Here is a 55,018-nt window from a genome sequence, read left to right as displayed (position 1 = left end):
ACCCACTCCCACACCAACCCGTTGATGTCGCGCACGCCATAGACGTTGGCGATGCCGCCCACGTCGGGCAGGGCCGTGTTGGACGGCCGCGCGTACCAGCCCAGGATGCTTTCGCGCCAGGCCGGGTCGGCGCGGGCGTCGCGGCGGGTGGCATCGGCCGCGGCCGCGTATTCCCATTCGTACCAGCTGGGCAGTCGCGCGTTTTCGCTCTCGCAATAGGCTTGCGCCGCAAACCAGCTGACCCGGGTCACCGGCTGGCGCGGCAACGCCGTGTCACCCAGTGCGTCGGCGCTGCCCCACTGGGTGAGATAGCGCGCATCGGCGAGGATGCTGGCCACCTTGTCGCGTTGCCACTCGGGGTGCTTCTTCACGAAGGCCAGGAACTCGCCGTTGGTGACCAGTTCGGTGCGCAGGCGGAATGGCGCCACCTGCGCCGGCGCCGCCTTGCCGTCGGCCGGCAGCACGCTGGTGAAAGTCCCACCCGGCAGGGCGACGTAATCCGCCGCCACTGCCGGCAGTGCCAGCATCAGTCCCAGGACGAACAGCAGGCCTGCGCGCATCTCAGTGCTCCGGGGCCGCCGCAGCGGGTGCCTCGGCGCGTGCCTTGGCTACCTCTTCCTTGCTGATCTGGCCGCCCGGGTTGCCCCAGCTGTTCAGCACGTAGGTCAGGATGTTGGCCACCTCGTCGTCGTTGAGCTGGCTCATCGGCGGCATCACCGAGTCGTACTCGTGACCGTTCACCGTGATCTTGCCGGTCAGGCCGTGGGTGACGATGGTCATCGCCCGCTTCGGATCGGCCGCCAGGTAGTCCGACTTCGCCAGCGGTGGGAACACGTTGGCCAGGCCTTCGCCGTTGGCCTGGTGGCAGACCGAACAGGTGCCGGTGAACAGCTGCTTGCCCGCGGCGATCTGCTCCTCCTTGGTCAGCGTGCCGGCCGCATGCGCCTTGGCTGCCGTGGTCACTGCCTTCAGGTTCGGCTCCGAGCGATCGCCCAAGTACACCGCGTCCACTTCCTTGCCCGAGTAGATCGACTTGTCTTCCGGGCCGTCCACCTTGAGGATGCCCAGCGCGCCCTTGTTGAAGGCGCGGAAGATCGAGTGGTCGACCAGCACGTAGCTGCCCGGCACGTCGGTGTGCTCCGGGCCGTCCACCTTGAGGATGCCCAGCGCGCCCTTGTTGAAGGCGCGGAAGATCGAGTGGTCGACCAGCACGTAGCTGCCCGGCACGTCGGTGTGGAATTCCACCGTGGCCGCGCCGCCGGACGGGATCAGCGTGGTCTGCACGTTGTGCTGTGCCACCGTGCCGCCCTCGGGTTGCACCTTGTCGAAGATCTCGCCGATCACGTGGAAGCTCGACACCAGGTTCGGACCGCCGTTGCCGACGAACAGGCGCACCGTCTCGTTGGTCTTGGCGGTCAGCGCGTTGTCRCCGGTGAGCGCGCCTTCCTTGCCGTTGAACAGCACATAGGTCGGGTTCTCGTCGATCGCCTTTTCCATGTCGAACGGCTGCAGSCCCTTCTGCCGGTACTTGCCGGTGGTGTAGAAGTCGCCCTGCATCACGTAGTACTCGTGGTCGACCGGGCTSAGGCCCTCCGGTGGCTCGACGACCAGGATCAGGCCGTACATGCCGTTGGCGATGTGCATGCCCACCGGCGCGGTGGCGCAGTGGTAGACGAAGATGCCCTGGTTGAGCGCCTTGAAGGTGAACTGCGATTCGTGSCCCGGCGCGGTGAAGCTGGAGGCCGCGCCGCCGCCCGGRCCGGTYACCCCGTGCAGGTCGATGTTGTGCGGCATCTTGCTGTCCGGCGCGTTCTTCAGGTGGAACTCCACCGTGTCGCCCTGGCGCACSCGGATGAAGCTGCCCGGYACGGTGCCGCCGAAGGTCCAGAAGGTGTAGCTGACGCCTTCGGAAATCGGCATCTCCTTCTCGACCACTTCCAGCTCGACGATGACCTTCGCCGGGTAGTTGCGCTTCAGCGGTGGCGGCACGTGCGGCGGGCTGGTCAGCACCGCGTGGATCGGCTCGCCCTGGGGCGGGCCGAAGTCGCCGTGNTTCGCCGGGTAGTTGCGCTTCAGCGGTGGCGGCACGTGCGGCGGGCTGGTCAGCACCGCGTGGATCGGCTCGCCCTGGGGCGGGCCGAAGTCGCCGTGAATCGAGGCGGCGGGGGTCGCCGCGGCCGGACTGGACCCGGCCGTGGCCTGCGGCTTGCCGGAACAGGCCGCCAGCGTGAACAGCGCCGCCGCAGCGAGTAGGAATAGACCTGGACGTGACATGGACGCTCTCCGTGAGTTCTTGCGATTGCAAGCCTAGGCTATCTCACGGAAGTCCATGTGACGTGAATCAATTGGCGAATCTTTTCAGCCCGACTGCGTCACCCTGCCACGGCTCAGGCTGGCCCGACCCAGCCGGCACGCTCAACCCGGCTTGCCGTCCGCCCGCGGCGTCAGGTAGATCCACGCCGAGCGCAGCACCCACGGCAGGAAGGCCAGCAGCCAGCCGTAGGCGGCGATCACCAGCCACAGGTAGACATCACCGCCCAGTTCGGCACGGATGCGCAGCAGGGTCACCACCTGCAGCAGGGCGAAACACAGCCACGCCACCTTGCCCATCTGCATCGGTCGGCCGGAATGGCCCTGGGTGACCCGGGTGACCATCGCCACCAACATCGAGCCAAAGAAGCCGATGCCCAGCGCATGCAGCGGGGCGCGACCCAGGATCAGCTGCCCGTTCAGGGCGTACACCACATCCTGGATGGCGAACAGCGCAAACGCCACCGGCAACCAGGCAAACGCCAGGTGCAGCACCGCCAGGATGCCCGGACGCATCGCCTTCCACGGACGCCATTTCAGCGAATGCCAGGCAAACACCAGCGCCAGCGGAACGTCGACCACCCACAACCAGCCCAACACGCCACGCCAGTCCAGCAGCAGATGCGCCAGCAACAGCGCCCACACCATCGGCATGCTCCAGTCCGGCCGGATCACCTCGTACCCCTTCACCATGTTGCCGGTGAAGAACGGCAGCATGCGGTGCATCACCGAGAAATAGATCGGCAGCAGCAGGCCGAAGGTGCCCAGCTTGATCGCCAGCAGCGCGCACTCCGCTGGCGCGCCGAACAGATACGCCAGGAAGATCGCCAGCCCCAGCGTGCCCAGGCACAGCGCCGCCAGGCAGGAACGCGCGTGACCCTTGCGCTCGGCCACCGAAGCACGCAACACCCCGGCCAGCGTCACCACACCGAGCAGATAGCCCGCCAGCATCACCGCGATGCCCAGCTTGAGCAGCCACCCCAGGTCGAGCAGACCCACATTCGCCAGCACGTAACCGCCGAAGACGCCGCCGGCGACCGGCAGGAAGCGCGTGCGCGGCAGCTCGGGGCGGCCCAGCCACTTGGGAAACGTGGTCATCAGGAAGCCGAACATGAACAGCGGAAACAGGCCGTACTGGATCAGCATCGCGTGCGCCCAGCCCGGCGGAATCGTGGGCTGCGGCCAGCCGGCCAGGCCGAAGCGCATCCAGGTCAGCTCCACCGCCCACCACGCCATGCTCAGCAGCACCGCGACGGTGCCGGCCAGGAACAGCGGCCGATGCGGGGCGGAGGCCAGCAGGCGGGCGGCTTCGGCGAACGCCGGCGGCGTGTTGCCGGCAGATGGCGAATCAGACATGGCGAGTCCACACGAATGCGAATGATTCGCCATGCTGCCACAGCGCCTTCGTCGGCAACCATGACATGCATCAACCACGCCCCGTGGCATGGCGGCGCTTCAGCGAATCATCGGGTCCGGCAATGCCCGGACGGCATCCCGCTCGAGCTCAATCCGGCAACAGGGCTTCGCCGATCTTGCGCAGCGCCGCCACATTCAGCAGCTCCAGCTCGCGTCCCTCGATCGCGATCAGCTTCTGCGCGCGGAAGCGGCTGAGCACGCGGCTGACGGTTTCCGCGGCCAGCCGCAGGTAGTTGGCGATGTCGCCACGCGACATGCTGAGGTGGAACTGGCTGCCGGAGAAACCCCGCACCGCGTAGCGGTTGCCCAGGTCCAGCAGGAAGGCGGCGACGCGCTCGTCGGCGCTGTGGTCGCCGGCCAGCAGGCTGGCCGTGCCCAGTTCCTTGCTCAGCATGCGGAACAGGTGCTGCTGCACGGCCGGCACGCGCGAGGCCAGCGCGCTCATCGCGGGGAACGAGAAACGGCAGAAGTACGCCGTGTCCAGCGCCACCGCGTCGCAAGGGAAATGCTCGGGATAGATCGCGTTGAGGCCGATCACCTCGCCCGGCAGATAGAAACCCAGCACCTGCTCGCGGCCTTCCTTGTCGACCATGCGCGTCTTCACCGTGCCCGAACGCACCGCGAAGATCGCCCGGAACGGATCGCCGGTACGGAAAATGTGCTCGCCGACGCGGAACGGCCCGACGTGTTCGACCAGGCATTGCAGCTCGGCCAGCTCGGGCTTGTCGTAGCCGGCGGCAATGCACGCGCTGGAAAACGCGCAGGTACCGCAGAAGCGCGTTTCATCGCCGTCGTCGGCAATCGGGCTACGCGGCTCGGGCAGGCGACCTGGCCGGCCTGGCGTGGGCTTGAATTGCATGATTGTGATGAGGCCGGGTTGGGGCTGCGTCGTCGTCGATCAGATCACGCGTGAGAAACGCGGTGCCTGTGCCGCTTCGTCCAGATAGGCGTCGAAGCACATGGCGATGATACGCAACAGCAACCTTCCCCGCGAGGTGACCCGGATCTCGCGGTCACTTTCCAGCACCAGGCCATCGGCGACCAGCGCCTGCAGCCGCTGGCGTTCACGCATGAAATATTCGTCGAACACCAGCCGGTGACGCGCCCCGAAGCCGTGCTTGTCCAGCACGCCGTGGCACATCAGTTCGTTGATCAGCTCGCGGCGGATCAGGTCGTCCTCGTCCAGTTGCAATCCGCGCATCAGCGGCAGCCGGCCGGCATCCAGCGCTGCGTAATAGCCGACCAGATCACGCGCATTCTGCGTGTAGCTGTCGCCGATGCGGCCGATCGCACTGACGCCCAGGCCCACGATGTCGCAGTCGCCGTGGGTCGAGTAACCCTGGAAATTGCGCTGCAGGGTGCCCGCGCGCTGCGCCAGCACCAGCTCGTCGCTGGCCTTGGCGAAGTGGTCCATGCCGACGTAGACGTAGCCGGCGGCGGACAGGTGCTCCAGCGCGCGGCCGAACAGCGCCAGCCGGGTGGCGGCATCGGGCAGGTCAGCGGCGTCGATCTGCCGCTGCGCCTTGAACATCTCCGGCAGGTGCGCGTAACCGTAGACCGCCACGCGGTCGGGGTTGAGTGCCACGATCTGGTCGAGCGTGCGGCTGAAGCCGGCCACGGTCTGGAACGGCAGGCCATAGATCAGGTCGACGCTGGTGGAACGGAACGACGACTCGCGCGCCGCGTCCAGCACCTCGCGGGTCTGCTCGAAACTCTGGATGCGGTTGACCGCCTGCTGCACCACCGGGTCGAAATCCTGGATGCCGACCGAGATCCGGTTGAAGCCCAGGGCGCCCAGGTTGCGGATGTAGTCGCCGTCAGCGAAACGCGGATCGATCTCGATGCCGTATTCGCGTTCCGCCTCGTGGCTGAAGCTGAAATGCCGCGCCAGCGACTCCAGCAGCTCGCTCATGTGCGCGGTATCGAGGAAGTTCGGCGTGCCGCCACCGAAGTGCAGCTGGCGCACCGGGCGATCGCGGTCGAACAATGGTGCGATCAGTTCGATCTCGCGATACAGCCGTTCGAGGTAGCGATCGGCCTGGGTCACGTCGCGGGTGATCACCCGGTTGCAGCCGCAGTAGAAGCACGGGCTCATGCAGAACGGCACGTGCACGTAGAGCGACAAGGGCCGCGGGATCGGCTCCTCGTTGGAGGCCCGGATCACGCCTCGCAGCACCGTCTCGTCGAAGCCGGCCTTGAACTGCGGCGCGGTCGGGTAGCTGGTGTAGCGCGGACCGGCCACGTCGTAACGGGCGATCAGCGCCGGGTCGAATTCTGGAGTGCTTATGGGAATGGCCATGGAGCGAGTCTGTCCCCGCTCCGATCCGGCTGCCTTGATCCGGATCAATTACGCCATCGGCCGCGACGCCACGCCGCAGCCGCCCTATTGCGGACTCGGCTCAGGGTACAGGCATTGAAGACGCACCATCACCGCAACTGGAGCGAAGCACAGAGAGGTTGTGAGTTTCTCAACCTCTCGGGCCAGCCTTCACAAGCTCTGATAGTTCTTCCGTCTTCAGCTCCCGCCTCGGCTCGTGCCGGCCGGCGTTTGCGACGAGCATGCAGAGTGGAATCGACGATGCGGTCACCCTGTAAATACCCGCCTCCGGAACACTTCCGTGATCAGCTGGCGTGTGGCAGGATGCCGAAACGACAGGTAGTCGCGAGTCGACAAGGAACAGTGTCATGCCATTTGTTTCGGCAAACTACAAAACCAACATCCAGGCACCCGTCGGCCAATGGGCTTGTACTCGCACTTCTTCGCTCTGGCCCTTCTCCAGTCATCCGCCGGCCAACAGCCGCAGCAATCCTGATTACTGTGGTCAGTGCGTTTCCTTCGTCACCACCGTGTGCCCCAGCCTCCCGGTAAGCACATTGCAGTGGAAGATGGGCAGGCCAGTCAGGGGAAATACTGCCATCGTCGACGGAACCGTCATCGCAACGTTCAACACCCTGAATCATTACCACGGTCACGCGGCAATTTATGTGCGCCAGGATCACATGGGCATCTACGTCTACGATCAGTGGATCACAGGCGCAGGGAAAGGAATCGGCCCACGGCTCATCAAATGGAACGGACACGGTGTATCCAACAACGGAGAAGGTTTCCATGTTGTTGAGCCTTGATCGACGAGTCCGTCGAGCCGCAAGCCTCGCGCTTATCGTCGCGACCGGTTGCGCAGCGACGGCCTGTGCCACACCGGCATCCGTCTGTCCACAGCGCGGCCACGCCAGGGTGCAGCAAATTGATATCTTCGACGGCAACCCGAAAGACCAGGCCTTTCTTGCGCCCGACGACCCTGACAAGGCGCCCGATAGCTATACCCTTGGACCCATTCTTGATCACGGCGGCAAGGTGACGGTTCGCTGTCATTATGACGATGACGTCGTGCGAGACGTGGCGCTGACTTCGCATGAACGCACCTGCCGCTACTTGGAACCGCAGGGAAGGGTCTCGGCGGCCCTGATTTGCAAGTAAGGCTTGTGCAGGTACGGTGCCCGCACGCGTACTGAAACCATCGGCAGCGCAGGACTAGAACCAGGAAGCCGCCTCGCGGCGACTTTCGTTCATCCCATTACCCACACGCGTTAGCGCCCCATGGGCTCGACCTGCTGCTCGATCGAGCCAAAGATCGAGGCGCCGCCGGCATCGGTGACGTCGATCTTCAGGCGGTCGCCGAACTTCAGGAACGGCGTGGTGGGATGGCCGTCGCGCAGGGTTTCCACCGTGCGCTGTTCGGCCAGGCACGACGCGCCCTTGCCGGTGTCCTCGTTGGCGATGGTGCCGGAGCCCACGATGGTGCCGGCGGTCAGCGGCCGCGTCTTCGCCACGTGGGCGACCAGTTCGGCAAAGCTGAACTGCATGTCCACGCCACACTCGGCCTCGCCGAACCATGCGCCGTTCAACCACGTGCGCATCGGCAGGTGCAGCTTGTCGTCCTGCCACGCATCGCCCAGCTCGTCCGGCGTCACCAGCACCGGCGACAGCGCCGAGCGCGGCTTGCTCTGCAGGAAGCCGAAGCCCTTGGCCAGCTCGCCCGGGATCAGTCCGCGCAGGCTCACGTCGTTGACCAGGCCGACCAGCTGGATGTGCTCCGACGCCTGCGCCGGCGTCGCCGCCATCGGCACGTCGTCGGTGACCACCACCACCTCGGCTTCCAGGTCGATGCCGAAATCCTCGCTGGGCACCACCACCGGATCGCGCGGGCCGAGGAAGCCGGCGCTGGTCGCCTGGTACATCAGCGGGTCGGTGTAGAACGACTTCGGCACCTCGGCGCCGCGGGCGCGGCGCACGCGCTCGACGTGCGGCAGGTAGGCCGAGCCGTCGACGAATTCATAGGCGCGCGGCAGCGGCGAAGCCAGCGCGTGCATGTCCAGCGCGAAGGCACCGGCGGCGTTGCCGGAGTTCAAGTCCTCCGACAGCGCATTGAGCCGCGGCGCGGCGTTCGACCAGTCGTCCAGCGCCGCCTGCAGCGTCGGCGCGATGGCGCTCGCCTTCACCGCGCGGGTGAGGTCGCGGCTGACCACGATCAGCGTGCCGTCGCGGCCGCCTTCCTTGAGACTTGCGAGTTTCATCAAATACTCCTAGCTACAACCTTCCACGTAATCGACCTGCGGCGGCACACCCATGCGCCATCGCGTCACCTTGCCATGTTCATCGGTTTCAAACAGCAACACGCCGTCACCTTGCGGCGCGGCGATGCGCAGGTATTTTGCGCCATCGACATACTTGTGCGGCTGCGCCTGGACACGCGTTCCGTACAGCGCGCGGATCTGCGCCTCGTCCATGCCGACCTTGCCACCGCCGGGCGCGAGCTCTTTCGCGCTGCCGACGTCGTAGCGCACGAAATGGCCGGCTTCGAACATGAAGGCGAAATCCTTCGACGACTTCACCCAGGCCGGGGTCTTGTAGAAGCACGTTGAACCCTGCTCCGGCGCACCCTTCAGCTCGCCGCTCCAAGCTTTATTAGAGCTGGCCTTATTGAAGCTGGCCTTTTCGAACGCGGCCTCGTCCATGCCAAAACGCAGGTCGCCGTAACCGTCGTAGCGGGCCATCGTGTCGGCAGCGCTCGTTGCCGGCGTGCTCGTGGCCACGGCCGGACGGGCGCTCGATGCGGCGACAGGCGGGGCCTCCGCCGTCGGCGGGGCCGACGGGCCCGCCTGGCCGCATCCGGCCAGCGCCAGCGCCGCGGCCACGATCAGCGCATGGCATTTCACGCCTTGCGGCCTGCATCGAAGTGTTTCGCGATGCCCTGCCAGCACTCGTGATAGTCCTGCTGCAACTGCGGTGCGTCCAGCGCCTGCCGGGTGGGACGGATCACCTTGCGCGTCTCGAACATGAAGGCCATGGTGCCGCCGATCACGTCGGGTTTGGACGGGTCGGCGTTGGAGGCCTTCTCGAACGTGGCCGCATCCGGCCCGTGTCCGCTCATGCAATTGTGCAGCGAGGCGCCACCCGGGACGAAGCCCTCGGCCTTGGCGTCGTAGACGCCGGTGATCAGGCCCATGAATTCGCTGGCCACGTTGCGATGGAACCACGGCGGACGGAACGTGTGCTGCGCCACCAGCCAGCGCGGCGGGAAGATCGCGAAGTCGATGTTCGCCGTGCCGGCGGTGTCGCTGGGCGAGGTCAGCACGGTGAAGATCGACGGATCGGGATGGTCGACGCTGATCGAGCCGATCGTGTTGAAGCGGCGCAGGTCGTACTTGTACGGCGCGTAGTTGCCGTGCCAGCCGACCACGTCCAGCGGCGAATGACCGATCTTCGCCGACCACAGCCCGCCCTGGAACTTCGCCACCAGCTCGAATGCGCCCTCGACGTCCTCGTACGCCGCCTCCGGGGTGAGGAAGTCGCGGGCGTTGGCCAGGCAGTTCGAGCCGATCGGGCCCAGATCCGGCAGGCGCAACAGGGCGCCGAAGTTTTCGCAGACGTAGCCGCGGACGGTGTCGTCGAGCAGGTCGACGCGGAAACGCACGCCGCGCGGAATCACCGCGATCTCCTGCGGCTCCAGCTCGATCACGCCCAGCTCGGTGGCCAGCCGCAGCCGGCCCTGCTGCGGCACGATCAACAGCTCGCCGTCGGCGTCGTAGAAGAAACGCCCCTGCATCGAACGATTGGCCGTATAGACGTGGATACCGATACCGGCCTGCTCGGCCGGGCCGCCGTTGCCGGCCAGGGTCACCAGGCCGTCGATGAAGTCGGTCGGCTGTTGCGGCAGCGGCAGCGGGTTCCAGCGCAGCTGGTTCGGCGTGGCGGGCGCCTCGTCGAAGCGGTTATGGAACGTGGCGTGGGCCAGTGGCTGGAACGGTTGATGCACCGCCGCCGGACGAATCCGGTACAGCCAGCTGCGCCGGTTGCTGTGGCGCGGCGCGGTGAATGCGGTGCCCGACAACTGCTCCGCGTACAGGCCATGGGCCACGCGCTGCGGCGAATTCTGGCCGACCGGCAAGGTGCCGGCGATCGCCTCGCTGGCAAACTCGTTGCCGAAACCCGACTGGTAGCCCTTGCTGACATCGATCGCCATGAGGAGAGACCCTTAGAGGAAACCGCGCTTCATCTGGTCGCGCTCGATGCTCTCGAACAGGGCCTGGAAATTGCCCTCGCCGAAACCTTCGTTGCCCTTGCGCTGGATGATCTCGAAGAAGATCGGGCCGATGTTGTTCTGGGTGAAGATCTGCAGCAGCTTGCGCTGCTTGGTTTCCATGTCGGCGTCGATCAGGATCTTGTTCTTCGCCAGCCGCGCCACGTCTTCGCCGTGGTTCGGCACGCGCACGTCGATCACCTCGAAGTAGGAGTCCGGGGTGTCGAGGAATTCCACGCCGGCGGCGCGCATCTTCTCCACCGTGTCGTAGATGTCGTCAGTGAAGCAGGCGATGTGCTGGATGCCTTCGCCGTGGTAGGCGTCGAGGTATTCGTTGATCTGGCTCTTCGGGTCGTTCGACTCGTTGAGCGGAATGCGCACGATGCCGTCCGGTGCAGTCATCGCCTTGGACACCAGGCCGGTCTTGGCGCCCTTGATGTCGAAGTAGCGGATCTCGCGGAAGTTGAACAGGCGCTCGTAGTAGTCCGACCACTTCTGCATGTTGCCGAAGTACAGGTTATGGGTCAGGTGGTCGATGAAGGTGAGTCCGAAACCGGCCGGGTTCTGTTCGGCACCGGGAATCGCCTCGTAGTCGGCGTCGTAGATGCTGCCGGCGCTGCCGTAGCGATCGACCAGGTACAGCATGCAGTCGCCGATGCCCTTGATCACCGGCGCGCCGACCGCCTTGCTGTCGACCTTGTCGGTCACCGCCTCGCCGCCGTTGCCGAGCACCGTGGCGAGCACTTCGGCCGCGGGCTTCCTGAAACGGATCGCGAAGCCGCAGGCGCTGGGGCCGTGCTTGTCGGCGAAGTCGGCGGCGAACGAATCGGGGTCCTCGTTGACCAGGAAGTTCACGCCGTTCTGGCGGTACACGGTGATCGGCCGCGACTTGTGCTTCAGCACGGCGCTGAAACCCATCCGCTTGAACAGGTCGTGCAGTTCGTCGGCGCGACCGGCCGGGGCGGCGAATTCGACGAATTCGAAACCGTCGATACCCATCGGGTTTTCGAACGTGGTGACCTGCATGCCAAGGTTCGGCTGGGCGTTCATGGCGCTCTCCTGTGTGACGGTGCACGATGGCAGCACGAGAGCGTGGCACCATCGACGGTAAACCCACGTTATAGTTTCATATGAAACCATTTGCAAGGACCACTGCCGCAATGCCCCGAAAGCGCAAGCCTGCCCCTGCCACCGCCGAGCACGCCCCGCTGCAGCTGGAGCACTTCCTGCCGTACCGGCTGTCGATCCTGTCCAACACGATCAGCCAGGCGATCGCCGACGACTACCAGCGTCGCTACGACATCTCGGTGACGGAATGGCGGGTGATGGCGGTGCTGGCGCGCTTCGAGGGCTTGTCGGCGCGCGAGGTGGCCGAACGCACGGCGATGGACAAGGTGGCGGTGAGCCGTGCGCTGGCCCGACTGGTCGAGGCCGGCCGGGTCGACCGGGCCACCCACGACAACGACAAGCGCCGCTCGGTGCTGAGCCTCACCGAAGCGGGCTGGGCCATGCACGACGAAGTGGCGCCGATGGCACGTGCCCGCGAACGCGAAGTGCTGGCCAGGCTGGACGCCGAGGAGCAACGCTGGTTGACGCGGATACTGGACCGCTTGATGGAGTAAGCGCGGGAACGCACGCCGCGCCCGCTCTTGTTCCGCGTTCCCGCTCCTGCCTCACCTCACCCCGTGCATCAGCTTGTTGATCAGCGGGGCGATCAGGAACAGCAGCACGCCGCCGCCCAGCAAAATCCAGAAGCCGGAGGTGTAGCCGGACAACGCCGAGTCCACGGTCATGCCGCTGTCGCCGCTGACGTGGGCGGCGAACAGGCCGGCCAGGTTGTTGCCGATCGCGGTGGACAGGAACCAGCCGCCCATGCCCAGCCCGACCAGGCGCACCGGTGCCAGCTTGGTCACCATCGACAGGCCGATCGGCGACAGGCACAGCTCGCCGGCCGTCTGCAGCACGTAGCACAGCACCAGGGTCCACAGCGGAATCATGCCGTTGTCGCCGACCAGGCCGGACAGCGCATACATCAGCACCGCGAAGCCCAGCGCGTTGCCGATCAGCCCCAGCCCGAACTTGCGCGGGATCGACGGTTCGATGCGCCGCTTGTCCAGCCAGCCCCACGCAAGCGCCACCAGCGGCGCCAGCAGCACGATCGCCACCGGGTTCACCGACTGGAACCAGCCGACCGGGAATTCCCAGCCCGCCAGGTTGCGATCCACGATGTGCTGGGCCAGGAAGTTGAACGAGCTGCCGGCCTGTTCGAAGAACATCCAGAACAGCACGTTGAAGGTGAAGATGATCAGCATCGCGATCACCCGCTGGATCTGCACGCGTCCGGTGCGGATCGCCTCGATCACCAGCATCACGCCCACGCCGATGAACAGCGCGGTCAGCAGCCACTGGATCGCCACCGCACCGGCCCGGTCCATCAGCAGGTAGACCAGCGGAATGGCCACCAGCACGCCGATGGCCACGTACACCACGCGCATCGGGTTGGCGATTTCCGGTGCCGGCTTGCCGACCGGGCCGAGCTGGCGACGACCGAACCAGAACCACACCAGGCTGATCAGCATGCCCACGCCCGACGCGGCGAAGACCACGTGGAAGTTGTCGTGCTGCGGCGTGCCGAAGACGCGTTCGGCCAGGTAGCTGGTCAGGATCGGCGCGATCAGCGCACCGGCGTTGATGCCCATGTAGAACAGCGTGAAGCCGCGGTCGCGGCGCGAATCGCCGGTGGCGTACAGCTGGCCCACCATCGAGGAGATATTCGGCTTGAACAGGCCGTTGCCCACGATGACGGTGGCCAGGCCCAGCATGAAGATCTCGTGCTGGGGCACCATCACCATGAACAGGCCCGCGGCCATCACCACCGCGCCCAGCAGGATCGAGCGCTGGTAGCCGATGATCTTGTCCGCCACGTAGCCGCCGAACACCGCGGTAGCGTAGACCAGCGCCAGGTAGGCGCCATAGGTGCGGCTGGCCGAAGCCTGGCCGGCTTCATCCCCGTTGAAGAACTGCGCCACGATGTACAGCGTGAGCGCCCAGCGCATGCCGTAGAACGCGAAGCGTTCCCAGAACTCCGACATGAACAGCATCCACAACGGACGCGGATGCCCCAGCATTTGCGGATAGTCGGGTACCGGCTTCGCGTCGCCGGCGAGTGTGCTGTTACTCATGCCTTGCCCCTGTACTCATCGGTGATTCGCAGGTTATTGCGAACGGCCAGATGTAACCGGCGGCTCCGCATCCGTCAAATGCGCTGCAGCACGCGGCCCGGGGAAAACCGCGTGCTGCCGGGGCCGGATCGCTTCAGCGCACGCCGTGCATCAGTCGGTTGATCAGGGGCGAAATCAGCAGCAACAACACACCGGCACCGGCCAGCAGCCAGAAGCTGAAGGTGAAGCCGTCCAGTGCGGAGGCGGCGGTCATCCCGCTTTCGCCGCTGATCCTGCCGGCCAGCAGGCCGGACAGGTTGCCGCCCACCGCCAGCGACAGGAACCAGCCGCCCATCGCCAGGCCGACCAGTCGCGGCGGCGCCAGCTTGGTCACCATCGACAGGCCGATCGGCGACAGGCACAGCTCGCCCACCGTCTGCAGCACGTAGCACAGCACCAGCGGCCAGAATGGAATCAGCCCCTGCACATCGAGCAGGCGCGACAGCGCGTACATCAGCACCGCAAAACCCAGGCCGTTGAAAATCAGGCCCAGGCCGAACTTGCGCGGGATCGACGGCTCGCTCCTGCGCGACGCCAGGAAAGCCCAGACCACGGTGACCACGGGCGCCAGCACGATGATCGCCAGCGGACTGACCGACTGGAACCAGCCCACCGGGAAAGTCCAGCCGCCGAACATCTGCCGGTCGACCAGGTTCTCGGCCAGGAAATTGAACGAGGTGCCCAGCTGGAAATAGAACATCCAGAACAGGATGTTGAAGGCGAAGATGATCAGCATCGCCACCACGCGGTCGACCTGCACCCGACCGTGCCTGACCGCCTCCACCAACAGCATCACCGCCACCGCGGCGAACAGCGCACCCAGCATCCAGGACAAGCCGGTGGTGACGAAGGCCAGCAGGAGGTATACCAGCGGCACGGCGACGACCATGCCCAGCACCACCCACACCACGCGCATGCGGCCGGCCGCTTCAGGCGCCGGCCGGCCCACGCCTTTCAGCCCGCGCCGGCCGAACCAGAACCACAGCAGGCTGAGTAGCATGCCCACGCCGGCCGCGCCGAACACGATGCGGTAGTTCTGCTGCATCGGCGTGTCGGTGAAATGGGCGGCCATCCAGCCGGTCAGCAGCGGCGCCAGCAGTGCGCCACCGTTGATGCCCATGTAGAACAGGGTGAAGCCGCGATCGCGGCGCGGATCGTCGCGCCCGTACAACTGCCCGACCATGGTGGAGATGTTCGGCTTGAACAGCCCGTTGCCCACGATCACCATCGCCAGGCCGAGCAGGAAGACACCGCGGCTGGGCAGCATCACCACGAACAGGCCCAGCGCCATCATCAGCGCGCCCAGCAGGATCGAGCGCTGATAGCCGATCACCCGATCCGCCACGTAGCCGCCGAAGATGCTGGAGGCGTAGATCAGCGCGGTGTACGCACCGAAGCTGCTGGCGGCCCACGCCTGGCCGGAGGCATCGCCGTGGTAGAAGTGCGCCACGATGTACAGCGCCAGCGCCCAGCTCACGCTGTAGAACGCGAAGCGCTCCCAGAACTCGGTCATGAACAGCATCCACAACGGACGCGGATGCCCCAGCGTCTGCGGATACTCGGGTGCGGTGCTGGTGTGGACGGCTTCGTTCATGGGTGCCCCCGGATTTCAGGTGGCACATCATGACGGGATTCAGGCCGGGCTGCGCAAGCGGCGGGCGATTCGCTCAGCTGCCCAGCACGGTGCGCACGTCCAGCAGTTCGGGGAAGAATTCCAGATCGAGCGCCTTCTTCAGGAAACTCACCCCGGACGAACCGCCGGTGCCGCGGCGATGGCCGATGATGCGCTCCACCGTCTTCATGTGGCGGAAACGCCACAGCTGGAAGCTCTCCTCCACGTCCACCAGCTGTTCGCACATGTGGTACTCGGGCCAGAACCCCGCGCGATCCTCGTAGATGCGCTTGAGCACCGGCAGCAGCGCATCGTTGCGACGGTACGCCCGCGTCCAGTCGCGCTCCAGCAACTCGGCCGGCACCGCGTGGCCACGCCGCGCCAGGTAACGCAGGAACTCGTCATACAGGCTGGGCGCCTCCAGCACCGCGCGCAATTCCGCCTGCGCGGCAGGATCGTGCGCGAACACCTTGAGCATGTCGGCGTTCTTGTTGCCCAGCAGGAATTCGATCTGGCGATACTGCAGCGACTGGAAGCCGGACGACGGCCCCAGCACGCCACGGAACTCCAGGTACTCCGCCGGCGTCAGCGTCTCCAGCACCGCCCACTGCTCGAACAGCTGGCGCTGCACCTGCTTCACCCGCGCCAGGATCTTCAGGCAGGCATCGATGTCATCGGCCTGCAGGTGCAGCACCGCCGCCTTCAGCTCGTGGATCAGCAGCTTCATCCACAACTCGGAGACGTGGTGCTGCACGATGAACAGCACCTCGTCGTGATGCGGCGGCTGGCTCAGCGGCTGCTGTGCCGACAGCAAGGTGTCCAGATGCAGATAGCCGCCGTAGGTGATCTGTCCGTTGAGATCGGTCTGGATGCCGGCTTCGAGATCGCGCTGGTTGTCGGTCATGGTGTTCCGTCACGTTTCCGGAAAACGGCCATGGTAACGGCTGCCGCCCGGTCAGTCCCTGACCCAGGACATGGGGCTCGTCCTGAACACCTCGAATACTTGGCAACAGTCGCGGGAGACCCGCTTTGCAGTGCGTTTGACGTTCCGGGAAGCCGCGCGACAAGCCCATCCGTACGCCCACGAATGCTGCGCTGTACCTTGCAGCGCAACATGCCTGCCTGTTATCAAGCGCGGTCTTGTTCGGTCGTTTGTGTGCCCGAGGATGCGTCGAGGGCACGCCATCAACCAGGTTTTTCCCTCTCTTCCTCACCCCGGAGCGAGTCGTGACCATCGCCGCCAAGTTTGAAATCGAATACCTGCAATACCTCGACGCCGAGGGCAAGCAGGTCCGTGACGATCTGCCCGAGTTCGCCAAGGACCTCGAGCACATGGTCAAGTTGTACAAGCTGATGCTGTCGACCCGCGTGTTCGACGCCAAGTCGATCGCGCTGCAGCGTACCGGCAAGCTGGGCACCTACGCCAGCTGCCTGGGCCATGAAGCGGCGCACGTCGGCATCGGCAGCGCGATGCGTCCCGAGGACGTCTACGCGCCGAGCTACCGCGAGTACGGCGCCCAGCTGTATCGCGGCGTGCAGCCGCGCGAGGTCTACATGTACTGGGGCGGCGACGAGCGCGGCAACGATTACCAGCAGGAACCGGCGCGGCACGACTTCGCCTGGTCGGTGCCGATCGCCACGCAGTGCCTGCATGCGGCCGGTACCGCGCTGGCGTTCAAGATCCGTGGCGAGAAGCGCGTGGCGGTGTGCACCATCGGCGACGGCGGTTCGTCCAAGGGCGACTTCTACGGCGCCATCAACATCGCCGGCGCACAGAACCTGCCGCTGGTCGCGGTGATCGTCAACAACCAGTGGGCGATCTCGGTGCCGCGCAAGATCCAGTCCGGCGCGCCCACGCTGGCGCAGAAGGGCATCGCCGCCGGCCTGTTCTCGATCCAGGTCGACGGCAACGACATCATCGCGGTGCGCAAAGCGATGGAAGACGCGCTGGAGCGCGCCCGCAACGGCGAAGGCGGCAGCGTGCTGGAACTGGTCACCTATCGTCTGGGCGACCACACCACCGCCGACGACGCCCGTCGCTATCGCGGCGAGCAGGAAGTGAAGGACGGCTGGGAAAAGGAGCCGATGAAGCGCCTGCGCCACTGGCTGGTGGCCAAGGGCGTGTGGGACGACGCGAAGGAAGAAGCCTGGAAGGCCGAGTGCGACGACTGGATGGACAACGAGGTGAACGCCTACCTCGAGACCAAGACCCAGCCGGTCTCGGCGATGTTCGACTACATCTTCGCCGAAATCCCCGCCGATCTCGCCAAGCAGCGCGATTACGTCCTGTCGCTTGAAAACAAGGGTCATTGAGTCATGGCACAAATCACTCTCATCGAAGCGGTCACCCAGGCGCTTGCCTATGAAATGGCGCACGACGATTCCGTCGTGGTGCTGGGCGAAGACGTCGGCGTCAACGGCGGCGTGTTCCGCGCCACCCAGGGCCTGCAGGAAAAGTTCGGCGAACTGCGCGTGCTGGACACGCCGCTGGACGAAACCACCATCGCCGGCGTCACCGTCGGCCTCGCCGTGGCCGGCATGAAGCCGGTCGCCGAGGCGCAGTTCGAGGGCTTCATCTACCCGATGATGGAGCAGATCGCCTGCCACGCCGCACGCATGCGCAACCGCACCCGCGGCCGCCTCACCGTGCCGGCCGTGTGGCGCGCGCCGTGGGGCGGCGGCATCCGCGCACCGGAGCATCACTCCGAGGCGAACGAGCATCTGTTCACCAACATCCCGGGCCTGCGCGTGGTGATGCCGTCCTCGCCCGCGCGTGCCTACGGCCTGCTGCTGGCGGCGATCCGCGATCCCGATCCGGTGATGTTCTTCGAGCCCAAGCGCATCTACCGCCAGTACAAGGAAGAGGTGCCGGACGACGGCGAGGCGCTGCCGCTGGACGTTTGCTTCGTGCTGCGCGACGGCACCGACGTGACCCTGGTGAGCTGGGGCGCACAGGTGAAGGAAGCGCTGGAAGCGGCCGACGAACTGGCCAGCCAGGGCATCAGCGCCGAAGTGATCGACGTGGCCACGCTGACCCCGCTGGACTTCGACACCATCGCCGAATCGGTGCAGAAGACCGGCCGCTGCGTGATCGTGCACGAAGCTCCGAAGACCGCCGGCTTCGGCGCCGAGATCGCTGCCCGCCTGGCCGAGGAATGCATGTACGACCTGCTCGCCCCGGTCGAACGCGTCACCGGCTTCGACACCCACATCCCGCTGTTCCGCCTGGAAATGAAATACCTGCCGAACGTGGAACGCGTCGTCGACGCGGCGAAGCGTACGTTGGCGGCAAGCTGAGGCTTGCCGCCGGGAATCGGGAATAGAGAATAGGGAATGGGCAAAGCCAAAGCGCAATGCCCGCCCGCTCTTCCGATTCCCCATTCCCTATTCCCTATTCCCGGAAAAACCAATGGCTGACATCAAGACGTTCTACCTCCCCGACCTCGGCGAAGGCCTGCCTGACGCGACCGTGGTCGAGTGGCACGTGAAGGTGGGCGACACCATCAAGCTGGACGCCCCGCTGTGCTCGATGGAAACCGCCAAGGCGGTCGTCGACGTGCCCTCGCCGTACACCGGCAAGGTCGTCAAGCTGCATGGCGCCCCCGGCGACATCATCGAGACCGGCGCCGCGCTGGCCGAGTTCGAACCCGACCCGAACGCGAAGCAGCGCGCCGAGTCGCAGGACACCGGCCACCAGCATGGCCCGAAGAAGAGTGTCGGCAGCCCGGCCGCGGATGACAGCAGCAAGGTCGTCGTCTCCGACGAGGGTGGCGAAGTCGAGACCGGCGGCAAGGATCGCGAGGACGAAGGCACCGTGGTCGGCGCCATGGTCAGCGGCAACACCGTTCATGTCGAACAGGCCGCCAGCATCGGCGGCGTCAAGGCCGTGCCGGCCGTGCGTGCGCTGGCGAAGAAGCTCAAGGTCGACCTCACCCGCGTGCGCCCCAGCGGTGCGGACGGCGTGGTCACCATGAAGGACGTCAAGGACGCCGCCGCGAATGGCTCGGCCGCCCTCGGCACCGCCCCCGCCCGCGCGGTGCCCGCCTCGGCCGGCCGTCACCTGGCACCCGAGCTGCCGCAGCCGGAGCCGCAGCGCGGCCCGGTCTCGCTGGCCGGCAAGCCGGTGCGCACCGCGCCGCCGTCACAGGCCGCCAGCGGCCAGCCGGAACAGCTCAAGGGCGTACGCCGCAACATGGCCCGCGTGATGGCCGATGCCCACGCCCAGGTCGTGCCGACCACGCTCGTGGATGACGCCGACCTGCATGCCTGGATCGGCAAGCAGGACATCACCGCGCGCCTGATCCGCGCCATCGTGTTCGCCTGCAAGACGGTGCCGGCATTGAACGCCTGGTTCGACGGCAAGAACCTCACCCGCACGCTGCACCCGCAGGTCGACATCGGCATCGCGGTCGACACCGACGATGGCCTGTTCGTGCCAGCCTTGCGCAACGCCGACATGCTCGACGGCGCCGGCATCCGCACCGCGATCAAGCGCCTGCGCAGCCAAGTTGAGGACCGCAGCATCCCGGCCTCGGAGTTGTCCGGCTACACCATCAGCCTCAGCAACTTCGGCATGTTCGCCGGCCGCTACGCCACGCCCGTGGTGGTGCCGCCCACCGTCGCCATCGTCGGCGCCGGCAAGCTCAGCCACGACGTGGTCGCGGTGATCGGCGGCATCGAAGTGCACCGCCGCATGCCGCTGTCGCTGACCTTCGACCACCGCGCCGCCACCGGCGGCGAAGCCGCGCGCTTCCTCAAGGCGATGCTGGACGATCTGTCCCTGCCGAACTGAGCAGGCGGATCATCGTCAAACAAACAGGGCGCCCTCGGGCGCCCCGTTTGTTTGCATGTTCGTGGCGCGGGTCACCACGCGGCGCCCGCAGGCATCCATCAGTAATCGCGCACGTCCAGCAGCATGAAGCAGCGGGCGCTGTAGTCGCCGCCGCGGGGCCAGGCCACTTCGTTGAGGGCCAGCGTTCCGGCCGTCCAAAGTTCGTTGTCGAGCAGGGCTTCGCAGCGCGAGTCGCCGTCTTCGGCGTGGCTGTGCACCAGCCGCAACCAATGCAGTTCGGGAGTCAGCGCTTCGCGTTTCAGCGCGGCCTCGATCGATGCCAGTGCGTCGAGCGGCATGTCGGCGACGTCCGCACCGCGCACGCTGAACGGGCCGATGAAGACGTCCCAGCTGCGCACGCCGATCTCCCACGCGGTGATCTGCATGCGGCGGTCGTCGGTGACATACCAGCAGGCGGCCAGCAGCAGGTGGAACACGTTCTGCTCGAAGGTCTTCAGCGCATCGCGACAGCCCGCTTCGCCGCCGCCGAGGCCGGCGAAGCTTTCCTCGATGCGCCGTTCCTCGCCCAGCACCACGTCGACATCGAGCCGGCCCGGTTCACCCGCCACGCCCTCGTGCCAGTCGGCGCGAATCGCGGGGAAGTCGCCGTCGGTGACCAGCCAGCCGTCCTCGTCGGCCTCGAGTTCGACGTCGTGTCGCTCGAACAGGCGAAGCAGGTATTTCTGCAGTGCTGCACTATCCATCATCGTTCCCGCATGTCGGTGTTGTCGATCGAAGGCAATTCGCGCCAGGTCAGGTACACGCGCAGATCGAACTCCAGCTGGTGGTAGTCCGGCAGCATGTAGGTGCACAGCTGGTAGAACGCCTTGTTGTGGTCCAGCTCCTTCAGGTGCGCCAGTTCGTGCACCACGATCATCTGCAGGAATTCCGGCGCGGCGGCCTTGAACAGGCTGGCCACGCGGATCTCCTTCTTCGCCTTCAGCCTGCCGCCCTGCACGCGCGAGATCGCGGTGTGCAGGCCCAGCGCATTGCGCAGCACGTCGAGCCTGGCGTCGTACAGCACCTTGTCGATGCCCGGCGCGTTCTTCAGGTGCTGCTGCTTCAGCGCGGCCACGTACGCATACAGCGCCTTGTCGCTCTGCACCTCGTGGCGATCGGGATAACGCCTGGCCAGGTGCTCGCCCAGGCGCTCCTGCGCGATCAGCTCGCGCACCTTGTCCTGCAAGGTGACGGGATAAGCCTGGAGGTACTTGAGCGGTGCCATGCCGCGTATTCTCGCACTGCGCCGCACCGCGCGCCGTACAGCGGAGATGACCCATGCATCACAGCCGACTCAGCACCCTCGTCATCGACTGCCAGGTCGACGACCTCGCCACCGCCACCGCGTTCTGGAGCGAAGCCCTGGGCAAGCCGGTCGCCAGCCCCGACCAGGACGGCGACGGCAGGTACGCGGAACTGCGCACCGCCGCGGACGAGCCGATCATCCTGCTGCAGAAGGTGGAGCACGCCAGCCGCGTGCACCTGGACATCGAAACCGACAACCTCGACGCCGAAGTGGGCCGACTGGAACACCTCGGCGCCCGCCGCATCGCCTTCGTGCGCGAGCGCTGGTGGGTGATGGAGGCGCCCGGCGGCCATCGTTTCTGCGTGGTGCAACCGCAGCGCGAAACGTTCGGACCGCACCTCAACCGCTGGGAATGAGCGGCTGCTACATGTCGAAGCGGTAGCTCAACTTGACCAGCAGTTGCTCGTCGTCGCGCAAGGCGAAGCTGTTGCCGAACGCGTCGGCGGTGTTGCGGGCGTAGCCGTCCAGAGCGTAGCCGCCGCGGCCATAGACCACGTACAGGTAGGACAGCGGGGCCAGCTCGTAGCGGTAACGGATCTGCAGGCCGAGGTTGCGCACGCTGAAATCGTCGACCGGCTCGTCGCTGGCCACCGCGCGGCCGTTGGCGCCGACGCGATAGCCGCCGCGCAGGCGTGCATCCAGGCCGATCGCCTGCAGCTTCACGCGCAATTCCTGGCGCGGGTCGATGGCCCAGTCGAAGCCGGCATCGAGCTGCAGCGTGTGCTCGTCGAACCGGCCGATCAGGTTGTCGTGCTGCCACACCAGCCAGTCCGGCAGATGCTCGTAGTAGGGGCCGGCGTAGACGCTGAACGCGTCGCTGATGAAATAGGTGGGAATGAACTTGATGTCGTAGCCGAACTGGCGGTTGCCGCCGAGGCCGCCACTGACCACCTCCGCTTCCAGCTTGAACGCCCAGTCGCCGTGGCGTGGGCTGACCCGCTCATAGGCCAAGTCGATGCTGGGCGGCAGGAACAGCGCGCCATGGCCCCGCGTCAGCAGGTCGTCCCAGCCTGCGCTGTTGGCGTTGAGCTGCACCACTTCGGTGGCGCCGTTGCGCAGGTTGCTGTTGCGGCTGACGCGGAACTGGCGACGCAGGCGCAGGCCGTGATCGTTGTCCAGTGCGTCGATGCGGTAGCGCCATTCCTTGGAGCTGTAGGCCGAATCGGCCGGCAACGCGGTGTAGCGCTTGCGCACTTCCCAATGGGCGTAGTTGAAGTTGTTGCGGTCGAGGTAGCCGAAATCGTTGATCTGCAACTGATCGCCGAAATGCATGCCCAGCCACTGCTGGCGCCAGCCGTCGCCCATCTCGTAGTCGGCAATGATGGTGCCGCCGCTGTCGCGGGTATGCGTGCCCGACTGCAGGATGTCGCTGCCGACCACGTTGGTGGCGATGGTCAGTTGCGGCGTCGGCCGCCAGTGGTGATCGACACCCAGCACGGTGGCCTCGCGATCCAGCCACGGCCGGTCGACCCGGGTCAGCAACATGCCCAGGCTCTGGTCCCCAAAATCGTGGGTCAGCCGCGCGGCGCCGAAGAAGCGCCCCGCCTCGCCATCCTCGTCGGCGGCCAGCACGCCGTAGCTGGTGGAGCCGAAACTGCCGTTGAGCTTGACCGCCGCATTGATGTCGGCGGCGCCATGGCCGTCATCCGACGGACCGCCCACGCGGCGCGTATAGACCAGCTGGCTGTTGTCGTCGAGCAGGCTGAAATCGAAGATGCCCTGGTTCTCGGTGAAGAACGGCCGCTTGTCGCTGACATAGGTTTCGGTGGCGCCGAAGTTGACCACCAGGTCGTCGCTCTCGACCTGGCCGAAGTCCGGATTCAACGCCGCGGTGAGCTGGAACTGGCCGTTCGGCTTCCACAGGATGTCGGCGCCTTCCTGGAAGTGGCTGCGGCCGCGCACGTTGTCATACAGCCCGGACAGGTAAGGCGTGACGGCGAACAGCGACTGGCTGTAGTGCGGCACCTCGATCTGCCTGAATTCGGACAGGAAGCGCGGCAGCGTGAAACTGGCCACCGGCCAGCCGTCGCGTTCGCCGGTCGAGCCGGTCACCCGGTCCAGATAGATCCCCAGCTTGCGCTGGCCGTCTTTCGCCGCATGCATGGGCGCGGTGTACCAGGGGATCAGGATCTCGACACTCCACCCGGCAGCATCCTCGCTCACCGCGTGCTTCCAGTTGCCATCCCAGTCCTTGTTGAACTGGGTTTCGTTGGTGATCACCGCGTCGTTGATGCCGTCGGTGGAACTGACCACGAAGTCGTAACCGGTGCGGCCGTCACCGTTGAAGTCGACCATCACGTTGACCCGATCCACCTGGTCCTCAAAGTCGCGCTGCACGCGCTGATGCGTGCGCGGCACGCCAGGCGGCTGGTCGCAGCGGAAGGCCACCGCCAGGCCCTTCGGCGTGGCCAGGACCCAGGCTTCGGTATGCAGCGAACCGGGCTTGCCGCTGAGCGGCTGCACCTGGCGGAAATCGGTGATGTGCCGCGCACCTTTCCATTCGTCCGGCTGGATATGTCCATCGATATCGACGGCCAGTGCCGGCGCGGAAACTGCGGCCAGCGAAAACAGCAACAGGCATGCCACGCGCATGTGGGAACTTCCATGAGGTCTGGCGCAGGATCGCGCCTGGGCGAACGAGGCACTCGTCACCCGTGGATAGATGCACAGCTTGCCGTCAGCGTTTAAACGGGTCGACGGCCATTGGTCATTGCATGACTTGTGGCAGGTCGTCTGCGGTGGATCAGCGCCGACGCCCCCACAGCGCATGCCGCAACAGCACCGCCAGCAGCAGCACGACAGTGAACGCACCGTAGCCATACAGCGCCGGCAGCACCTGCTGCCAGATCGCGCCGCTGGCGCGGCCGAAGCCGTCGACCGTGGGCAGCTCCACCCGATCGAAGCCGATCACCGCGCACTGCGCCGCGGCGATCAGCGCCAGCACGACGGCGGCGACGTCGAAGAACCGTCGCGCGGCCACGCGCGGCAGACTCTTCGGATAAGCCCAGTAGCCCCAGCACAGAATCAGCAGCCAGGGGGTCAACAGCAGGATGGCGAGGTAACGCATGGTTCGATCTCCGTGGGCCTGGATTGCCGCGCCTCAGTCCTGCGCGGCGAGCTGATCCAGCGCCTCGCGCAACGAGGCCAGCGCTTCGTCACGTGCCTGTTCGTCGCGGCAATCCGGCGCGCTGGCCACCGTCGCGCCGTCCAGCTCCAGGTCCACCCCCAGCGAACTGACCTGCAGCACGGCGGCACCGGCACCGAGCGCCCTGATCTGCTTCTGCAGCGCGCCGGCCGCCTTCGGATCGGCGAACGATTTCGACAGCAGCAGCTCCTCGCCTTCCGCGGAAAACAGGCGGAAGCGGAAGCCGCCATCGGCATCGCGGAAGCTGGCGAAGCGGGGCATTTTCCCCTGCTTCGGCGTGGCCTTCGATCCGATGGCCGGCGCAGGCGCGGTGGTCATGGCACGCAGACCAAGCACCTCGCGCAGTGCCGCCAGTTTCGGCGTGGCGATCGCGCGCGCCTTCTGCGCACCCTGCCGCAGGATCGTCTCGATCGCGGCCGGGTCGGCCATCAGTGCTTCGTAGCGTTCGCGCATCGGCGCCACGTCGGTCTCGATGCGCTCGTACAGCACCTGCTTGGCCTCGCCCCAGCCGATGCCATCGAGCAGGGCCTGGCGGAACGCCGCGGTTTCGGTCTGGCTGGCGAACGCCCGGAAGATGGTGAACAGCGCGCAGTCGTCCGGATCCTTTGGCTCGCCGGGCAGGCGCGAGTCGGTGACGATGCGCATGATCGCCTCGCGCAATTGCTTCTTGCCGCCGGCAAACAGCGGGATCGTGTTGTCGTAACTCTTCGACATCTTGCGGCCATCCAGGCCCGGCAAGGTGGCCACCTGCTCCTCGATCAACGCCTCGGGCAGCACGAAGAAGTCATGCCCGTGCAGATGGTTGAAGCGCTGGCCAAGATCGCGCGCCATCTCGATGTGCTGGATCTGGTCGCGGCCCACCGGCACCTGGTTCGCATCGAACGCCAGGATGTCCGCCGCCATCAGCACCGGATACATGTACAGACCCGCGGTGATACCCGCATCGACGTCCTCGCCCGCGGCCGTGTTCCTGTCCACCGCGGCCTTGTAGGCATGCGCGCGGTTGAGCATGCCCTTGGAGGCGATGCAGGTGAGGAACCAGGTCAGCTCGGGAATTTCCGGGATGTCCGACTGGCGATAGAAGGTGACCCGTGCCGGGTCGAGTCCCGCCGCCAGCCACGTCGCGGCGATCTCCAGCCGCGAACGCTCGATGCGTCCCGCATCGTCGCTCTTGATCAGCGCGTGGTAGTCGGCCATGAAGTAAAACGCATCCACATCATCGCGCCGACTGGCCGCCACGGCCGGGCGGATCGCCCCCACGTAATTGCCAAGATGCGGCGTGCCGGTGGTGGTGATGCCGGTAAGAACTCGGGTATTCATGCTGCGTCGCGCGAGGAAAACGCCAGTCTACGACATCCGGTAGAGCGGCTCGACAGACCCAATCGCCGCCTTGTCAAAAAAATCACAAACGCCAGTCCAGATTCTGTCGGACACCACCACACCGGGGACCCAGCCGATGAGCGGAAAATTCGCCCTGTTTGCCGGCAAGAACGGCGAAACCTACTTCAACCTGAAAGCCGGCAACGGCGAAACCATCCTCAGGAGCGAGGGTTACAAGGACAAGGCCAGCGCGCGCAACGGCATCGAATCCGTGCGCAAGAACGCCCCCGATCCGGCTCGCTACGAGAAGAAGACCTCGACCAACGGCAAGTTCCACTTCAACCTGAAGGCCGCCAACCACCAGGTCATCGGCAGCAGCGAGATGTACGAAAGCGAGCGCTCGCGCGATGCCGGCATCGCCTCGGTGGCGGCAAACGCGCCGGAGGCCAAGGTCGTCGAGGAGTAGGCGATTCGGCGTGGCTCTTCGCGAGTCCCGCCGATTTCCGGCGACGCCGCATCAGCGGATCAGTGTGGACTTGCCGAACAGCGACTCGACCAGGTCCACGGCCAGCTTGGCGGTGGCGTTGCGCTTGTCGAACGCGGGGTTCAGTTCGACGATGTCCAGTGACGCCATTCGTCCGGTGTCGGCGATCATCTCCATGCACAACTGCGCCTCGCGGTAGTCCGGTCCACCGCGGACGGTGGTGCCGACGCCGGGCGCGATGCTGGGGTCGAGGAAGTCGACGTCGAAGCTCACGTGGAGATGGGTGTTTTCGTCCATCCCGGACAGGGCTTCCTCCATCACCCGCTTCATGCCCACTTCGTCGATATGCCGCATGTCGTGGACCTGCATGTTGGCGCCGCGCACCAGCCGCTTCTCGCCTTCATCGACCGAGCGGATGCCGATGTAGCGAAACACGTCCGGCGTGGTCGACGGCACGACTCCGCCCAGACCGGTCAGCTCGGCCGGGCCGGTGCCGCACAGGCAGGCCACCGGCATGCCGTGGATGTTGCCGGTGGGCGTGGCTTCGGCGGTATTGAAGTCGGTGTGCGCATCCAGCCACAGCACCCGCAACTGCTTGCCCTCGTCATGGCAATGACGCGCCACGGCCGAGATCGAACCGATCGCCAGACAATGATCGCCGCCGAGCATGATCGGCATGCGCCCCGCCTGCAGTTCCTGATGAACAGCCGTATGGACGGCCGTATTCCAGGCCACCACTTCGTCCAGATGACGATAGCCCTGCTCGGGCGGCAGCCACGGGTTGAGCGGACCCTGCAGGTTGCCGCGATCGATGACCTTGAGTCCGCGACGTTCCAGCCGGCTGGCCAGGTTGGCCACGCGCAGGGCTTCGGGTCCCATTCCGGCACCGCGATGGCCGGCGCCGATGTCGGTCGGCACGCCAATCAATGAAACGGTCTGCTTGTCCACGTTCGCCTGCTCCTGCATGCCTGGGGGCGACTGCGCCGTTGTCGGCGCGCACCATTGGTGTGGGTGAGGCGGAGAGCAACGGGTCTGAGGCAACCGGCCCGGATGTGTCGCCAGCATCCCCGTGTGCAGGACTTTCGCAGCGAAAAGACTCCACCTATCCGGCGAAGTCTACCGGAATGGCTGGATTGACGCCGCAGCCCGGGCCGCGAAGGTGGCCTGGGAAGACGCACAGACCATCACGGCAGCAGGCCAGCCGTGCTGATGGCGCGACCACCCGGTGGTGCCGCGCAGGAAACCTGGCTCAGTGCTTCTGCCGGCTCGCGGTGTAATCGCAGCTGCCGGTGCGCTGACCGGCATAGGTCATGTCCATGACCATGGCTTGACCGTTCATGTTGCTGTCGGCGTGCATGCTGCCCTTGATGTCGCCGCCGGGCAATAACTCGAACTGCGCGTCACCGGTCATCCGTGGCGGATTGCCGCCGCAGACCACGTGATAGCTGATCACGTTGCCCTGCTGATGGTAGTTGCTCACAACGCAGTCCTTCTGCTGCTGGAGCATCGAGCGCATGTCGTGATCCTTCGACGTGCATACATTCTGGTTGACCGTGCGGGCCGGCATGTCGCCCAGGCCGGCCATCTGCATCTTCATGGTGATGCTCATCTTCATCATGTTGCCGGAGTCGGACTGGGCGGCCGTCGTCGGGGCAATCACGCAGAACACGCAAAGGGCAGCGAACCGCAGCATCGGAAAAGACGACATCGGAATTCCCCGGCAATGGTTGAGGAGACGCAGCACGACAAACGGATGCTGCCGTGTCTGTATTCGCATGGCGCCCGGCGCGTCGGCCAGCGCAAAGCCGGCTCCGCACCGCTCACGGCGAACAACCCGTTACCGCCCTTCGAATCCAGTCAGGCCGGAAACGAATGCCGGATCAGCCTGCTTGGGCCTGGCGGCTGCGTGCCAGTTCATCTTCGCGACGTGACCGCGCAGACGAGCACCAGCACACCAGATCCGCACCCTCACGCGCCACCAGAACCCGGTGGCGGGAGTCGTGCAAGAGTTTCCCCATCAGCATCCCTGCAAACAGCGACACTCCACGCCAGAAGGCGGAATGTACGATCAGCGTTTGCATTTGATTGTCCCGGACTGCCCCTGTGCAGCCTCGAGCCAGATCCTAGCAAGATTTCACGTTGCATGCACATTCGAACGAACGCTGATTTCTATTCGGAAATTGGCACGAAACGTGCCTGAAATCATGACGCCAGGAACACCTGTCGCGGCCGTCGGATTTGCCCAACCGCCTGGTGGTCAGGCCGCCTGCTGCAATGCCTTCGGGCGAGCGTAATGGACCAGCGAGATGGTGAATTCGGAGCAGGCCATCTCCACGCTTACCGGCTGCCCGGAGTTGGCGTGCTTCTCTCTGGCCAGACCCCGCGCCAGCCGAATCGCGTGCGCCAGACGCAACCTGTCGTAGAGCACCGCCTCGCCGCTGCAGATACGCCACAGGCCATGACTGGCCTCCCTGATCGTCAACACAGTCCGCATCGCCTCACCCTCCCGCCAGGCCGGCTCGGCGCAATCACTGTCTCCCCCGTGACAGTGGTGATGTGCTTCCGGCAGGCGACCAGTGTGGGCAAGCTGCCGGGGGGAAGATGTCGGCGCCGGCCTACGGGTGGTGTGCGCCACCGGCGCGCCGGAACAGCGCCGATCGCCATGTCACCCGGACGCACGCAGCCCTTCCCCCTCCGCAACGGGAACGCGGCCGTAACTGGCAAGGATCACTGGCTCGGAGTACTCGCCCCGATCGACGTCGGCGCTCTGCGCATAGACGAGGACGCCTTCACATTCGCAGGCCAGTTGCTCGCCACGGCTAAGCGCCAGTTGCTGCAGTCCGTGGAGAATCGGCTTGTCTGCCACCATCTCGCCACTGGCGTCGTGATAGCCCTGCACCACATAAAGCATTCCCATGTGCTGTCCTCGCATGCTCCTCAAGCCTGTAGCGTGGAGAAGGTCAGGTGGAGGAATCGCGATGATCGCGTAAAGCCGATGTGGAAGATTCGGCAGGCCGCCGGCTATGCGGTGGGCGGAGCGGCGGCGGGTTGCGAACTGCCGCACGCTCGATTGGCCCGGGCTTGGCGAGGCCCACAAACAACAGGGGCACCCCGAAGGAACGCCCCTGTTGTCCGCATGTGCTGGTGCCGGCAGCAGGAGTCGAACCCGCGACCTACTGATTACAAATCAGTTGCTCTACCAACTGAGCTATGCCGGCGAAGCGCAGGATTCTAGCAGGCTGCGCCGCATGGCGCGTTCAGAAACAACCGGTGCTGTGCGAGGCGATCCCGCTGGCGGAGACCCGGCTGCGCCAGTCGAAGCTGCCACCATCGGCGACGACCAGGTCCAGCCAGTATTCCGGCACGCTTTCACTGCGCTCGGTCATCCGTGGCGAGAAGCCCGCCGCGGTGACTTCATCGCGACGCTTGCGGGCATTCGCCGGGTCCTTGAACAGGCCCAGCGAGATGGTATTGGGCTGGTCGCCGGAGCTGACCACGAAGTAGTCATTGATGTTGCGGGCGGACAGCTGTCGTGCCACCGCCAACGCCTGGGCACGGCTGCCGGCCGCCGGCAGGTAGACCCACCAGCCGCTGGTCTGGGTGGCCTGCTCCTGGCGCGAACGCATGCGCGTCGCCTGGCTGGCCAGCGCCTGGCGCGCATTGCGCAGATCCTGGGGGGTCGCGAACGGGCCCAGCGCCACGCAGCTGTAGCTGAGATTGCGGGGGCTGGGCACACCGCCAGACACCGTGGCCGCCGGGGCCACCACCGGTGTGGTGGCGGGCATTTCCGACAACAGACGCAACTCGGTCACGCCCGGCTCGGTCGGCAAGCCGCCCCGGGCATAGGGCTGGCCCAGCAGCAGCCAGGCGCCCACCGCGATATTGAGTGCGGTCAGCAGTACGAACAGCAATCGCAGGAACATCCAGCCTCCATCACCGGCAACCCGACACGGCCCGGTTCATTGTTGCGCCACAGCCCAGACCGCCAGGCCGCGCAGCACGCCATCCTGGGTGAGCCGGGCGGGCAGCGACAGCAGCGGCAGCAGGATCGGTGCGTCCCCGCCGCCCAGGACAAGTTCGGGTACGGTACCAAGCCGCGCTGCCGCGCGCGAAGCAAACCGTTCCACCAGCGCAGCGGCAGCCTGCCAGCAACCGGAGGCGACCGCGTCGGCGGTATTGTCGGCCAGCTCGACGATGGCACCGGGGTGCTCCGGCCTGATCCGTGCGGTGGCCTCGAACAGCGATTGCTGCATCAACTGCGGGCCCGGCGCGATCAGGCCGCCCAGATGTCGCCCCTCGGCATCGAGCGAATCCAGCGTCAGCGCGGTACCGACGCTGGCCAGCACATGCGGCCCCTGACCCGCCGCGCGCGCCGCCACCATCACCAGGAAGCGGTCCACGCCCAGGCGTTGCGGTTCGGCGTACGCGTTGCGCACGCCGCAGGCCTGCGCGGGCGTGCGCATCCAGTTCACGGAAAGTCCGGACAGCCGCCGGACCACCGCGGCCACCTGTTCCTCGCGGGAAACGTCGACCACCGAGGCGCCCACCACCTGGCTCGGCGCGGGCAGCTGCGCCCACGCCGTCGCCAGGGTGGCGGCGACATCCACGCGCCAGTCCACGGCCCCCTCCGCCAGCCATTCCCCTGACGGAGCCTGCCACGCCCATTTCAGCCGCGTATTGCCCAGGTCCAGCAGCAGCCTCATGCGCGACGCACCGTGACATCGGCGCTGTCGACCCGCCTGATGCTGCCGTCGTCGAGGCGAACCTGCAGCGCGCCGCGGGCGTCCACGCCCGCACCGACGCCATGGAAAGCCTCCAGCGCGCCACTGAGTTGCAGCGGCTGGTCGCGCAACAGGTCGTATCGCGCATAGTCCGTCCCGAACGCGGCGAAACCGTCGCGCTCGAATTCCCGCAGACCCTCGACCAGGGCCGTGATCAGGGTCGCCACCAGCAGGTTGCGATCCGGCGGCATGCCGCCGCCGAGCCCGGCCAGATCGGCCACTGGCTGGCCGGCCTGCTCGCGCAGGGCCGGGGTCAGACGCAGGTTGAGGCCGATCCCGATGATCGCCGCGCAAGGGCCCTGATATTCGCCGCTGAGCTCGATCAGGATGCCGCCCAGCTTGCCGCCGGGCCCATCGTTGCGCTTGCCGGGAGCCACCAGCAGGTCGTTGGGCCATTTCAGGCCGGCACCGCCGATGCCGCGTTTTTCCAGCGCGCGCAGGGCGATCACGCCGACGGCCAGCGACAACCCGGTGAGCGCGGCAAAACCCGCGTCGAAACGCTTGAGGCAGGACAGGTAGATGTTCATCCCCGGCGGAGAGAGCCATTCGCGGCCACGCCGGCCGCGACCGGCGTGCTGGGTTTCGGCCAGCACCACGCTGAAATCCCCTGCCGTCGCAAGGCGACGTTGCAGTTCGCTGGAGGTGGAGTCGAGTTCCCAGTGCACGTCCAGCGCAGTCAGCGCCGACGCGGCGCTCGCGGGCAGCAGGGCCCGGATGCGCGCCGCATCCAGCATCTGCAACGGCCAGGGCAGGCAATACCCCGCGGCACCACGCGCCTCGACCGGAACGCCGCGGCGGCGCAAGGCCTCCACCTGCTTCCAGATCGCCGCACGGGTGACGCCGGCCGCCACGGCCAGCGCTTCGCCGGACAGTGGCTCCCCGGCGGCAAGCAGGGCCAGCAGTTGCGCAGGCTGCATCAGCGCAGCCCCGCAAAGAGGGCGATGCGACAGTGACGGGTATCGCGGGGCAGGAGGCGGAACAGGTTTGGCATCGGCGGATTCTAGCCCGGGCGGGCCGCCGTACGGGCCCACCGGCGGGCCGACCGCCGTCGGGCGGTCCACAGCACTGGCATGGCCGCAGCGTTTCTGAGACGATCCGGGGTCTTCGCTGCGAGTCAGGGAGTTTGATCGCCATGCGTGCCGTTCACTGGTTGGTTGGTTGCGCCTTGTGCATTGCCGGGATCGGCGGTGCCAGTGCGGCGAGTATGGATTCCCAGGACCTGGACAGTTCCTCGCGCACCCTGGTCGACAGCGCCTCCGCGCACGACGGCAATACCGCCAGTGGCGGCGATGCCGCGGGCCTGAACCACGACTGCCCCCCGGCAAGCAGCAGCGACAACGCCGAACCGGCGTCCGGCAATGGTCGTTCCGGCGGCTCATCGTCCGCACCGACACCCTCCCGCCGGCCGCATCTGGGCTGGCAATCGCTGCTGCCTGGGTCGATCCAGTAAGCGCTCGGCGTCATGCCGGGACATTGGTTGCAGACACTGTGGGCGCGTTTCGAGCCCGCTCCGATCGCAGATCCGCTGTGGCGACGCGGATTGAGTGCCTGCCCGCTGGCCCGCGGACTTGATCCGGAACGGCAGCAAAGGCTGCGCCAGCTGTCCACCCTGTTCCTGGCACGCAAGCAATTCCACGCGCTGGCCGGCGCGGTGCTGGACGACTACTGGCGCCTGCTGATTGCCATGCAGGCCTGCCTGCCGGCTCTGCAGCAGGGTACGGGCAGCCTGCGTGGCTGGCGCGAAGTGCTGATCTATCCGGGCGAGTTCAAGGTGCGCCGGAATCACCACGACGATCGCAGCGGGATCGCCGGCGATGGCGGGGAGGCCCATGCCGGCGACGCGTGGGAACGTGGCCCGCTGGTACTGTCGCTGGCCGATGTGCAACTGGACCTGGAACAACCCTGGGACGGCTACAACGTCGTCGTGCATGAAATGGCGCACAAGCTGGACATGCTCGACGGCCCGCCCGACGGCGTGCCGCCGCTGGTGGACATTCCCCGGCGACGCTGGATCCAGCAATTCCAGCTGGCCTACGACCGCCTGGTCGCCATGCCGCCGGACAGTTGCGAAAGCCCGATCGATCACTACGCCACCGAAAGCGTCGCCGAATATTTCGCCGTGGTCAGCGAGATGCACTACTCGCGTCCGGCCCTGCTGCGCGAAGCCGAACCCGCGATCGCCGAACTGCTGCAGGCCTACTACGGCCGCTCGCCCGCCGAAGGCAGAGAACGCTGAGCCGGGCCGCTCAGGTCGCGGCCAGGCTCACGCTGAAACGGGCACCGCCGAACTCCGGCGAACGATCGACCACCAGCTCGCCCTGATAGGCATGGATGATGTCCTGCACGATCGACAGGCCGATGCCGTGGCCCTGCACCCGTTCGTCGCCACGCACGCCACGCTGCAGCACCTTCTCGATGTTGTCCGCGGCGATGCCGGGGCCGTCGTCTTCCACGCTGAGCAGCAGACCCGAGCGCTGCCGTCCCGCCTCGTGGCGCATCCTGACCACCAGCAACACGCGATGGCCGGCCCACTTGAACGCGTTCTCGAGCAGGTTGCCCATCAGCTCCAGCAGGTCACCCTGCTCGCCGTAGAACACCGCACCGTCCTCGATGTCGAATTCGCACAGGACGTTCTTGGCTGCGTAGACCTTCTCCAGGCCCTGCACCAGATCCTCGGCGTGGCCGGCGATCGGCACCGCGCTGGCGAAGGTCTGCCGGCCGGAGGTGGCCGCACGCGACAGCTGGTAGGCGACCAGTTCGTTCATCCGCCGCACCTGGTCGAGCACGCTGTTGCGCCGTGCCGCGTCGTCCTCGCCGTTGGCCGATTCCAGTTGCGAGCGGATCACCGCCAGCGGCGTCTTCAGGCTGTGCGCCAAGTCGGCCAAGGTGTGCCGGTAGCGCGTGCGCTGCTCGCGCTCGTTGGTGATGAACGCATTGATGCGCTCGGTCAGGCCGGTCAGCTCCAGCGGGTACTGGCTGTCCAGCTGCTCGCTGTCGCCGCGCTCGACCCGGCTCATGTCGCTGGCCACCTTGCGCAATGGAGTGAGGCTCCAGCGCAGCAGCAACAGCTGCAGCACGATCAGCATCACGCCCAGGATCGACAGCCAGATCACCAGGGTGTGGCGGAACACCGCGTTCTCGCCCTCCAGCTGGTCTTCGGTCTGCGCCACCATCACGGTGAGCCGCACCGATTTCTTGTCCAGCGTGTCGAACGCCACGCCGTAGCTGTAGTAGTACAACCGCCCCATGCGCGTGTCGATCGGACCGACGAACACGCTCTGGCCCGGCTCCAGCGGCTTCAGGAAGGTGAAGTCGCGGCCGATCGCCGAGGAGGACTCCCAGTGGTAGCCGTTGTCGCCCAGGGCCACCGCATACAGGCCCGAGCCCGGACGCGAGAAATTCGGGTTCGGCGCGGTTTCCGGCTCCAGCAGCTTGCCGTACCGGTTGACGTCGGTACTGGTGATGTAGGCAATCGCGAAATTCTCGAGCCGATCCTGCAGCCCGCGCAGCGCGCGCGCCTTGGTGGTCTGGGTCAGGGTCAGCCCGACCAGGCCGAGAAAGCCGGCCAGCACGAAACTGGTGGCGATCGCCGCACGCGCTGCCAGGGACAGCGGACCGTGCGACGACCCACGCTCATTCGTCGTCGCCGTCGGTGCGCGGGATGGCAAAGCGGTATCCGCGTCCACGTACCGTCTCGATGGGTTTGAGGGTGCCTTCCGGGTCGAGCTTGCGCCGCAGCCGGCCAATGAACACTTCGAGCACGTTGGAATCGCGGTCGAAGTCCTGCTGGTAGATGTGCTCGGTGAGGTCGGCCTTGGAGACCAGCTCGCCCGCATGCAGCATCAGGTATTCCAGCACCTTGTATTCGTAGCTGGTGAGATCGACCAGCTTGCCTTCCACCGTCACCGTCTGCGCGGTGGTGTCCAGCTTGATCATGCCGCAGGCCAGGATCGGCTTGGACCAGCCGCTGGCACGGCGCACCAGCGCGTTGATGCGCGCCAGCAGCTCCTCGACGTGGAACGGCTTGACCAGGTAATCGTCGGCGCCGTACTTGAGCCCCTCGACCTTGTCCTGCCAGCTGCCGCGCGCGGTCAGGATCAGGATCGGATAACGCTGGCCGTGTTCGCGCAGCGCCTTGACCAGTTCCATGCCGGACATCTTGGGCAGGCCCAGGTCGATGATCGCCAGATCGAACGGCACCTCGCGGCCAAGGTAGATGCCCTCTTCGCCATCCTGCGCCGCATCGACGGCGAACCCGTCCCGTTTCAGGCGTGCCGCCAGCGTTTCGCGCAACGGCGCCTCGTCCTCTACCAACAGGATGCGCATATCAGCGTTTCTCCTTGCGACCCGCGTTCTTGGCGGGCGGATTCTTGATTGACTGGGCCGATGGGGGATTCTTGCCCGATTCGGACGAGACCACCACCACCTTGACGTGTCCCTGCGGCGTAAGCACCTTGATCCGGTACTCCTGCCGACGCCCGACCCCGCGCTGCTCGGCCGACAGGATCTTGCCACCCGTATCCTGTTGCACCTTGACCACCGCCTGATCCAGCGTCACCGCCGCCGACTGGGCCGCGGCCACACCGGCCGCACCCACGCACAGCGATATCAGCAGAGCGGTGATGAAGTTTTTGTGCCCCGTCATGCGCGAAGTTCCCGTCTGGTTACTGCCTGGACGCCCAGACTAGGCAATCAGGGCTGAATACTGACCGGATGGACGACGCCTGTCACGCCGCCGCACACGGCAGCGCAGCCCGCTCCAGCAGTTCCCAGCCCGCGCCGGGCAGGTGGGCGCCTTCGCTGATCGTGCGGCGGAACGCGCGGGCGCCCGGCTCGCCCTGGTACAGGCCGAGCAGGTGCCGGCTGATGTGCTTCAACGCGGTACCCCGGGCCAGCTCGGCCTCGACGTAGGGACGCAGGTGCTCCAGCACGCTCTCGCGGCTGGGCAGCGGTTCGCCATGCAGCTCGTGCTCGATCTGCGCCAGCAGGTAGGGATCGTGGTAGGCGGCCCGACCCAGCATCACCCCGTCCAGCTGCGCCAGGTGTCCGCGCACCTGCGCCACGCTGGTGATGCCGCCGTTGATCACCACCACCAGCTGGGGGAACTCGCGCTTGAGCCGGTATACCCGCTCGTAGTCCAGCGGCGGCACCTCGCGGTTTTCCTTCGGCGACAGGCCTTTCAGCCAGGCCTTGCGCGCATGCACCACCAGCACCTCGACACCAGCGCCCAGCATCTGTTCGGTAAAGTGCTGCAGGCCGGCGTAGTCGTCCTGGTCGTCCACCCCGATGCGGCACTTCACCGTGACCGGAATGCCGACCGCATCGCGCATCGCCCTGACGCAATCGGCGACCAGCGCCGGCTCGTACATCAGGCAGGCGCCGAAGCGGCCGGACTGCACCCGGTCCGACGGGCAACCGACGTTGAGGTTGATCTCGTCATAACCCGCCTCGGCGCCGAAGCGGGCGGCCTGCGCCAGCTCCCGCGGATCGCTGCCACCCAGCTGCAGGGCCACCGGGTGCTCCTGCTGGCTATGCTCCAGCAGGCGCAACTGGCGGCCACGGACCAGCGCCGCGCTGGTCACCATTTCGGTATACAGCCGCGAACGCGGCGACAGCAGCCGGTGGAAATAGCGGCAGTGCCGATCGGTCCAGTCCATCATCGGCGCCACGCTGAGGCGCCATGGCAGGGCAAAAGCAGGGTCATTCATGCGCCTAGTGTACGTGCTGGCGACGGCCAGCCCCGCTGGGCGCATCAACGTACACCCGACCTCACGCGACGCGCCTCCCACAGCGGGTGACTTCCCAGCGACCGTCGCCGCGGGGCCTTGGGTTGACCCGGCTTGGTCAGCTAACAATCATCGATCGCGTGACCAAGCCAGGAGCTGAAAGGGTGGCAAGTAGTTCTCTGAATAGAGCCTCGCTCAGCCCGGTGGTCTCAACAACCCGTCGCCGTCACTCCGCGCACCATTGACTCATGCTCACGACTGATCCACGGCTTCCACCATGGTTCGCTGCCCGGCAACCGAGTTCAGCCAAAGCGGACGAGTTATCGGCAGAAGCGCGCGCCCAAGCGGAAGTGCACAAAGCGACCTCAACGTCAGTGAAGAAACAACGGATCCGCAGTGTGGAGGGCGATAAGTGGAACGCTGGCGTTCACGAAAACCAAAAAGCTCTTGCCGGCAATTGCCTGGTTGAGCTGCCAGACATAAAACCAGACCAAGTACCGTTTTCCTGGCAGCATATCGAAAATGATCGGCGCCAGAGGATCTGGACCGAAACTGCCTGGCCATGGAGGTGTCGCGGTGCTTGCGAACGACATATCGAACGTAGCGTTGGTGTATTCGGCCGGGTCCCTGACCGTCCAGACCCTTGGCTTTCTGGAAAGAAGAAGATCACCATCGCAATAGACTACCGCCCCGGCTCCACCAGAAGAATACAAAGGAGGGTCGGAAGTGAAGTTGGCCCAGCCCGCGGTGAAAGTGCCCTGCGGCATGATCGACACGGACACATGCCGGTCGGAAGTCAGAACGACGCCGAAGCCTGATGCGGAGAACCCGTTGCCACCGAAAACGTAGGAAGCTCCGTCCCAGGCGCTGAGAGGCGCACCCGCTCCCACACTCCAGCTCTCATCGTAGGGTGGCGCGAGAAACTGGAGCTCCGAATGCAATTTATAATCAAGTACGCGCTGTGGGTTAACCTGAAGCAGGGAGGCCAAAGCTGCAACACTCTTCCGCAGAGCACCAACATCCACCTCGGCTCTCTGAAAAGAGACACCCTCGATACCTAGCTCACGAGCAACTTCCCGCGAATGGGCCCGGATGTGTCCCTCAATAAGTGCCTGAGAGGACTTGCGCTCGCGCTCGTCCAGCTCAAGTCTCTTGACTACATGTAGAGGATTCTTGCGCTCGTAACCCTTCATGGCACTTCTCCTTGTAAGTAATCATCAATATCTGGCAGTGAAATGACTTGATGGGCTCTTGGCGTAACGAAGACAGGCGGTCCCATCATTTGACAACAGCAAAATCATGCTCGACGTCCGCACCTACCTAAAGTGGTCAGCGCTGACCCGAGGCCTTTCCCCGTCTTTCCAAGCCGTACAGCGCCTCGCCGTCAGGCAACGGATCGCGGCGCAGCAGTCCCGCGCTCACCAGCTCATCGAGCACCTGCTCGATGCGCCGGCGGCCGGTCTCCAGCCGTTGCCGCGGCAGCCACCAGCTGACGATGCCGCACAAGGTATCCGCCGCCTGCGGGTGTGAACGCAGGTAGGCGAGTACCTCGCGCCTCACCTCGGCATCGTCCTGCATGGCCGTTCAATGTGCCGTGCCAAAACCGGCGAAGTACTTCTTGAACGCCCCGATCTCCATCGCGAACACGCCGTCGTTGTCCTTCAGCGTGATCGGTCGCCACCAGCTCACGTCGTACATGGAAATCGTGGCGTCCAGCACGCTGCTGGTCGCCTCGGTGCTGCCCCAGGGATTGCGCAGCACGATCCAGCGCCGGCAGTCGCGATAGGCCCAGCCCAGCACCGTGTAGCAGTGCGAGCCGACGATGTGCGCGCTGGAATAATCCACGTGGTCGGGCGCGGCATCGCCGGTCGAGTAGGTCCACGCCGTCATCGGATTGAAGGTGCGGTACGACAGGCAGTTGGAGCGCAGCAGGTGCCACAGGTCGTCGGCGCTACGGCTGGCCGTGTCGTAGTAGTGGCGCGCGCCGCCGTTGAGTTGAGCCGTGGCCCACACGCAGTCGCCCCAGGCGGTCTGCGTGATGTCGGGCATGTCGCTGGAGGTCCCCGTCTTCAGCTTGGCGTAGGCCTTCTCGTAGACGGCCGGCCATGACTCGCCCGCTTCCCTGGAGCGGCAGTAGATCGGGTAGCCGGACGCGGTCAGCGGCACCGCCTCGGTGACCTCGATCGACTTGTCCAGCGCACCGCCCGAGTCGGGCTTGCAGAAGTTGATCTGGTCATTGAACTGGGTCTGGCTGGTTCCGGTTGCCCGGGTCAGGTGCGCAATCCGGAACGGCGTTGCCCAGGCGATCGCCGAGAGCGCCGCGATGTAATAGCAGTTGGCCACGGCGCCCTGGACCGGGTCGAAGAACTCGGCAGTCTCGTGGAAGAACTCGCCCGAGGTGGCCCAGTGCGCACCCGGTGGCGTCCAGCCCTGGATCGCCTTGAGCACGATCTTCGGATCGAAGGTGATCGAACGGACGATGTCCGCCGACAGGGAGCGACCCAACACCAGCGCGCGCAGGGCCGGCGGCAGGCTCAGCGAAACGCGCAGGCGCGAATAGCGTGACAGGTCGCCGCACAGGATCGGCCAGTCGAGGATGGATTTCAGCTCGGGCACCCGGGCCATCTCGGCCAGGGTCGTGTACTGGTCGAGGCTTGCCAGGCCGCCCGCCTCGGCGTCATTGCCGTCCCTGGGCAGCCGCACATCCAGCAGCGGCGAGCGCTCGCGCACCAGGTTGAGCTGCTTGTCCAGGGCCAGGCCCACGTAGAGCGGACCGCCATGCTTGGGATCGAACAGTTCCTCATACGGCGTCGCCAACACCTGCTCCAGCACGCTGGCGCGGTCGGGCAGGTCATCCCATGGAATCGGCTGGCCGGAAACCAGGTCGGCCAGCGCATACGGATTGATCACCGCGCAATTCTGGCCCTGCGCGCCCGTCGACGCTGCCGCCCTTGATGCGACCTCTTTCGGGGCCGACGATTTCGGTGCCGGCGGTTTCGGGGGCGATGCTTTCGCGGCGGAAATTTTTGACGTGGCCATGTCCCTCTCCTTTCAGTGGTTGCCAACGCATCTGCGTCGCGATCCATTCGCTTGCTGCATCCGGGTGGCAAGCAAACTTGCCGAGAACCCGTCCGCTGGATTTACGGGTGCGCGACAACGCCCCGCTCGGCGAGTGCAAAAGCGATCAATGCGGGGGCATCGGGCCCCAGTCGCTGGTACCCGTCGGTCACCTTGCGGTACACACCAAGACTCGCGGCGAAGGCCGCGTTCACGCAGGTACCCGCCAGCTCCGCCGGACTGAAATCACGCTGGTAGGACCCGGCCACCTTGATGTAAGGCGTGGTGGTGGTCGGCGCGCTGACCGCCGCCACTTCGACATAAGGTGCCAGTGTAGTGGCCGACGCCAGAGTGTTCGATCCGCGCTTGATGCCAAAAGCAAACACGGCATGCTGGTTGGGATGGGCTGCCTGGTACTGCACATGCACCAGATCGCCCGCGTGATAGCGCAGGAACCCGCAGTCGTCGCTGGCCGCCACGCCGCCGATGCTGGGCTGCGGCAGAGTGGCGCTCACATAATTGTTGTCCACATGTACGCGCAGCACGTAAGCACCGCCCGCTTCCTCGGCAGCGGTGGACAGACGAGTGGTGCTGCCATCGGCATTGCGCGCCAAGAAACGGAAGCTGCCCGCCCCCGGCATGACCTGATTGCCGTCGGAATCGAACACCTCGATCTTGACCTCGAAGACACCGGCATCGTCGATGACGTTGCCAGTCGACAGCGGAGGCGCGGCAAGCAGGGTGTTCCAGCTCGCCGCCACTTCGCTCAGATTGCCGCTGATCCATTCGCGCGTGACGACAGTAGTCGGATCGGTATCGAGCGTTGGCGGGGTTTGCGGTTTGAACTTGAACAGGCTGCTGTGCGGGCCAGGCGTGAACGGGCCAACGGAATAACTTTGGTAGGTCGGCAGTCGGTCCGAATATTCCATCCGGTAGCCACGTGCCAGCGACGCGCTGATCGGCGTCCAGCTCGGATCGGCAGCACCAGTGTTCGGCGTGCCGCTCAGGCGGCGGTAGGCATAGCGGTAGTATTTGATGCCGCTGGACGGAATGAAGTACGAGTCGTCGTGGATGAAGTTCAGCGTGCCGCCGAACGGAGCGTTGTAGAGCCAGCCCAGCGAGGTCCCGGTCTGGTAGTCGAGCATGCCGTCGGGCCGCACCCATCCGGCCGGCGCCGCCGGCGCGCCGGGCGGAATGCCCCAGATCGGCGCGTTTGCGATCGCGTACGGCAGCATGAACAGGGTGACCCCGGGCGGAACGTCGTACGGCGGTTCCTCGCAGGCCACGGCGCCCGGCAGGTTGATCACGACTTCCGAGCCGCAGGGATAATTCCAGTGCGTGCCGCAACCGATCGAGGGGCGGTATACCGTGGTCCAGACACCGCCCTGGAACTGCTCGACCCAGAAGTACAAGTCGGGCTGGTCGGCGCAGTCGTGGAAAATCAGCGCCGCAAAGCGCCCGTCGCTGTCGGCATCGATCGTGGTCAGCGCATCGACCCGGAAGTAGCCCCACAGGTAAGTGAGATCGCACAGGTGGATGGCGATGATGCTGGCCAGCCCGAGCAGCTGACGGCGGGCCTGTCCGGCCGACTGTGCTGCGGTCAGTGCCGCCGCGTGCAGGGCCAGGGTCTCCGCGCCGGTCGAAGCCGGCGCCTGCGGCAGCGGCGATTCCGCGGCGGCGGGCCGTGCGGCACTGCGCGTCATGATCGGCCCGGCCAGCGGGCCGGGATCGGGGATCGGCGGAAACGGCAGCGGCCGCAACTGCAGCTTGTGCAGCAGGTCGTCGCGCAGGCGCAGGATCTCCGGGTCGGGCAGCTTCTCGATCACCAACCGGATGCGATCGACCTCGCAGACATGCACGCGGGCATGACAGACCGGCAATTCCCTGGCGCTGCCATCGGGGAGGTTGAAGCGCTTGACCAGCCGGCCCCGCACGTAGCACAGGCACCAGTGCGGAAAGATGTAGGTCGGCAGCTTCAGCTGAAGCACCGGCTTGTCCAGCAGCAGGCGGGTGGATCTGGCGTAACCGCCCATCCGCCTCAGGGCCGCCGCGGTCGGCACCGGCTGGCCTTTCTCCGTGGGTGGACCGAGGATCAGCTCGACCATCTGGCCGTCCATTTCGGCGGGCAGCTCGATCACGGCAGCGCCGTCTTTCAACGGCGCCTGGCCCAGCGCGGCTCCCTGGCGATTGAAGGCATAGGCCTGCAGTGCCGGCACTTCGCCCTGGTCGCTGAATTCGACCTTGATCTGCAGGCGGGCGGACTTTTCGGATTTCATGGCAAGACTCCTGAATTGAGGGGTGCGGCTTGATGGTCGATATCCGCGGCGAACCACCACTCCGGCACGCGCGCCCGGCTGCCACGCAAGCGGATGCCGGCGGGTTGCCTGTTGCGACTGGGGTGGTTGTCCGTTGCGACAGAGGGCGTTCGAAGCTGGCCCGAAGAACCGTTCGTGATTACGCGGTGCCGCTTTCGGCAACCGGACAGCAGCGGTATTCCTGCGCCTTGTCCAGCAACTCGATCTGCCGCTTGAGCAACTGGTTCTGCAGGTCGAGCCGGACGATTTCGAGCTGGGTCTTCTTCTGCAGCTCGGGCTCGCAGATGTTGCAGTCGTCGAAACAGCCCTTGACGATGACGCCGGCGGTCGGCAGCGAGGTGTCACGCGTGTACTCGAACTGGGTGCGCGCATCGGCGGCAAACCCGCCGGTCTTGGGATCGAGCAGCTTGCGTTCGATCAGTTGCTTGTCCACCTCGGCCAGCGCGGCCTTGCGCACATCGTCCGGCAAGGGGGTCTGCACATTCACCGGCACCGAAAGTGGCGCCAGGTTGAAGCGCGACTGCAGCGTCGCCGGGGCAGCGCCGGCCTGCGCGTGCAACGCCTCGCTTTGCAGCCCGCGGCTCTCGATATCGAGTCGCTTGGCATTCATCGCCGGCACTTCCTGCGGCATCACCGCCACCGCACCCTTGGCGCGGATGGGGTTGGCCAGCAACGGCGCCGGCGCCACCGGATCGAGCACCCGGCGTTCGATCGCCACCAGCTCGAACGACAGCGTCTCGATCTTGTTGATGCGGTAGAACAGGAAGGTCAGCGCGTGGCAAGCATTGGGATTGGCGAACTCGCGCGACGAGGCCTCGTACTGGTCTTCCGTCTCGCCCTGCTGATGGGCGCGCGTGGACACCTCGCCCACGGACATCGAGTGCGCCTTGCGCGTGGATTCCACCGACAGGTTGTCGGCCATGCGGGCCTGCGCCGAATGCTGCTGGAGATATTCGAAGGTCGATTCGGCGTTGTGGCTGCCGTGGGCGTTGGCATCGGCGCTGGCGGACATGAATCCGATCGAGCCGCTGGCGTCGCCGTGGAAATCCCACGAGCCCTGGTCGGTGTTGCGCGTCGAACCGTTGTCCTGGCTGTTCTGGTCCGACATGAACGAGCGCAGCGAAGACATGCGGTATTGCTCCTCCGACATCTGCTCGCTGCGGTAGCTGAGATTCGACTCGCTGTCGAAGCTGAAGCGACTGCGCCGGTCGGTGGTGGCCAGCCTTACTTTCTCGCCCGGGAGCAAGGTGGTGGTGTAGACGACATCGCCCAGGGCCATGGGCCCGGAACAGCGCTTGAAGCGCGTATGCAGGATGACTTCGACATTGACCTGCTGGCCGCTGCGCGTGCGTATCGTGGTGGGAAACAGCAGGCGGCGACGCATGTCCATCACGTCGCACACCGGCTGGGTGTCGAGGTTCGGGCAGCAGGGAATGTCCTTGTACTTGGTCAACGGGGTGGCGGGGGTGGCCATGACGATCTCCTTTCGTTCCGGATGACAGGTTCGCGTCGGAACGCAGGCTGTTTCGCCGCCGGTTCCGTGCTCGAGGGGAACCTACGCAACGAACATGCCAATGGCAGGAGGTCGCCAAACGGGCTGCCGCAACGGATCGGAACCGTGGTGCCGGGACGACCGGGTCAGGACAAACCCGTTTCGACAACGCACCCGGGGAAAACTTGACCCACGCAGGAACGCGACGGCGCGCGACATGCGTGCCGCTCAGTCGGGGCGAAACTGCCTGGTCTCGATGCCGTTCTTCAGCAGCAGCTTGCCGAGCTGGCGACGCTCGGTGCCGGACAGGCGGGCGGCGGCACTGATGTTGCCGCAGGCCTGCTGCATCAGCCGGGTGAGGTAGTCGAGTTCGAACTGGCGGATGGCATGCAGCTTGGCCGCGGCGAATGCCAGGTCCGGTTCATGCGCACGTCGGCGCGGGGCCGCCGCGATACCCGCGAATGCCGGTTCGACCGCGCGCAGCTGGGCCAGTCCGATGACCGCCTCATCGCTGCCCATGTAGGCGCGTAGCGCCATGTGGTCCAGTTCGCGCACATTGCCCGGCCACGCGTGCGCCATCATCGCCTCGATGGCGTCGTCGCCCCAGCACCTGGCCGGGCCCTGCAGCCGCCGCGCCACGTCGTCCAGGAAATGCCGGGCCAGCATGGCCACATCGTCGCCGCGCTCGCGCAGGGGAGGCAGCTGCAGGTACAGCGCGTTCAGCCGGTAATGCAGGTCGCGGCGGAAGCGTCCAGCTGCCACCTGCCGTTCCAGGCTGGCGTTGGTCGCGGCGATGATGCGGGCATCGGAGACGCGCGCCGCGCCACCGCCGACCGGCCGGTATTCGTTGTCCTGCAGGAAGCGCAGCAGGGTCACCTGGCCCTTGTCCGACAGCGCGTCGACCTCGTCCAGGAACAGGGTGCCGCCACGCGCGTGATCGACCAGCCCGGGCTGGGCCTGCTTGGCGTCGGTGAAAGCGCCGCGCCCATGTCCGAACAGTTCGTTCTCGATCAGGCTGTCGGGGATCGCGCCGCAGTTGACCGGCACGAAGGGATGGTCGCGGCGGGCGCTGGCATAGTGGATTTCGCGGGCCGCCAGCTCCTTGCCGGTACCGGTCTCGCCCTCGATCAACACCTGCACGTCGCAGCCGGCGTAGCGCTGCAGCTGCGCCCGCACGGCCTGGATAGCCCTGGATTGGCCGAGCATCACCGGCATCACCCGCCCCCGCATTCACCAAAAAGAACCCTGGCACGCCATCCCGGCATGCCGCGAAATCCCCCTGGTATCCATCATGGTCCGGCCCTGGCCCACGACCAGCGGCGACGATGCGGCAAGCGCGCCGTCGCCGCTGCCGTCCCGGGAGGCCGTTGTCTGTAGTACCTGCGCCCTGGACGCTGTAGTACATCGCCTTGTTCCGGCCTGGCCGCCGGCAAACCGCCGCCGTCCTTGCCGCGGCCGGTGTTCAGCGCGGCCGGCGTCAGCTCCGATCGCGCCCACGCAGGACCCGCAGCCGCTTGGCCGACAGCAGCGCCAGCGCCAGCAGGGTCACCACCACCGACGCCCAGCGCAGATGTGCCTCGTGCAGGGCAAGCGCACCGAAAATCAGCGCCCCCGCGAACAGTTCCAGCAGCCACTGGCGTGCCTTTTGCCGGGGCAGATCGGGCGCCAGCCGGGCGAAGAATGCGACATGCAGCCACAGCACCGCCATGCAGGCGTAGGTAGCGCCAAGCGCTATCCCGTAAACCAGCAGGCCCTGGCCCTGCTGAAAGCCCTCGAACACGAAGCGGATCACCACCGGCATCAGGGCCACCAGGCTGAGCAGCAGCAGGTTGATCGCGGTGCCCACCGGGTCGATGTCGCGCAGATGGGCCACGATGCGCCGATGGAAGGCCCACACCGTGCCGATCAGGAAGAAGCTCAGGAAATAGATCAGCAGGGGCGTCGCCCAGACCTCCCACAGCGTTTTCCCCGGCACCGCCTCCGGCTTGATCTCGATCGCCGACAGCGTGATGGCGATGGCGAATACGCCATCGGAAAGCATGACCAGTCGATCCAGGTGACGCTGGCCGACGTGATGATCCGAAACCGCCTGCGTGACGCGATGATCCATCTTCTCCCTCCCCTTCGTTCGCCTGTGGCCGAATGCCGCATGCCGCATGATGCCGCAGATCGCGGCGCGGGTCTGCGACAGGCGGGCGGCGGATCGCGTATCCTTGGCAGCTACGTCGCCGCGCTCATTCCGGCGCTCGCAAGGCACCGTGGCCACACTGCCGCCCTCCCCGCGAGTCCCCACTCCGTCCCGCCGGAGGACCCGGCGCGCGGCTCCCCGAACCAGCGACAACGCGAGACAACCGACATGGTGGCAATGGCAACCGAGCACGTGATCGACGTGCAGCACTGGAACGACAGCCTGTTCTCGTTCCGCACCACGCGCGATCCCGGCTTCCGCTTCGACAGCGGCCAGTTCGTGATGATCGGCCTGGAAACGGATGGCCGCCCGCTGATGCGCGCGTACTCGATCGCCAGCGCCAGCTGGGAGGAACACCTGGAGTTCTTCTCGATCAAGGTCGCCGACGGCCCGCTCACCTCGCGCCTGCAGCACCTGAAGCCCGGCGATCCGCTGATCGTCACGCGCAAGCCCACCGGCACCCTGGTACTGATCGACCTCAAGCCCGGGCGCAACCTGTACCTGCTCGGCACCGGCACCGGGCTGGCCCCGTTCATGAGCATCATCCGCGACCCGGATACCTACGAGCGCTTCGACCGGATCGTGCTGGCCCACGGCGTGCGCCGGATCGAGGACCTCGCCTACGCGCACTATCTCGAACACGAGCTGCCGCAGCACGAATACCTGGGCGAGCTGGTGCGCGAGAAGCTGATCTACTACCCCACCGTGACCCGCGAGCCGTTCCGTCACCGCGGCCGCATCACTGACGCGATCGTCGACGGCGTGATGAGCGCGGCGGTCGGTCTGCCGCCGCTGAACCCGGCCACCGACCGCGTGATGCTGTGCGGCAGTCCGGCGATGCTGGACGACCTGTGCGCCCTGCTCGACGGCCGCGGCTTCCAGGCCTCGCCGCGCACCCGCGCGCCGGGCGACTATGTGATCGAGCGGGCCTTCGTGGAGAAGTAGCAAGGCAGGCGAGCAGTGGTGTTCCCGCTGCGCCGCCTCGTTTCTGCTTCAATGCAGGCATCGCCACGCGGGAAAACACCAGCCGATGGATATCGCCCTGTACGTGCTTGCCGCCCTGCTGATCGTCGGCGGCCTCGCCGGATCGGTGCTGCCGGCGCTGCCGGGCATCCCGATGGTTTTCGGCGGGATCTGGCTGGTCGCCGCCGTGGACGATTACCGGCACTTGGGCCTGTGGTGGCTGCTGATCATCGGGGCGCTGGGCACGATCGGCATCATCGTCGACTTCGTTGCCGGCACGCTGGGTGCCAAGCGGGTTGGCGCCAGCCACCGCGCGTTGTGGGGCGCCACCATCGGCACCTTTGTCGGCATGTTCTTCGGCATCCCGGGCCTGCTGCTCGGGCCGTTCGCTGGCGCGCTGGTCGGCGAGCTCGCCTCCGGCACCAGCGTGCTGCGTTCGGCGCACGTGGGCGCGGCGACGTGGCTCGGATTGTTGCTGGGCACCTTGTTCAAGCTGGTGCTGTCATTCCTGATGGTGGGCCTGTTCGGCCTGGCGATGCTGTTCGGCTGAAACGTCAGCGATGTTTCGCGGCGGCGGTTTTCTGCAGCCAGCCGGAAAGCTGCACCGTGTCGCGGCTGAGCGCAGCGGGCAGCACGATGTAGTGGCGACTGGGTGGCGCTCCAGGCCTGGCCACCAGTCGCGAAGTGCCGGCCAGTCGCAGCAGCGCCGGCTGGTCGGCAGGCGCCAGTTTCAGGGCCATGCCGTCCACGCCCAGCCAGGCACAGGGTTTTTCATCGAGCCAGGCCATCAGCCCGCCGAACATCGGCTTGAAGCGCAGGTCGTGCGGCCTGCCCAGATGGGCTGCCGCGTCTTCGAGTTCGCGGCGCAGGGCTTCGAGCGCAGTCGGCACGCTCACCCCGGCGCGTCGGGAATCACGTACAGCAACACGGCGAGGAAATGCAGCACGCTGCCGGCCAGCACGAACACATGCCACAGCGCGTGGTGATACGGCAGTCGTCGCCACAGGTAGAACGGCACCCCCAGCGTATAGGCCAGGCCGCCGGCCAGCAGCAGCGCGGTGCCGCCGCCCTGCAGGTGCTTGCTGAGCGGCTCGAACGCGACCATGCCGATCCAGCCCATGCCCACGTAAAGCAGCACGGCCAGCTTGTGGTAGCGCTTGAGCAAGCCGAGCTCGAGCGCGCTGCCCGCCAGCGCCAGCGTCCACACCGCGGCAAACAGGCTCCAGCCCCACACGCCGGGCAGCGCGATCAGGGTGAACGGAGTGTAGGTGCCGGCGATCAGCACATAGATCGCGATGTGATCGAGCGCACGCAGGGTCGGCTTGGCGGCGACCGACGGGATCGAGTGATACAGCGTGGAGGCGGTGTAGAGCAGCACCAGCGAGGTGCCGAACACGGCGCAGGCCACCACCGTCAGCGCATTGCCATGCAGCGCCGCGAAGGCCACCAGGGTTGCCAGCCCGGCGATGCTCAGCACGATGCCCAGGCCGTGGATGATGCTGCTGGCAAGTTCGTCGCCGAAGCTGTAACTCGGCATGGCGGTGCCGGACAAGGCGGTCATGGGGTTTCTCCGGGGACGCGGGGCGCGCGGCTCTACCTTACCCGCGCGCCCGGCTCGTGCATACCGTGGCGCATGGTCGCGCCGTCACACTATTCGATGATGAAGGCACCGAAGGCCACGCCCAGGTTCCAGCCTTCGCCCTTGCCGCTGAGCGCCAGCGAGACGCTGCCCTTGGTCAGCACCTGCGCGGCGGCGGATTTCGACGCGCCCGCATGCGCCTCGGCATCGGCATAGCTGCCCAGCACGTCGCGCACGCCGGTCACGCCGCTGAACTTGCCGATGCCGTTGCTGATCTTCGTCTTGCCGAACGTCAGGCCACCGCCCTTGGCCCGCAGCTTCACGTTGAGGCTCTGGCCGTTGCTGCAGCGGACCGTGCCGGTGCCCTTGGCGGTCTTGTAAAACACCGACCAGCCGGACAGCTGGAAGGTCATCTTGCAGGAGACATCGCCCGCCCGCGCCGGCGTACCCAGCATCAGTCCGCCGCACGCCAGCGCGACCACGCCCGCCCATTTGATCAGGTTCATCCTGTTGCCTCGTCGCCTGCCGGCCGGTTGCCGTTGCCTGATTGTTGCAGGACAGCTGCGCGCTTCGCGAGCACCGGTGACTGCACGGCAACGCAGACTGATGGCCGGGTGCGCACCCGCAGAAAAAATCCCCGGCGGACGACCGCACCCGACAAACCCGCATTTGGCCATCCAGACGTCCTGTTGCGCAAGTGCGGTTTGGGGGCATAGGCTCGGGTCGCGGCAGCACGATCCCCCTGCTCATGCAGCGTGACCGCCGCAACATCCCCACCGATGTCAGGAGGTTGACCATGTCTCCCGCAAGCCTGGCTGTTGCTCACCGTACCCATCCCGACCCCGCGCGCATCGCGGCCATCAGCGCCGCCATCGCACTCAACCTGGCGGTGATCATGATCGCGACGAGGCCTTCGGGCCCGGCGTTCTTCCACGCGATCCAGCGGCTCAACCCGATACCCACGATCAGCTTCATCCCGCCACCGGAGCCGGTGATACCGCCACCACCGGTCGAGGTGCTGCCGCTGCCGCATCCACCCGTCGCGCCACCGGTGGTCCACCACCAGACGCCGATCAGCCCGCCGGTGGCGACACCCGTCGCCGAGGGCAACATCCCGGTGGCACCGGTCACCACGCCCACCCTGCTGCCGGCGGGCACCACCACCAGCCCCGCGGTGGACGCCGCACCGGTCGAAGCCAGCCTGGCCTATCGTTCGGCTCCGCTGCACTTCCCCACCCGCGCGCTGCAGCAACGCATGCACGGCACCGTGCTGTTGCGCGTGCTGGTGGATGAAACCGGCAAGCCCGTCCAGGTGACGGTGGAGCGTGGCAGCGGTTACCTGCTGCTGGATCGCAGCGCCATCCAGCAGGTGCTGGACGGCTGGCGCTTCCAGCCCGCCATGGTCGACGGGCGGGCGGTGCGCGCGCTGGCGCGGGTGCCGGTGACGTTCAATCTGCGCGAATGAGGGGTCGCCACGACACGGCGCCCGGACCGTTCCGGCGGCACGCCGGGCGCCGTTGTCGTGGCTGTCCCGTTCAACAACCTGTTAACGATGCGCATGATCCACTTGCGGCCATTCACCCTGCCAGGTTCCACGCATGGGCACGCATCGACACATCCTGAAAACCCTGCGCAGCATCGCGCTCGAACACGCCGGCTCCGCCCACCCCGACCTTGCCTCGATGGCCCGCGAACTGGGCCGTGTGGTGCACCAGGACGCCTCGTCCATGGCCACCCGACTGGCCTCGCTGCGCCAGCGGCAGCGCGGCTTCGAGCAGATCCTGCTGACCCGGCGCAACAGGCCGCCACTGAGCCTGTGGATCGTCGCCTGGCCGGCGAACCACGTTTCCCCGCTGCGCGAGCATGGCGCGTGGGGCCTGGAGATGGCCCTGGTCGGCGCGCTGGAAGTGCAGTCCTGCCGGCGCGACGCCGCATCGAACGAACTGACGGTGCTGGATCGCCAATGGCTTGGCCCGGGTGACGGCGCCTGGTTCGACGGCGAGGCCCACCAGCTGCGCCGCTGCCGCAACCTGTCGCGCTACGAGACGGCCCTGTCGCTGCACGTCTACGGCGATGAAATGGCCGACTACGCCACGCCCGGGCGGACCGGGCCTGCCGCTGCGCAACTGAAGGTCGCACCACGCCACATCACCGCCAGCCGCCTGCACGGCTGATCTGGAACCCGACGAAAGAAGCGCCATGTTTCGACGCCTTGCCCTCATCGGCGGTGGTGCCGCGTCCGCCAGTTTGCTGAGCGAACTGCTGGAACGCGACACCACGCCACCACTGCAACTGGACTGGTTCACCGGTGGTGGCCGCCCCGCGCGCGGCGTGGCCTATGCCACCACCTCCGAGCACCACCTGCTGAACGTGCGGGCGGCATCGATGAGCATGTTCGCCGGCAAGCCGCGCGGCTTCCTCGACTTCGTGCAGCGCAGCGATCCGGCCGTCAACGGCACCGACTTCCTGCCGCGCCGGCTGTACGGCGACTACCTCGAGGCCGAGGTGGCGCGGGCGCTGAAGCAGGGCCAGGCGCGCGGCCACCACGTCAACCTGATTCCCTTCGCGGTGGACGCGCTGGTGCCTGAAACCGACGGCGTCACCGTGATCCATGGCGAGGAAAGCCATCGCGTCGACGCGGCCGTGCTGGCGCTCGGTGCGCTGCCGCCACAGCCGCTGGGCGTGGTGGGCGCAGCGGCGCTGGCCAGCGGCCGCTACATCGTCGATCCGTGGCGCCTGCTGGCCGGCGCCGACCAGACGCAGCCACCGCCGCGCAAGGTGGTGCTGGTGGGACTGGGGCTGACCGCCGTCGATGTCGTGCTGGAACTGTCCGCGCGCTGGCCGCAGGCCGAGTTCGTCGGCCTGTCCCGTCATGGCCGCTTTCCCGAAGTGCACCTGCGCAATGCGGCATTGCCCGTCGACGATGGCGCCGGGCTGGTCGAGGCGATGCGCGACGCGCCCGAAATCCGCCAGTGGACACGCCTGCTGCGCGAAGCCATCGGCCAGCCCGGCATCGAATGGCGGGCCGTGGTGGACAGCCTGCGCCCGCACCTGTCCGGCCTGTGGACCGAACTTCCGCTGGAGCAGCGTTCGCGTTTCATGCGACACGCGCGCTGGGCGTGGGAGCGCGCGCGTCATCGCATGGCGCCGGCAGTCCACGACGCGGTTGATGCCCTGGAGCGCAGCGGCCGGCTGCAGCGCCGATGCGGGCGGTTGCACGCGGTGGAGGTCGATGGCGCCTCGCTGCGATTGACCATGGCCCACGCCGGCGTCGTCGAGGCGCTGGATGCCGACCTGGTGATCCAGACGGTCGGGCTGGACACGGACCTGCGTCGCAGCGACCATCGACTGATCAGCCAGTTGCTCACCAACGCACACATCGAGGCCGATCCGCTGGGCCTGGGTGTGATCGCCGACCGCAACGGCCGCCTGCAGCACGGAGACCGGCATTGGCCCCACCTGTTCGCCATCGGCAGCCTGTTGCGCGGCACCCTGTGGGAGTCCACCGCGATGCCGGAAATCCGCCAGCAGGCACGCCACCTCGCCGACCAGTTGCTGGACGGTTGAGCCACGCGCCGCGCCCCTGATGACGGCCGGCGCGCTCACTTTCTGCATCCTCCTGCTGCACGCGCTGGGCCTGCTCGCCGCGATGCATGCGGTGATGCACACGCGCACCCCGCAAGGCGCGATCGGCTGGGCGTTCGGCCTGTTGTTGCTGCCCTACGTCACCCTGCTGCCTTATCTCTATCTCGGCTCCAGCCGCTTCCTCGGTTACCGCGTGGGTCATCAGGCGCCAAGGGAACATCCGGCAGCGACCGGGGCGGACGACGAACCGGCCACCGATCCGGCCTGCCCTAGCTACGCCGCGATCAGCACCCTGCAGGGCCGGCCATTCCGCAGCGGCAACCGGCTGCGCCTGCTGATCGATGGCGACGCCGCCTTCGACACCATGCTGGCGGCGATGGCCGAGGCACGGCACTGCCTGCTGCTGCAGTTCTTCATCATCCATGACGATGCGCTGGGTCGGCGCCTGCAGCAGGTCCTGCTGCAGCAAGCCGCCGCCGGGGTGCGCGTCTGCGTGCTGTTCGACGGCATCGGCAGCCATGCGCTGCCACGCAGCTATGTCGAGACCCTGCGTGCCGGTGGCGTGCAGATCCACCGCTTCGCCACGCATCGCTGGCGCAACCGGCTGCAGCTCAACTTCCGCAACCATCGCAAGATCGTGGTGGTCGATGGCGCGCGCGGCTATGTCGGCGGACTCAACGTGGGTGACGAATACCTTGGCCTGAAGCCGCCGCTGGCGCCGTGGCGTGACACCATGCTGGAACTGCGCGGACCGGTGGTGGCCGACCTGCAGCAGCTGTTTGCCGACGACTGGCACTGGATCACCGGCAGCACGCCACCGCTGCTGTCGGTGCCGACTGGAGACGGGCACGCCAGCGCGCTGATCGTGGCCAGTGGCCCGGCCGATCCGCAGGAAACCGGTTCGCTGTTCTTCACTGCCGCGATCAACGCGGCGCGCCAGCGCGTGTGGCTCAGCACGCCCTATTTCATCCCCGACCACGCGGTGCGTGCGGCGCTGCAGCTGGCCGTGCTGCGCGGCGTGGACGTGCGCATCCTGATTCCGTCGCGCCCGGACCACCACACCGTCTTCCTGGCCTCGACCCTGCACGCGTACCAGGCGGTGCGCGCCGGCATCAAGGTGTTCCGCTACCAGCCGGGCTTCCTGCACCAGAAGGCGCTGCTGATCGATCGCGAGGCCGCGGCGATCGGCAGCATGAACCTGGACAGCCGCTCGTTCCGGCTGAACTTCGAGGTCGGCGCGATGGTGGTCGACCACGGTTTCGCTGCGGACGTGGCGGTCATGCTGCTCGACGACTTCAGGCGCGCCCAGGCCATCGACGAACACGAGTATCGCGATGCACCGTACCTGCGCCGGGTCGCCATGCATGTGGCGCGCCTGTTCGACCCGCTGCTTTGACATCACGGAGAAGCACCATGCGCCAGCTCGCCCTGCTGCTGTGCCTGATGACGGCATGCATTGCCGGCCACGCCGCCGAACCGGCGCATCTGGACGAACGCTCACTAGTCCTGGACGGCGTGACACATCGCTACCAGGTCTTCGTTCCGGCCGGCTGGACGGCCAAACGGCACTGGGCGGTGGTGTTGTTCCTGCACGGCAGTGGCGAACGCGGCGACGACAACCGCGCCCAGCTGAGCCAGGGCCTGCCGCCGTGGCTCGTCGAGCACAGGGACTTCCCCGCCGTAGTGGTGATCCCCCAGGCACCGCAGGGAGCTCGCTGGAACGGCGCGGTCGAGAAGATGGCGCTGCAGGCGCTGGAGGACAGCATCAAGGCCTGGCACGGCGATCGCCGGCGGCTCTACCTCACCGGCTTGTCAATGGGCGGCTACGGCTCATGGCAGATCGCGGTGGATCGTCCGAGCCTGTTCGCCGCCGCCGCGATCATCTGCGGCGGCATCCGTCACCCGAACGACAACGCCGACCTGTACCTGCGTGGCATCCCCGCCGGCATCGACGATCCGTACGCCTGGGTCGCCACCCACATCGGAAACTTGCCGGTATGGATCTTCCACGGCGCACTCGACGATGTGGTGCCGCCGCGGGAATCGCGGCAGATGGCCGCCGCGCTCAAGGCGCACCACGCCGACGTGCGCTATACCGAATTCGCCACGCTCAACCACGGCTCATGGCAGGCCGCGTACGCCACCGACGGGCTGTGGCCGTGGTTGTTCGCGCACCGATTGCCGGCGCGCTGAAGATTCAGCGGCGGCGGCCGAAGCGGTGTTTCCAGTCGCCGCTGCACAGGGCCCAAGCAAGGTAGATGCCCACGGCCACGCCGAGCACTTCGCACAGGGTGCGCAGGCCGATGCTGTCCGGATCGTGCACTTCGGCCAGCTTCACCTTGAGCAGTTGCAGCGACTGCATCCGCCCGTAATTGAAATAGAACAGGTTCCACAGGTCGCCGCTGACGGTCAGTGCGCTGGCCAGCAGGAACGACCAGCCGATCTGCGGACCGTAACTCCAGCCATTGCGCCGACCCAGCCAGTGGAACAACAGGAACAGGACGAATCCCGCCACGGCGGAAATCAGGCCGGCCTGCAGGCCACCGATGATTCCGTATCCCATCCACGACTGGTCGTACTGCACTGCGCGCCCCCGGTTCGTATGCCTGCGGCCATTATGGGTCATCCGGTCGCGTAGCCGGTTCCGGTTAGACTTTCGCCGACCGATTCACAAGAAACCGTCGATGACATCGAACCGCCCTGCCCATGCCGCGCTGATCCTGGTCGACGTGCAACCGGACTTCATGCCCGGTGGCGCGCTGGCCTGCCACGAGGGCGACGCCATCGTGCCCGGCATCGATGCCTTGCTGCGCGCGCGTCGCTTCCGCCACGTGATCGCCACGCAGGACTGGCATCCGCCAGGCCACGTGTCGTTCGCCAGCGGTCATCCGGGACGCGCCGCGTTCGAGCGGATCGACCTGTACGGCCAGCCGCAGACGCTGTGGCCCGATCACTGCGTGCAGGGCACGGCCGGGGCCGAGCTGCATCCGGGCATCGACTGGTCGGCGCTGGACGCGGTGATCCGCAAGGGCAGCGATCCCGCCGTGGATTCCTACAGCGGCTTTCGCGAGAACCACGGCCCGGATGGAAGCCGCCCCAGCACCGG

Annotated in this window: 57 protein-coding genes and 1 tRNA gene (2 of these 58 only partly in view); 18 read left to right on the top strand and 40 right to left on the bottom strand. The window is 66.5% G+C overall.

Annotated features, from left to right (window positions below):
- The 5 genes from ASD55_RS12875 to hemN form a co-directional block, all read right to left on the bottom strand.
- Positions 1–560, bottom strand: partial view of a formylglycine-generating enzyme family protein gene (locus ASD55_RS12875; protein WP_056766692.1) — the 5' portion only. The gene continues 202 nt to the left of window position 1, outside the view; 560 of the gene's 762 nt are visible here — the first part of the coding sequence; it begins with the start codon at positions 558–560; its stop codon lies off the left edge, out of view.
- Between the two features lies 1 nt (position 561).
- Entirely contained in the window at positions 562–2,010 is a 1,449-nt protein-coding gene (gene nirK / locus ASD55_RS12870) for a copper-containing nitrite reductase (protein ID WP_255357485.1), read from the bottom strand.
- 405 nt (positions 2,011–2,415) lie between these two features.
- Positions 2,416–3,666, bottom strand: a complete 1,251-nt coding sequence (locus ASD55_RS12865; RefSeq protein WP_056766689.1) for an NnrS family protein — start codon at positions 3,664–3,666, stop codon at positions 2,416–2,418.
- Positions 3,667–3,814: 148 nt separating this feature from the next.
- On the bottom strand, positions 3,815–4,585 hold the full coding sequence (locus ASD55_RS12860; protein ID WP_056766688.1) for a helix-turn-helix domain-containing protein: 771 nt from the start codon (positions 4,583–4,585) through the stop codon (positions 3,815–3,817).
- Between the two features lie 39 nt (positions 4,586–4,624).
- Positions 4,625–6,025, bottom strand: a complete 1,401-nt coding sequence (gene hemN / locus ASD55_RS12855; RefSeq protein WP_056766686.1) for an oxygen-independent coproporphyrinogen III oxidase — start codon at positions 6,023–6,025, stop codon at positions 4,625–4,627.
- Positions 6,026–6,411: 386 nt separating this feature from the next.
- On the opposite strand from hemN, the gene ASD55_RS18135 reads away from it, so the two are divergent.
- Together ASD55_RS18135 and ASD55_RS12850 are read left to right on the top strand one after the other, a co-directional pair.
- Positions 6,412–6,852, top strand: a complete 441-nt coding sequence (locus ASD55_RS18135) for a BPSL0067 family protein (protein WP_082542777.1) — start codon at positions 6,412–6,414, stop codon at positions 6,850–6,852.
- Positions 6,836–7,204 (top strand): STY0301 family protein, encoded by a 369-nt coding sequence (locus ASD55_RS12850; protein ID WP_157599000.1) that lies wholly within the window; start codon positions 6,836–6,838, stop codon positions 7,202–7,204. Before ASD55_RS18135 ends, ASD55_RS12850 begins: the two co-directional genes overlap by 17 nt.
- Positions 7,205–7,314: 110 nt before the next feature.
- Here the strand turns inward: ASD55_RS12850 and ASD55_RS12845 are convergent, their stop codons facing one another.
- The 4 genes from ASD55_RS12845 to hppD are packed head-to-tail and all read right to left on the bottom strand — an operon-like array spanning position 7,315 to position 11,357.
- Positions 7,315–8,301, bottom strand: a complete 987-nt coding sequence (locus ASD55_RS12845) for a fumarylacetoacetate hydrolase family protein (protein WP_056766682.1) — start codon at positions 8,299–8,301, stop codon at positions 7,315–7,317.
- Positions 8,302–8,310: 9 nt separating this feature from the next.
- Complete coding sequence (locus ASD55_RS12840; RefSeq protein ID WP_235577808.1) at positions 8,311–8,922, bottom strand: lectin; 612 nt, start codon at positions 8,920–8,922, stop codon at positions 8,311–8,313.
- A gap of 17 nt (positions 8,923–8,939) precedes the next feature.
- Positions 8,940–10,250 (bottom strand): homogentisate 1,2-dioxygenase, encoded by a 1,311-nt coding sequence (hmgA, locus tag ASD55_RS12835; protein WP_056766677.1) that lies wholly within the window; start codon positions 10,248–10,250, stop codon positions 8,940–8,942.
- Between the two features lie 12 nt (positions 10,251–10,262).
- On the bottom strand, positions 10,263–11,357 hold the full coding sequence (gene hppD / locus ASD55_RS12830; RefSeq protein ID WP_056718079.1) for a 4-hydroxyphenylpyruvate dioxygenase: 1,095 nt from the start codon (positions 11,355–11,357) through the stop codon (positions 10,263–10,265).
- A 110-nt stretch (positions 11,358–11,467) separates the two neighbouring features.
- Between hppD and ASD55_RS12825 the strand changes: the two genes are divergently transcribed.
- The gene (locus ASD55_RS12825; RefSeq protein WP_056766676.1) at positions 11,468–11,929 is read left to right on the top strand and encodes a MarR family transcriptional regulator; all 462 of its coding nucleotides are present in this window, start codon (positions 11,468–11,470) and stop codon (positions 11,927–11,929) included.
- Between the two features lie 51 nt (positions 11,930–11,980).
- Here the strand turns inward: ASD55_RS12825 and ASD55_RS12820 are convergent, their stop codons facing one another.
- From ASD55_RS12820 to ASD55_RS12810, 3 genes are all read right to left on the bottom strand, one after another.
- Positions 11,981–13,489, bottom strand: coding sequence for a peptide MFS transporter (locus ASD55_RS12820; protein ID WP_056766674.1), 1,509 nt, complete (start codon positions 13,487–13,489; stop codon positions 11,981–11,983).
- A gap of 133 nt (positions 13,490–13,622) precedes the next feature.
- Positions 13,623–15,122, bottom strand: a complete 1,500-nt coding sequence (locus tag ASD55_RS12815) for an oligopeptide:H+ symporter (RefSeq protein WP_056766673.1) — start codon at positions 15,120–15,122, stop codon at positions 13,623–13,625.
- A 73-nt stretch (positions 15,123–15,195) separates the two neighbouring features.
- The gene (locus tag ASD55_RS12810) at positions 15,196–16,044 is read right to left on the bottom strand and encodes a tryptophan 2,3-dioxygenase family protein (protein ID WP_056766671.1); all 849 of its coding nucleotides are present in this window, start codon (positions 16,042–16,044) and stop codon (positions 15,196–15,198) included.
- A gap of 323 nt (positions 16,045–16,367) precedes the next feature.
- Between ASD55_RS12810 and pdhA the strand changes: the two genes are divergently transcribed.
- The 3 genes from pdhA to ASD55_RS12795 all read left to right on the top strand — a co-directional run bounded on the left by pdhA (position 16,368) and on the right by ASD55_RS12795 (position 19,932).
- Complete coding sequence (gene pdhA / locus ASD55_RS12805) at positions 16,368–17,453, top strand: pyruvate dehydrogenase (acetyl-transferring) E1 component subunit alpha (RefSeq protein ID WP_007808232.1); 1,086 nt, start codon at positions 16,368–16,370, stop codon at positions 17,451–17,453.
- 3 nt (positions 17,454–17,456) lie between these two features.
- Positions 17,457–18,437 carry an alpha-ketoacid dehydrogenase subunit beta gene (locus ASD55_RS12800; protein WP_056718084.1) on the top strand — a complete coding sequence of 327 codons (981 nt, stop codon included), beginning with the start codon at positions 17,457–17,459 and terminating at the stop codon, positions 18,435–18,437.
- 112 nt (positions 18,438–18,549) lie between these two features.
- Positions 18,550–19,932 carry a dihydrolipoamide acetyltransferase family protein gene (locus ASD55_RS12795; RefSeq protein ID WP_056766669.1) on the top strand — a complete coding sequence of 461 codons (1,383 nt, stop codon included), beginning with the start codon at positions 18,550–18,552 and terminating at the stop codon, positions 19,930–19,932.
- A 98-nt stretch (positions 19,933–20,030) separates the two neighbouring features.
- On the opposite strand, the gene ASD55_RS12790 is transcribed toward ASD55_RS12795, so the two are convergent.
- Both ASD55_RS12790 and ASD55_RS12785 read right to left on the bottom strand, forming a co-directional pair.
- Positions 20,031–20,675 (bottom strand): DUF6348 family protein, encoded by a 645-nt coding sequence (locus ASD55_RS12790; protein ID WP_056766667.1) that lies wholly within the window; start codon positions 20,673–20,675, stop codon positions 20,031–20,033.
- On the bottom strand, positions 20,675–21,196 hold the full coding sequence (locus ASD55_RS12785) for a M48 family metallopeptidase (RefSeq protein WP_056766665.1): 522 nt from the start codon (positions 21,194–21,196) through the stop codon (positions 20,675–20,677). Before ASD55_RS12785 ends, ASD55_RS12790 begins: the two co-directional genes overlap by 1 nt.
- A gap of 53 nt (positions 21,197–21,249) precedes the next feature.
- On the opposite strand from ASD55_RS12785, the gene ASD55_RS12780 reads away from it, so the two are divergent.
- Positions 21,250–21,633, top strand: a complete 384-nt coding sequence (locus ASD55_RS12780; protein ID WP_056766663.1) for a VOC family protein — start codon at positions 21,250–21,252, stop codon at positions 21,631–21,633.
- 7 nt (positions 21,634–21,640) lie between these two features.
- Here ASD55_RS12780 and ASD55_RS12775 read toward each other — a convergent pair whose 3' ends face one another.
- The 3 genes from ASD55_RS12775 to ASD55_RS12765 all read right to left on the bottom strand — a co-directional run bounded on the left by ASD55_RS12775 (position 21,641) and on the right by ASD55_RS12765 (position 25,742).
- A complete protein-coding gene (locus ASD55_RS12775) occupies positions 21,641–23,869 on the bottom strand; it encodes a DUF5916 domain-containing protein (RefSeq protein ID WP_056718092.1) in 2,229 nt (742 codons plus the stop codon).
- A gap of 151 nt (positions 23,870–24,020) precedes the next feature.
- Complete coding sequence (locus ASD55_RS12770) at positions 24,021–24,344, bottom strand: hypothetical protein (protein WP_056766661.1); 324 nt, start codon at positions 24,342–24,344, stop codon at positions 24,021–24,023.
- Between the two features lie 33 nt (positions 24,345–24,377).
- On the bottom strand, positions 24,378–25,742 hold the full coding sequence (locus ASD55_RS12765) for a tryptophan--tRNA ligase (RefSeq protein WP_056766658.1): 1,365 nt from the start codon (positions 25,740–25,742) through the stop codon (positions 24,378–24,380).
- Between the two features lie 136 nt (positions 25,743–25,878).
- Between ASD55_RS12765 and ASD55_RS12760 the strand changes: the two genes are divergently transcribed.
- A complete protein-coding gene (locus ASD55_RS12760; protein WP_056766655.1) occupies positions 25,879–26,208 on the top strand; it encodes a YegP family protein in 330 nt (109 codons plus the stop codon).
- A gap of 51 nt (positions 26,209–26,259) precedes the next feature.
- Here the strand turns inward: ASD55_RS12760 and rocF are convergent, their stop codons facing one another.
- The 8 genes from rocF to ASD55_RS12720 form a co-directional block, all read right to left on the bottom strand.
- Positions 26,260–27,192, bottom strand: a complete 933-nt coding sequence (rocF, locus tag ASD55_RS12755) for an arginase (RefSeq protein ID WP_056766654.1) — start codon at positions 27,190–27,192, stop codon at positions 26,260–26,262.
- Positions 27,193–27,475: 283 nt separating this feature from the next.
- A complete protein-coding gene (locus ASD55_RS12750) occupies positions 27,476–27,934 on the bottom strand; it encodes a DUF3617 family protein (RefSeq protein WP_157598996.1) in 459 nt (152 codons plus the stop codon).
- 549 nt (positions 27,935–28,483) lie between these two features.
- Positions 28,484–28,720: a hypothetical protein gene (locus ASD55_RS12745; RefSeq protein WP_056766651.1), complete on the bottom strand. Its 237-nt coding sequence runs from the start codon at positions 28,718–28,720 to the stop codon at positions 28,484–28,486.
- Between the two features lie 171 nt (positions 28,721–28,891).
- Positions 28,892–29,143, bottom strand: a complete 252-nt coding sequence (locus ASD55_RS12740) for a hypothetical protein (protein ID WP_056718099.1) — start codon at positions 29,141–29,143, stop codon at positions 28,892–28,894.
- A gap of 225 nt (positions 29,144–29,368) precedes the next feature.
- Positions 29,369–29,444: transfer RNA gene (locus tag ASD55_RS12735), tRNA-Thr, on the bottom strand.
- Positions 29,445–29,483: 39 nt separating this feature from the next.
- A complete protein-coding gene (locus ASD55_RS12730; protein WP_056766649.1) occupies positions 29,484–30,149 on the bottom strand; it encodes an SPOR domain-containing protein in 666 nt (221 codons plus the stop codon).
- 36 nt (positions 30,150–30,185) lie between these two features.
- Entirely contained in the window at positions 30,186–30,929 is a 744-nt protein-coding gene (locus tag ASD55_RS12725) for a type III pantothenate kinase (RefSeq protein WP_056766647.1), read from the bottom strand.
- Entirely contained in the window at positions 30,926–31,924 is a 999-nt protein-coding gene (locus tag ASD55_RS12720; RefSeq protein WP_056766645.1) for a biotin--[acetyl-CoA-carboxylase] ligase, read from the bottom strand. The genes ASD55_RS12725 and ASD55_RS12720 overlap by 4 nt, the downstream gene beginning before the upstream one ends.
- Positions 31,925–32,211: 287 nt before the next feature.
- Between ASD55_RS12720 and ASD55_RS12715 the strand changes: the two genes are divergently transcribed.
- Together ASD55_RS12715 and ASD55_RS12710 are read left to right on the top strand one after the other, a co-directional pair.
- Positions 32,212–32,457: a hypothetical protein gene (locus ASD55_RS12715; protein WP_235577807.1), complete on the top strand. Its 246-nt coding sequence runs from the start codon at positions 32,212–32,214 to the stop codon at positions 32,455–32,457.
- Between the two features lie 27 nt (positions 32,458–32,484).
- Positions 32,485–33,243, top strand: coding sequence for a M90 family metallopeptidase (locus tag ASD55_RS12710; RefSeq protein ID WP_235577806.1), 759 nt, complete (start codon positions 32,485–32,487; stop codon positions 33,241–33,243).
- A 10-nt stretch (positions 33,244–33,253) separates the two neighbouring features.
- Here the strand turns inward: ASD55_RS12710 and ASD55_RS12705 are convergent, their stop codons facing one another.
- The 11 genes from ASD55_RS12705 to ASD55_RS12655 all read right to left on the bottom strand — a co-directional run bounded on the left by ASD55_RS12705 (position 33,254) and on the right by ASD55_RS12655 (position 45,707).
- On the bottom strand, positions 33,254–34,675 hold the full coding sequence (locus ASD55_RS12705) for an ATP-binding protein (RefSeq protein ID WP_056718105.1): 1,422 nt from the start codon (positions 34,673–34,675) through the stop codon (positions 33,254–33,256).
- Positions 34,641–35,333: a response regulator transcription factor gene (locus ASD55_RS12700; protein WP_056391729.1), complete on the bottom strand. Its 693-nt coding sequence runs from the start codon at positions 35,331–35,333 to the stop codon at positions 34,641–34,643. The genes ASD55_RS12705 and ASD55_RS12700 overlap by 35 nt, the downstream gene beginning before the upstream one ends.
- A 1-nt stretch (position 35,334) precedes the next feature.
- A complete protein-coding gene (locus tag ASD55_RS12695; RefSeq protein ID WP_056766642.1) occupies positions 35,335–35,652 on the bottom strand; it encodes a hypothetical protein in 318 nt (105 codons plus the stop codon).
- An 82-nt stretch (positions 35,653–35,734) separates the two neighbouring features.
- Positions 35,735–36,715 carry a tRNA dihydrouridine(20/20a) synthase DusA gene (dusA, locus tag ASD55_RS12690; RefSeq protein WP_056766640.1) on the bottom strand — a complete coding sequence of 327 codons (981 nt, stop codon included), beginning with the start codon at positions 36,713–36,715 and terminating at the stop codon, positions 35,735–35,737.
- A 389-nt stretch (positions 36,716–37,104) separates the two neighbouring features.
- On the bottom strand, positions 37,105–37,926 hold the full coding sequence (locus tag ASD55_RS12685) for a hypothetical protein (RefSeq protein WP_056766638.1): 822 nt from the start codon (positions 37,924–37,926) through the stop codon (positions 37,105–37,107).
- Positions 37,927–38,062: 136 nt separating this feature from the next.
- Positions 38,063–38,311, bottom strand: a complete 249-nt coding sequence (locus tag ASD55_RS12680) for a hypothetical protein (protein WP_056766637.1) — start codon at positions 38,309–38,311, stop codon at positions 38,063–38,065.
- A 6-nt stretch (positions 38,312–38,317) separates the two neighbouring features.
- Positions 38,318–39,643 (bottom strand): C2 family cysteine protease, encoded by a 1,326-nt coding sequence (locus ASD55_RS12675; protein ID WP_056766635.1) that lies wholly within the window; start codon positions 39,641–39,643, stop codon positions 38,318–38,320.
- Positions 39,644–39,873: 230 nt separating this feature from the next.
- Positions 39,874–42,066, bottom strand: a complete 2,193-nt coding sequence (locus ASD55_RS12670) for a hypothetical protein (RefSeq protein WP_056766633.1) — start codon at positions 42,064–42,066, stop codon at positions 39,874–39,876.
- A 178-nt stretch (positions 42,067–42,244) separates the two neighbouring features.
- Positions 42,245–43,579, bottom strand: a complete 1,335-nt coding sequence (locus ASD55_RS12665; protein ID WP_056766632.1) for a hypothetical protein — start codon at positions 43,577–43,579, stop codon at positions 42,245–42,247.
- A 246-nt stretch (positions 43,580–43,825) separates the two neighbouring features.
- The gene (locus tag ASD55_RS12660) at positions 43,826–44,803 is read right to left on the bottom strand and encodes a sigma-54 dependent transcriptional regulator (protein WP_235577805.1); all 978 of its coding nucleotides are present in this window, start codon (positions 44,801–44,803) and stop codon (positions 43,826–43,828) included.
- A 271-nt stretch (positions 44,804–45,074) separates the two neighbouring features.
- A complete protein-coding gene (locus tag ASD55_RS12655; protein WP_056766628.1) occupies positions 45,075–45,707 on the bottom strand; it encodes a TMEM175 family protein in 633 nt (210 codons plus the stop codon).
- 246 nt (positions 45,708–45,953) lie between these two features.
- Here ASD55_RS12655 and ASD55_RS12650 point away from each other — a divergent pair, with 246 nt between their 5' ends.
- Together ASD55_RS12650 and ASD55_RS12645 are read left to right on the top strand one after the other, a co-directional pair.
- Positions 45,954–46,730, top strand: coding sequence for a ferredoxin--NADP reductase (locus tag ASD55_RS12650; RefSeq protein ID WP_056766626.1), 777 nt, complete (start codon positions 45,954–45,956; stop codon positions 46,728–46,730).
- A gap of 85 nt (positions 46,731–46,815) precedes the next feature.
- Entirely contained in the window at positions 46,816–47,298 is a 483-nt protein-coding gene (locus ASD55_RS12645) for a DUF456 domain-containing protein (protein WP_056766624.1), read from the top strand.
- 4 nt (positions 47,299–47,302) lie between these two features.
- On the opposite strand, the gene ASD55_RS12640 is transcribed toward ASD55_RS12645, so the two are convergent.
- From ASD55_RS12640 to ASD55_RS12630, 3 genes are all read right to left on the bottom strand, one after another.
- On the bottom strand, positions 47,303–47,638 hold the full coding sequence (locus ASD55_RS12640; RefSeq protein WP_235577804.1) for a TfoX/Sxy family protein: 336 nt from the start codon (positions 47,636–47,638) through the stop codon (positions 47,303–47,305).
- Positions 47,639–47,640: 2 nt separating this feature from the next.
- The gene (locus ASD55_RS12635; RefSeq protein WP_056766620.1) at positions 47,641–48,309 is read right to left on the bottom strand and encodes a hemolysin III family protein; all 669 of its coding nucleotides are present in this window, start codon (positions 48,307–48,309) and stop codon (positions 47,641–47,643) included.
- A gap of 89 nt (positions 48,310–48,398) precedes the next feature.
- Complete coding sequence (locus ASD55_RS12630) at positions 48,399–48,782, bottom strand: hypothetical protein (RefSeq protein ID WP_235577827.1); 384 nt, start codon at positions 48,780–48,782, stop codon at positions 48,399–48,401.
- 341 nt (positions 48,783–49,123) lie between these two features.
- On the opposite strand from ASD55_RS12630, the gene ASD55_RS12625 reads away from it, so the two are divergent.
- The 5 genes from ASD55_RS12625 (at position 49,124) to ASD55_RS12605 (ending at position 54,105) form a co-directional block, all read left to right on the top strand.
- Positions 49,124–49,792, top strand: a complete 669-nt coding sequence (locus tag ASD55_RS12625) for an energy transducer TonB (protein WP_056766616.1) — start codon at positions 49,124–49,126, stop codon at positions 49,790–49,792.
- 133 nt (positions 49,793–49,925) lie between these two features.
- Positions 49,926–50,501, top strand: coding sequence for a cysteine dioxygenase (locus ASD55_RS12620; protein ID WP_056766614.1), 576 nt, complete (start codon positions 49,926–49,928; stop codon positions 50,499–50,501).
- 25 nt (positions 50,502–50,526) lie between these two features.
- Positions 50,527–51,894, top strand: coding sequence for an FAD/NAD(P)-binding protein (locus ASD55_RS12615; protein WP_056766612.1), 1,368 nt, complete (start codon positions 50,527–50,529; stop codon positions 51,892–51,894).
- 19 nt (positions 51,895–51,913) lie between these two features.
- A complete protein-coding gene (gene cls, locus ASD55_RS12610) occupies positions 51,914–53,308 on the top strand; it encodes a cardiolipin synthase (protein ID WP_056766609.1) in 1,395 nt (464 codons plus the stop codon).
- A gap of 17 nt (positions 53,309–53,325) precedes the next feature.
- Positions 53,326–54,105 carry a PHB depolymerase family esterase gene (locus tag ASD55_RS12605; RefSeq protein ID WP_056766606.1) on the top strand — a complete coding sequence of 260 codons (780 nt, stop codon included), beginning with the start codon at positions 53,326–53,328 and terminating at the stop codon, positions 54,103–54,105.
- A 4-nt stretch (positions 54,106–54,109) separates the two neighbouring features.
- Here ASD55_RS12605 and ASD55_RS12600 read toward each other — a convergent pair whose 3' ends face one another.
- Positions 54,110–54,496: a hypothetical protein gene (locus ASD55_RS12600; protein ID WP_056718123.1), complete on the bottom strand. Its 387-nt coding sequence runs from the start codon at positions 54,494–54,496 to the stop codon at positions 54,110–54,112.
- A gap of 100 nt (positions 54,497–54,596) precedes the next feature.
- Between ASD55_RS12600 and pncA the strand changes: the two genes are divergently transcribed.
- A protein-coding gene (gene pncA, locus ASD55_RS12595; RefSeq protein ID WP_056766604.1) for a bifunctional nicotinamidase/pyrazinamidase crosses the window boundary here: on the top strand, positions 54,597–55,018 show its 5' portion. The gene runs 208 nt beyond the window's last position; 422 of the gene's 630 nt are visible here — the first part of the coding sequence; its start codon is at positions 54,597–54,599; its stop codon lies off the right edge, out of view.

This window comes from Rhodanobacter sp. Root561 (assembly GCF_001427365.1).
GTDB lineage: Bacteria > Pseudomonadota > Gammaproteobacteria > Xanthomonadales > Rhodanobacteraceae > Rhodanobacter.
This window is presented reverse-complemented; position numbering and strand designations above follow the sequence as displayed.

What these genes read in the sequence shown, in the direction of transcription:
- ASD55_RS12865 (WP_056766689.1), bottom strand. Translation starts at nt 3,666, where the DNA reads ATGTCTGATTCGCCATCTGCCGGCAACACGCCGCCGGCGTTCGCCGAA.
- ASD55_RS12860 (WP_056766688.1), bottom strand. Translation starts at nt 4,585, where the DNA reads ATGCAATTCAAGCCCACGCCAGGCCGGCCAGGTCGCCTGCCCGAGCCG.
- hemN (WP_056766686.1), bottom strand. Translation starts at nt 6,025, where the DNA reads ATGGCCATTCCCATAAGCACTCCAGAATTCGACCCGGCGCTGATCGCC.
- ASD55_RS18135 (WP_082542777.1), top strand. Translation starts at nt 6,412, where the DNA reads ATGCCATTTGTTTCGGCAAACTACAAAACCAACATCCAGGCACCCGTC.
- ASD55_RS12850 (WP_157599000.1), top strand. Translation starts at nt 6,836, where the DNA reads ATGTTGTTGAGCCTTGATCGACGAGTCCGTCGAGCCGCAAGCCTCGCG.
- ASD55_RS12845 (WP_056766682.1), bottom strand. Translation starts at nt 8,301, where the DNA reads ATGAAACTCGCAAGTCTCAAGGAAGGCGGCCGCGACGGCACGCTGATC.
- hmgA (WP_056766677.1), bottom strand. Translation starts at nt 10,250, where the DNA reads ATGGCGATCGATGTCAGCAAGGGCTACCAGTCGGGTTTCGGCAACGAG.
- hppD (WP_056718079.1), bottom strand. Translation starts at nt 11,357, where the DNA reads ATGAACGCCCAGCCGAACCTTGGCATGCAGGTCACCACGTTCGAAAAC.
- ASD55_RS12825 (WP_056766676.1), top strand. Translation starts at nt 11,468, where the DNA reads ATGCCCCGAAAGCGCAAGCCTGCCCCTGCCACCGCCGAGCACGCCCCG.
- ASD55_RS12820 (WP_056766674.1), bottom strand. Translation starts at nt 13,489, where the DNA reads ATGAGTAACAGCACACTCGCCGGCGACGCGAAGCCGGTACCCGACTAT.
- ASD55_RS12815 (WP_056766673.1), bottom strand. Translation starts at nt 15,122, where the DNA reads ATGAACGAAGCCGTCCACACCAGCACCGCACCCGAGTATCCGCAGACG.
- ASD55_RS12810 (WP_056766671.1), bottom strand. Translation starts at nt 16,044, where the DNA reads ATGACCGACAACCAGCGCGATCTCGAAGCCGGCATCCAGACCGATCTC.
- ASD55_RS12800 (WP_056718084.1), top strand. Translation starts at nt 17,457, where the DNA reads ATGGCACAAATCACTCTCATCGAAGCGGTCACCCAGGCGCTTGCCTAT.
- ASD55_RS12795 (WP_056766669.1), top strand. Translation starts at nt 18,550, where the DNA reads ATGGCTGACATCAAGACGTTCTACCTCCCCGACCTCGGCGAAGGCCTG.
- ASD55_RS12790 (WP_056766667.1), bottom strand. Translation starts at nt 20,675, where the DNA reads ATGGATAGTGCAGCACTGCAGAAATACCTGCTTCGCCTGTTCGAGCGA.
- ASD55_RS12785 (WP_056766665.1), bottom strand. Translation starts at nt 21,196, where the DNA reads ATGGCACCGCTCAAGTACCTCCAGGCTTATCCCGTCACCTTGCAGGAC.
- ASD55_RS12780 (WP_056766663.1), top strand. Translation starts at nt 21,250, where the DNA reads ATGCATCACAGCCGACTCAGCACCCTCGTCATCGACTGCCAGGTCGAC.
- ASD55_RS12775 (WP_056718092.1), bottom strand. Translation starts at nt 23,869, where the DNA reads ATGCGCGTGGCATGCCTGTTGCTGTTTTCGCTGGCCGCAGTTTCCGCG.
- ASD55_RS12770 (WP_056766661.1), bottom strand. Translation starts at nt 24,344, where the DNA reads ATGCGTTACCTCGCCATCCTGCTGTTGACCCCCTGGCTGCTGATTCTG.
- ASD55_RS12765 (WP_056766658.1), bottom strand. Translation starts at nt 25,742, where the DNA reads ATGAATACCCGAGTTCTTACCGGCATCACCACCACCGGCACGCCGCAT.
- ASD55_RS12760 (WP_056766655.1), top strand. Translation starts at nt 25,879, where the DNA reads ATGAGCGGAAAATTCGCCCTGTTTGCCGGCAAGAACGGCGAAACCTAC.
- rocF (WP_056766654.1), bottom strand. Translation starts at nt 27,192, where the DNA reads ATGCAGGAGCAGGCGAACGTGGACAAGCAGACCGTTTCATTGATTGGC.
- ASD55_RS12750 (WP_157598996.1), bottom strand. Translation starts at nt 27,934, where the DNA reads ATGTCGTCTTTTCCGATGCTGCGGTTCGCTGCCCTTTGCGTGTTCTGC.
- ASD55_RS12745 (WP_056766651.1), bottom strand. Translation starts at nt 28,720, where the DNA reads ATGCGGACTGTGTTGACGATCAGGGAGGCCAGTCATGGCCTGTGGCGT.
- ASD55_RS12740 (WP_056718099.1), bottom strand. Translation starts at nt 29,143, where the DNA reads ATGGGAATGCTTTATGTGGTGCAGGGCTATCACGACGCCAGTGGCGAG.
- ASD55_RS12730 (WP_056766649.1), bottom strand. Translation starts at nt 30,149, where the DNA reads ATGTTCCTGCGATTGCTGTTCGTACTGCTGACCGCACTCAATATCGCG.
- ASD55_RS12725 (WP_056766647.1), bottom strand. Translation starts at nt 30,929, where the DNA reads ATGAGGCTGCTGCTGGACCTGGGCAATACGCGGCTGAAATGGGCGTGG.
- ASD55_RS12720 (WP_056766645.1), bottom strand. Translation starts at nt 31,924, where the DNA reads ATGCAGCCTGCGCAACTGCTGGCCCTGCTTGCCGCCGGGGAGCCACTG.
- ASD55_RS12715 (WP_235577807.1), top strand. Translation starts at nt 32,212, where the DNA reads ATGGATTCCCAGGACCTGGACAGTTCCTCGCGCACCCTGGTCGACAGC.
- ASD55_RS12700 (WP_056391729.1), bottom strand. Translation starts at nt 35,333, where the DNA reads ATGCGCATCCTGTTGGTAGAGGACGAGGCGCCGTTGCGCGAAACGCTG.
- ASD55_RS12695 (WP_056766642.1), bottom strand. Translation starts at nt 35,652, where the DNA reads ATGACGGGGCACAAAAACTTCATCACCGCTCTGCTGATATCGCTGTGC.
- dusA (WP_056766640.1), bottom strand. Translation starts at nt 36,715, where the DNA reads ATGAATGACCCTGCTTTTGCCCTGCCATGGCGCCTCAGCGTGGCGCCG.
- ASD55_RS12685 (WP_056766638.1), bottom strand. Translation starts at nt 37,926, where the DNA reads ATGAAGGGTTACGAGCGCAAGAATCCTCTACATGTAGTCAAGAGACTT.
- ASD55_RS12680 (WP_056766637.1), bottom strand. Translation starts at nt 38,311, where the DNA reads ATGCAGGACGATGCCGAGGTGAGGCGCGAGGTACTCGCCTACCTGCGT.
- ASD55_RS12670 (WP_056766633.1), bottom strand. Translation starts at nt 42,066, where the DNA reads ATGAAATCCGAAAAGTCCGCCCGCCTGCAGATCAAGGTCGAATTCAGC.
- ASD55_RS12665 (WP_056766632.1), bottom strand. Translation starts at nt 43,579, where the DNA reads ATGGCCACCCCCGCCACCCCGTTGACCAAGTACAAGGACATTCCCTGC.
- ASD55_RS12660 (WP_235577805.1), bottom strand. Translation starts at nt 44,803, where the DNA reads ATGCTCGGCCAATCCAGGGCTATCCAGGCCGTGCGGGCGCAGCTGCAG.
- ASD55_RS12655 (WP_056766628.1), bottom strand. Translation starts at nt 45,707, where the DNA reads ATGGATCATCGCGTCACGCAGGCGGTTTCGGATCATCACGTCGGCCAG.
- ASD55_RS12650 (WP_056766626.1), top strand. Translation starts at nt 45,954, where the DNA reads ATGGTGGCAATGGCAACCGAGCACGTGATCGACGTGCAGCACTGGAAC.
- ASD55_RS12645 (WP_056766624.1), top strand. Translation starts at nt 46,816, where the DNA reads ATGGATATCGCCCTGTACGTGCTTGCCGCCCTGCTGATCGTCGGCGGC.
- ASD55_RS12635 (WP_056766620.1), bottom strand. Translation starts at nt 48,309, where the DNA reads ATGACCGCCTTGTCCGGCACCGCCATGCCGAGTTACAGCTTCGGCGAC.
- ASD55_RS12630 (WP_235577827.1), bottom strand. Translation starts at nt 48,782, where the DNA reads ATGCTGGGTACGCCGGCGCGGGCGGGCGATGTCTCCTGCAAGATGACC.
- ASD55_RS12625 (WP_056766616.1), top strand. Translation starts at nt 49,124, where the DNA reads ATGTCTCCCGCAAGCCTGGCTGTTGCTCACCGTACCCATCCCGACCCC.
- ASD55_RS12620 (WP_056766614.1), top strand. Translation starts at nt 49,926, where the DNA reads ATGGGCACGCATCGACACATCCTGAAAACCCTGCGCAGCATCGCGCTC.
- ASD55_RS12615 (WP_056766612.1), top strand. Translation starts at nt 50,527, where the DNA reads ATGTTTCGACGCCTTGCCCTCATCGGCGGTGGTGCCGCGTCCGCCAGT.
- cls (WP_056766609.1), top strand. Translation starts at nt 51,914, where the DNA reads ATGACGGCCGGCGCGCTCACTTTCTGCATCCTCCTGCTGCACGCGCTG.
- ASD55_RS12605 (WP_056766606.1), top strand. Translation starts at nt 53,326, where the DNA reads ATGCGCCAGCTCGCCCTGCTGCTGTGCCTGATGACGGCATGCATTGCC.